General features: G+C 64.9%; 62 protein-coding genes and 1 tRNA gene (2 of these 63 running past the window's edge). 38 read left to right on the forward strand and 25 right to left on the reverse strand.

The window, feature by feature from the left end; translation table 11 throughout:
* The 3 genes in view from hisG to EPD80_RS05320 are tightly spaced (at most 28 nt apart) and all read left to right on the forward strand, a layout consistent with a single transcriptional unit that may run on beyond the window.
* Window positions 1-58: the end of an ATP phosphoribosyltransferase gene (gene hisG / locus EPD80_RS05310; RefSeq protein WP_142804900.1), read on the forward strand. It extends 599 nt beyond the left edge of the window; 58 of the gene's 657 nt are visible here — the last part of the coding sequence; the start codon falls outside the window, past its left edge; the stop codon is at window positions 56-58.
* Window positions 39-1,367 (forward strand): histidinol dehydrogenase, encoded by a 1,329-nt coding sequence (hisD, locus tag EPD80_RS05315; RefSeq protein ID WP_221928863.1) that lies wholly within the window; start codon window positions 39-41, stop codon window positions 1,365-1,367. Before hisG ends, hisD begins: the two co-directional genes overlap by 20 nt.
* 28 nt (window positions 1,368-1,395) lie before the next feature.
* Complete coding sequence (locus tag EPD80_RS05320; protein ID WP_142804901.1) at window positions 1,396-1,647, forward strand: type II toxin-antitoxin system HicB family antitoxin; 252 nt, start codon at window positions 1,396-1,398, stop codon at window positions 1,645-1,647.
* A 58-nt stretch (window positions 1,648-1,705) separates the two neighbouring features.
* On the opposite strand, the gene merR is transcribed toward EPD80_RS05320, so the two are convergent.
* Window positions 1,706-2,140, reverse strand: coding sequence for an Hg(II)-responsive transcriptional regulator (merR, locus tag EPD80_RS05325; RefSeq protein WP_142804902.1), 435 nt, complete (start codon window positions 2,138-2,140; stop codon window positions 1,706-1,708).
* Window positions 2,141-2,211: 71 nt separating this feature from the next.
* On the opposite strand from merR, the gene merT reads away from it, so the two are divergent.
* The 6 genes from merT (at window position 2,212) to merE (ending at window position 5,916) form a co-directional block, all read left to right on the forward strand.
* Entirely contained in the window at window positions 2,212-2,562 is a 351-nt protein-coding gene (merT, locus tag EPD80_RS05330) for a mercuric ion transporter MerT (RefSeq protein ID WP_142804903.1), read from the forward strand.
* A 13-nt stretch (window positions 2,563-2,575) separates the two neighbouring features.
* Entirely contained in the window at window positions 2,576-2,854 is a 279-nt protein-coding gene (gene merP, locus EPD80_RS05335) for a mercury resistance system periplasmic binding protein MerP (RefSeq protein ID WP_022579741.1), read from the forward strand.
* A 10-nt stretch (window positions 2,855-2,864) separates the two neighbouring features.
* A complete protein-coding gene (merA, locus tag EPD80_RS05340) occupies window positions 2,865-4,553 on the forward strand; it encodes a mercury(II) reductase (RefSeq protein ID WP_142804904.1) in 1,689 nt (562 codons plus the stop codon).
* Window positions 4,554-4,567: 14 nt separating this feature from the next.
* Window positions 4,568-5,206 carry an organomercurial lyase MerB gene (gene merB, locus EPD80_RS05345; protein WP_000761850.1) on the forward strand — a complete coding sequence of 213 codons (639 nt, stop codon included), beginning with the start codon at window positions 4,568-4,570 and terminating at the stop codon, window positions 5,204-5,206.
* Between the two features lie 111 nt (window positions 5,207-5,317).
* Entirely contained in the window at window positions 5,318-5,683 is a 366-nt protein-coding gene (merD, locus tag EPD80_RS05350; protein ID WP_000995361.1) for a mercury resistance co-regulator MerD, read from the forward strand.
* On the forward strand, window positions 5,680-5,916 hold the full coding sequence (gene merE, locus EPD80_RS05355; RefSeq protein WP_011405613.1) for a broad-spectrum mercury transporter MerE: 237 nt from the start codon (window positions 5,680-5,682) through the stop codon (window positions 5,914-5,916). Before merD ends, merE begins: the two co-directional genes overlap by 4 nt.
* A gap of 52 nt (window positions 5,917-5,968) precedes the next feature.
* Here merE and EPD80_RS05360 read toward each other — a convergent pair whose 3' ends face one another.
* From EPD80_RS05360 to EPD80_RS05375, 4 genes are read right to left on the reverse strand one after another with little or no spacing between them, the layout of a single operon-like run.
* The gene (locus tag EPD80_RS05360; protein WP_011405614.1) at window positions 5,969-6,583 is read right to left on the reverse strand and encodes a recombinase family protein; all 615 of its coding nucleotides are present in this window, start codon (window positions 6,581-6,583) and stop codon (window positions 5,969-5,971) included.
* 60 nt (window positions 6,584-6,643) lie between these two features.
* Window positions 6,644-7,861 carry a TniQ family protein gene (locus EPD80_RS05365; RefSeq protein ID WP_003465063.1) on the reverse strand — a complete coding sequence of 406 codons (1,218 nt, stop codon included), beginning with the start codon at window positions 7,859-7,861 and terminating at the stop codon, window positions 6,644-6,646.
* On the reverse strand, window positions 7,858-8,766 hold the full coding sequence (locus tag EPD80_RS05370) for a TniB family NTP-binding protein (protein WP_003465065.1): 909 nt from the start codon (window positions 8,764-8,766) through the stop codon (window positions 7,858-7,860). The genes EPD80_RS05365 and EPD80_RS05370 overlap by 4 nt, the downstream gene beginning before the upstream one ends.
* 2 nt (window positions 8,767-8,768) lie before the next feature.
* Window positions 8,769-10,448 (reverse strand): Mu transposase C-terminal domain-containing protein, encoded by a 1,680-nt coding sequence (locus tag EPD80_RS05375; RefSeq protein ID WP_003465068.1) that lies wholly within the window; start codon window positions 10,446-10,448, stop codon window positions 8,769-8,771.
* A 155-nt stretch (window positions 10,449-10,603) separates the two neighbouring features.
* Between EPD80_RS05375 and EPD80_RS05385 the strand changes: the two genes are divergently transcribed.
* The gene (locus EPD80_RS05385) at window positions 10,604-10,825 is read left to right on the forward strand and encodes a type II toxin-antitoxin system HicA family toxin (RefSeq protein WP_055422556.1); all 222 of its coding nucleotides are present in this window, start codon (window positions 10,604-10,606) and stop codon (window positions 10,823-10,825) included.
* Window positions 10,826-10,854: 29 nt separating this feature from the next.
* On the opposite strand, the gene hisC is transcribed toward EPD80_RS05385, so the two are convergent.
* Window positions 10,855-11,931 (reverse strand): histidinol-phosphate transaminase, encoded by a 1,077-nt coding sequence (hisC, locus tag EPD80_RS05390; protein ID WP_142810057.1) that lies wholly within the window; start codon window positions 11,929-11,931, stop codon window positions 10,855-10,857.
* Between the two features lie 90 nt (window positions 11,932-12,021).
* Between hisC and hisB the strand changes: the two genes are divergently transcribed.
* The 10 genes from hisB to tatC all read left to right on the forward strand — a co-directional run bounded on the left by hisB (window position 12,022) and on the right by tatC (window position 17,851).
* Window positions 12,022-12,627: an imidazoleglycerol-phosphate dehydratase HisB gene (gene hisB, locus EPD80_RS05395; protein ID WP_142810059.1), complete on the forward strand. Its 606-nt coding sequence runs from the start codon at window positions 12,022-12,024 to the stop codon at window positions 12,625-12,627.
* A 7-nt stretch (window positions 12,628-12,634) separates the two neighbouring features.
* The gene (gene hisH / locus EPD80_RS05400) at window positions 12,635-13,270 is read left to right on the forward strand and encodes an imidazole glycerol phosphate synthase subunit HisH (RefSeq protein WP_221928864.1); all 636 of its coding nucleotides are present in this window, start codon (window positions 12,635-12,637) and stop codon (window positions 13,268-13,270) included.
* A gap of 84 nt (window positions 13,271-13,354) precedes the next feature.
* Window positions 13,355-14,122: a 1-(5-phosphoribosyl)-5-[(5-phosphoribosylamino)methylideneamino]imidazole-4-carboxamide isomerase gene (hisA, locus tag EPD80_RS05405; protein WP_142804907.1), complete on the forward strand. Its 768-nt coding sequence runs from the start codon at window positions 13,355-13,357 to the stop codon at window positions 14,120-14,122.
* Window positions 14,122-14,880, forward strand: a complete 759-nt coding sequence (gene hisF, locus EPD80_RS05410; RefSeq protein WP_142804908.1) for an imidazole glycerol phosphate synthase subunit HisF — start codon at window positions 14,122-14,124, stop codon at window positions 14,878-14,880. The genes hisA and hisF overlap by 1 nt, the downstream gene beginning before the upstream one ends.
* An 8-nt stretch (window positions 14,881-14,888) precedes the next feature.
* On the forward strand, window positions 14,889-15,263 hold the full coding sequence (gene hisI / locus EPD80_RS05415; RefSeq protein ID WP_370456501.1) for a phosphoribosyl-AMP cyclohydrolase: 375 nt from the start codon (window positions 14,889-14,891) through the stop codon (window positions 15,261-15,263).
* Window positions 15,260-15,631 (forward strand): phosphoribosyl-ATP diphosphatase, encoded by a 372-nt coding sequence (locus EPD80_RS05420; RefSeq protein ID WP_142804910.1) that lies wholly within the window; start codon window positions 15,260-15,262, stop codon window positions 15,629-15,631. The genes hisI and EPD80_RS05420 overlap by 4 nt, the downstream gene beginning before the upstream one ends.
* Entirely contained in the window at window positions 15,628-15,993 is a 366-nt protein-coding gene (locus tag EPD80_RS05425; RefSeq protein ID WP_142804911.1) for a histidine triad nucleotide-binding protein, read from the forward strand. The genes EPD80_RS05420 and EPD80_RS05425 overlap by 4 nt, the downstream gene beginning before the upstream one ends.
* Before the next feature lie 31 nt (window positions 15,994-16,024).
* Complete coding sequence (tatA, locus tag EPD80_RS05430; protein ID WP_142804912.1) at window positions 16,025-16,270, forward strand: Sec-independent protein translocase subunit TatA; 246 nt, start codon at window positions 16,025-16,027, stop codon at window positions 16,268-16,270.
* 226 nt (window positions 16,271-16,496) lie between these two features.
* Window positions 16,497-17,063: a Sec-independent protein translocase protein TatB gene (gene tatB, locus EPD80_RS05435; RefSeq protein ID WP_142804913.1), complete on the forward strand. Its 567-nt coding sequence runs from the start codon at window positions 16,497-16,499 to the stop codon at window positions 17,061-17,063.
* Window positions 17,060-17,851 carry a twin-arginine translocase subunit TatC gene (tatC, locus tag EPD80_RS05440; protein ID WP_142804914.1) on the forward strand — a complete coding sequence of 264 codons (792 nt, stop codon included), beginning with the start codon at window positions 17,060-17,062 and terminating at the stop codon, window positions 17,849-17,851. Before tatB ends, tatC begins: the two co-directional genes overlap by 4 nt.
* On the opposite strand, the gene EPD80_RS05445 is transcribed toward tatC, so the two are convergent.
* Window positions 17,852-19,000, reverse strand: a complete 1,149-nt coding sequence (locus EPD80_RS05445; protein ID WP_142804915.1) for a S1C family serine protease — start codon at window positions 18,998-19,000, stop codon at window positions 17,852-17,854.
* 23 nt (window positions 19,001-19,023) lie between these two features.
* Between EPD80_RS05445 and EPD80_RS05450 the strand changes: the two genes are divergently transcribed.
* From EPD80_RS05450 to trpE, 9 genes are all read left to right on the forward strand, one after another.
* Entirely contained in the window at window positions 19,024-19,770 is a 747-nt protein-coding gene (locus EPD80_RS05450) for a Nif3-like dinuclear metal center hexameric protein (RefSeq protein ID WP_142804916.1), read from the forward strand.
* A gap of 65 nt (window positions 19,771-19,835) precedes the next feature.
* On the forward strand, window positions 19,836-20,414 hold the full coding sequence (locus EPD80_RS05455; protein ID WP_142804917.1) for a DUF2889 domain-containing protein: 579 nt from the start codon (window positions 19,836-19,838) through the stop codon (window positions 20,412-20,414).
* Between the two features lie 173 nt (window positions 20,415-20,587).
* The gene (gene sucC, locus EPD80_RS05460; RefSeq protein WP_142804918.1) at window positions 20,588-21,757 is read left to right on the forward strand and encodes an ADP-forming succinate--CoA ligase subunit beta; all 1,170 of its coding nucleotides are present in this window, start codon (window positions 20,588-20,590) and stop codon (window positions 21,755-21,757) included.
* Between the two features lie 27 nt (window positions 21,758-21,784).
* Entirely contained in the window at window positions 21,785-22,678 is an 894-nt protein-coding gene (gene sucD, locus EPD80_RS05465; RefSeq protein WP_142804919.1) for a succinate--CoA ligase subunit alpha, read from the forward strand.
* Window positions 22,679-22,706: 28 nt separating this feature from the next.
* Window positions 22,707-23,660 carry an ornithine cyclodeaminase family protein gene (locus tag EPD80_RS05470; RefSeq protein WP_142804920.1) on the forward strand — a complete coding sequence of 318 codons (954 nt, stop codon included), beginning with the start codon at window positions 22,707-22,709 and terminating at the stop codon, window positions 23,658-23,660.
* A gap of 11 nt (window positions 23,661-23,671) precedes the next feature.
* Window positions 23,672-24,331, forward strand: coding sequence for an FHA domain-containing protein (locus tag EPD80_RS05475; RefSeq protein ID WP_142804921.1), 660 nt, complete (start codon window positions 23,672-23,674; stop codon window positions 24,329-24,331).
* Window positions 24,328-25,047: a ribulose-phosphate 3-epimerase gene (gene rpe, locus EPD80_RS05480; protein WP_142810065.1), complete on the forward strand. Its 720-nt coding sequence runs from the start codon at window positions 24,328-24,330 to the stop codon at window positions 25,045-25,047. The genes EPD80_RS05475 and rpe overlap by 4 nt, the downstream gene beginning before the upstream one ends.
* Window positions 25,044-25,715 carry a phosphoglycolate phosphatase gene (gene gph, locus EPD80_RS05485; protein ID WP_142804923.1) on the forward strand — a complete coding sequence of 224 codons (672 nt, stop codon included), beginning with the start codon at window positions 25,044-25,046 and terminating at the stop codon, window positions 25,713-25,715. Before rpe ends, gph begins: the two co-directional genes overlap by 4 nt.
* Window positions 25,716-25,734: 19 nt before the next feature.
* Entirely contained in the window at window positions 25,735-27,222 is a 1,488-nt protein-coding gene (trpE, locus tag EPD80_RS05490; protein ID WP_142804924.1) for an anthranilate synthase component I, read from the forward strand.
* 51 nt (window positions 27,223-27,273) lie between these two features.
* Here trpE and EPD80_RS05495 read toward each other — a convergent pair whose 3' ends face one another.
* Window positions 27,274-28,356, reverse strand: coding sequence for a TRAP transporter substrate-binding protein (locus tag EPD80_RS05495; RefSeq protein ID WP_142804925.1), 1,083 nt, complete (start codon window positions 28,354-28,356; stop codon window positions 27,274-27,276).
* A 383-nt stretch (window positions 28,357-28,739) separates the two neighbouring features.
* Window positions 28,740-30,086 (reverse strand): metalloprotease PmbA, encoded by a 1,347-nt coding sequence (pmbA, locus tag EPD80_RS05500; RefSeq protein WP_142810068.1) that lies wholly within the window; start codon window positions 30,084-30,086, stop codon window positions 28,740-28,742.
* Between the two features lie 70 nt (window positions 30,087-30,156).
* Between pmbA and yjgA the strand changes: the two genes are divergently transcribed.
* Genes yjgA through aroG form a run of 3 tightly spaced genes read left to right on the forward strand, consistent with a single transcriptional unit; the run spans window position 30,157 to window position 32,416 of the window.
* The gene (gene yjgA / locus EPD80_RS05505) at window positions 30,157-30,720 is read left to right on the forward strand and encodes a ribosome biogenesis factor YjgA (RefSeq protein ID WP_142810185.1); all 564 of its coding nucleotides are present in this window, start codon (window positions 30,157-30,159) and stop codon (window positions 30,718-30,720) included.
* Window positions 30,717-31,307 (forward strand): molybdopterin adenylyltransferase, encoded by a 591-nt coding sequence (gene mog / locus EPD80_RS05510; RefSeq protein WP_142810071.1) that lies wholly within the window; start codon window positions 30,717-30,719, stop codon window positions 31,305-31,307. Before yjgA ends, mog begins: the two co-directional genes overlap by 4 nt.
* A 17-nt stretch (window positions 31,308-31,324) precedes the next feature.
* Window positions 31,325-32,416, forward strand: a complete 1,092-nt coding sequence (gene aroG, locus EPD80_RS05515; RefSeq protein WP_142810074.1) for a 3-deoxy-7-phosphoheptulonate synthase AroG — start codon at window positions 31,325-31,327, stop codon at window positions 32,414-32,416.
* A gap of 3 nt (window positions 32,417-32,419) precedes the next feature.
* On the opposite strand, the gene EPD80_RS05520 is transcribed toward aroG, so the two are convergent.
* From EPD80_RS05520 to pyk, 7 genes are all read right to left on the reverse strand, one after another.
* Window positions 32,420-33,304: a phosphoribulokinase gene (locus tag EPD80_RS05520; RefSeq protein WP_142810076.1), complete on the reverse strand. Its 885-nt coding sequence runs from the start codon at window positions 33,302-33,304 to the stop codon at window positions 32,420-32,422.
* 91 nt (window positions 33,305-33,395) lie between these two features.
* Window positions 33,396-33,563, reverse strand: a complete 168-nt coding sequence (locus tag EPD80_RS11330; RefSeq protein WP_185955399.1) for a hypothetical protein — start codon at window positions 33,561-33,563, stop codon at window positions 33,396-33,398.
* Window positions 33,564-33,574: 11 nt separating this feature from the next.
* On the reverse strand, window positions 33,575-34,660 hold the full coding sequence (locus tag EPD80_RS05525) for a YeeE/YedE family protein (RefSeq protein WP_142804931.1): 1,086 nt from the start codon (window positions 34,658-34,660) through the stop codon (window positions 33,575-33,577).
* Window positions 34,661-34,668: 8 nt separating this feature from the next.
* Complete coding sequence (locus EPD80_RS05530) at window positions 34,669-35,628, reverse strand: sulfurtransferase (RefSeq protein WP_185957720.1); 960 nt, start codon at window positions 35,626-35,628, stop codon at window positions 34,669-34,671.
* A gap of 208 nt (window positions 35,629-35,836) precedes the next feature.
* The gene (locus EPD80_RS05535) at window positions 35,837-36,409 is read right to left on the reverse strand and encodes a peroxidase-related enzyme (RefSeq protein ID WP_142804933.1); all 573 of its coding nucleotides are present in this window, start codon (window positions 36,407-36,409) and stop codon (window positions 35,837-35,839) included.
* 49 nt (window positions 36,410-36,458) lie between these two features.
* On the reverse strand, window positions 36,459-37,523 hold the full coding sequence (gene fba / locus EPD80_RS05540) for a class II fructose-bisphosphate aldolase (protein ID WP_142804934.1): 1,065 nt from the start codon (window positions 37,521-37,523) through the stop codon (window positions 36,459-36,461).
* Window positions 37,524-37,561: 38 nt separating this feature from the next.
* Entirely contained in the window at window positions 37,562-39,013 is a 1,452-nt protein-coding gene (gene pyk, locus EPD80_RS05545) for a pyruvate kinase (protein ID WP_142810080.1), read from the reverse strand.
* Between the two features lie 163 nt (window positions 39,014-39,176).
* Between pyk and EPD80_RS05550 the strand changes: the two genes are divergently transcribed.
* Window positions 39,177-39,473 carry a hypothetical protein gene (locus EPD80_RS05550; protein ID WP_142810084.1) on the forward strand — a complete coding sequence of 99 codons (297 nt, stop codon included), beginning with the start codon at window positions 39,177-39,179 and terminating at the stop codon, window positions 39,471-39,473.
* Here EPD80_RS05550 and hemF read toward each other — a convergent pair.
* The 7 genes from hemF to metG form a co-directional block, all read right to left on the reverse strand.
* Window positions 39,457-40,419, reverse strand: coding sequence for an oxygen-dependent coproporphyrinogen oxidase (gene hemF, locus EPD80_RS05555; RefSeq protein WP_142810086.1), 963 nt, complete (start codon window positions 40,417-40,419; stop codon window positions 39,457-39,459). The genes EPD80_RS05550 and hemF overlap by 17 nt on opposite strands.
* Window positions 40,416-41,741, reverse strand: a complete 1,326-nt coding sequence (gene purD, locus EPD80_RS05560) for a phosphoribosylamine--glycine ligase (RefSeq protein WP_221928866.1) — start codon at window positions 41,739-41,741, stop codon at window positions 40,416-40,418. Before purD ends, hemF begins: the two co-directional genes overlap by 4 nt.
* 13 nt (window positions 41,742-41,754) lie before the next feature.
* Complete coding sequence (gene purH, locus EPD80_RS05565) at window positions 41,755-43,338, reverse strand: bifunctional phosphoribosylaminoimidazolecarboxamide formyltransferase/IMP cyclohydrolase (RefSeq protein WP_142804939.1); 1,584 nt, start codon at window positions 43,336-43,338, stop codon at window positions 41,755-41,757.
* Window positions 43,339-43,359: 21 nt separating this feature from the next.
* Window positions 43,360-43,608, reverse strand: a complete 249-nt coding sequence (locus tag EPD80_RS05570) for a helix-turn-helix domain-containing protein (RefSeq protein WP_221928867.1) — start codon at window positions 43,606-43,608, stop codon at window positions 43,360-43,362.
* On the reverse strand, window positions 43,605-44,618 hold the full coding sequence (gene dusB, locus EPD80_RS05575) for a tRNA dihydrouridine synthase DusB (protein WP_142810089.1): 1,014 nt from the start codon (window positions 44,616-44,618) through the stop codon (window positions 43,605-43,607). Before dusB ends, EPD80_RS05570 begins: the two co-directional genes overlap by 4 nt.
* A gap of 69 nt (window positions 44,619-44,687) precedes the next feature.
* A complete protein-coding gene (locus EPD80_RS05580) occupies window positions 44,688-46,373 on the reverse strand; it encodes a SulP family inorganic anion transporter (RefSeq protein ID WP_142810092.1) in 1,686 nt (561 codons plus the stop codon).
* A complete protein-coding gene (gene metG, locus EPD80_RS05585; protein ID WP_142810096.1) occupies window positions 46,370-48,472 on the reverse strand; it encodes a methionine--tRNA ligase in 2,103 nt (700 codons plus the stop codon). The genes EPD80_RS05580 and metG overlap by 4 nt, the downstream gene beginning before the upstream one ends.
* A 51-nt stretch (window positions 48,473-48,523) precedes the next feature.
* Here metG and EPD80_RS05590 point away from each other — a divergent pair.
* A tRNA-Leu gene (locus tag EPD80_RS05590) sits at window positions 48,524-48,608 on the forward strand.
* 84 nt (window positions 48,609-48,692) lie between these two features.
* On the forward strand, window positions 48,693-49,541 hold the full coding sequence (locus EPD80_RS05595; protein ID WP_142804943.1) for a 3-hydroxybutyryl-CoA dehydrogenase: 849 nt from the start codon (window positions 48,693-48,695) through the stop codon (window positions 49,539-49,541).
* Window positions 49,542-49,650: 109 nt separating this feature from the next.
* On the opposite strand, the gene rho is transcribed toward EPD80_RS05595, so the two are convergent.
* Both rho and trxA read right to left on the reverse strand, forming a co-directional pair.
* Window positions 49,651-50,910, reverse strand: a complete 1,260-nt coding sequence (gene rho / locus EPD80_RS05600; RefSeq protein ID WP_142804944.1) for a transcription termination factor Rho — start codon at window positions 50,908-50,910, stop codon at window positions 49,651-49,653.
* A 157-nt stretch (window positions 50,911-51,067) separates the two neighbouring features.
* Window positions 51,068-51,394 carry a thioredoxin TrxA gene (trxA, locus tag EPD80_RS05605; protein WP_142804945.1) on the reverse strand — a complete coding sequence of 109 codons (327 nt, stop codon included), beginning with the start codon at window positions 51,392-51,394 and terminating at the stop codon, window positions 51,068-51,070.
* A 217-nt stretch (window positions 51,395-51,611) separates the two neighbouring features.
* On the opposite strand from trxA, the gene fdxA reads away from it, so the two are divergent.
* The 3 genes from fdxA to EPD80_RS05620 all read left to right on the forward strand — a co-directional run.
* Entirely contained in the window at window positions 51,612-51,935 is a 324-nt protein-coding gene (gene fdxA / locus EPD80_RS05610) for a ferredoxin FdxA (protein WP_142810098.1), read from the forward strand.
* A 35-nt stretch (window positions 51,936-51,970) separates the two neighbouring features.
* On the forward strand, window positions 51,971-52,423 hold the full coding sequence (locus EPD80_RS05615) for a CBS domain-containing protein (protein WP_142804947.1): 453 nt from the start codon (window positions 51,971-51,973) through the stop codon (window positions 52,421-52,423).
* Window positions 52,424-52,539: 116 nt separating this feature from the next.
* Window positions 52,540-53,871, forward strand: the 5' portion of a protein-coding gene (locus tag EPD80_RS05620; protein ID WP_142810101.1) for an AMP-binding protein. Its footprint extends 339 nt past the window's final position; the window shows 1,332 of its 1,671 coding nt (coding positions 1-1,332); it begins with the start codon at window positions 52,540-52,542; its stop codon lies off the right edge, out of view.

A 53,871-nucleotide genomic window follows, 5' to 3' on the forward strand; every position in this document is an offset into this window, starting at 1 on the left:
GGTACAACCGGTCATCGACACCTTCGCGGAGACGCTCCATGACCAGCCAGATGCCTGATTCGTCCGCCGCGCGCATCCGCCGGCTGGACGTGCGCGATCCCGAGTTCTTCGCCCGGCTCGATGCGCTGCTCGCCTTCGAGGCGCAGACGGATGAGGCCGTCGCTCGTGCCGTCGACGAGATCCTGCGCGCGGTGCGCACCACGGGCGATACGGCGGTACTCGAGTATACCCGCCGCTTCGATGGCCTGACCGTGACCCACATGGCCGAGCTGGAACTGCCCAAGTCGGCGCTCGCCGAGGCCTTCGCCGCGCTGCCCGCCGAGCAGAAAGACGCCCTGGTGCGTGCCGCCGAGCGCATCGAAACCTTCCACGAGCGGCAAAAGCTCGAAGGCTGGGTGATCGAGGAAGCGGACGGCACGCGCCTGGGGCAGAAAGTGACGCCGCTCGATCGCGTCGGCCTCTACGTGCCTGGTGGCCGCGCCGCCTATCCCAGCTCGGTGCTGATGAATGCCATCCCGGCCAAAGTGGCCGGCGTGGGCGAGCTCATCATGACCGTGCCCACGCCGCGCGGCGAGAAGAATCCCCTGGTGCTCGCCGCGGCGCACCTCACCGGGGTCGATCGCGTCTTCACCATCGGCGGAGCGCAGGCGGTCGGGGCGCTCGCCTATGGAACCCAGACGATTCCTCAAGTCGACAAGATCGTCGGCCCCGGCAACGCCTACGTGGCCGAAGCCAAGCGGCGCGTCTTCGGCGTGGTGGGCATCGACATGGTGGCGGGGCCCTCCGAAGTCCTGATCCTGTCGGACGGTTCGGGCGATCCCGCCTGGGTGGCGATGGATCTCTTCGCCCAGGCCGAGCACGACGAACTCGCCCAGGCGATCCTGGTGAGCACGCAGGCGGATTTTCTCGAGGCGGTGGCCGAGGCCATCGAGCGGTTGCTGCCGACGATGCCGCGCCGCGAAGTGATCGCCGCTTCGCTCGCCCATCGCGGGGCGCTCATCCGGGTGGATGATCTGGAGCAGGCGGTGGCGATCGCCAACCGCATCGCGCCCGAACACCTCGAACTCGCCCTCGAAGATCCGGAACCCTGGGCCGACAAGATTCGCCATGCCGGGGCAATCTTCCTCGGTCACTGGTCGGTAGAGGCGATCGGCGACTACTGCGCTGGGCCCAACCACGTGCTGCCGACGATGCGCAGCGCCCGTTTTTCCTCGCCGCTGGGGGTCTACGATTTCCAAAAGCGCACGAGCCTGGTTGCCGTGTCGCGCGCCGGTGCGCAAAAGCTCGCGCCCATCGCCGCCACGCTTGCCCAAGGCGAAGGGCTCATGGCGCACGCGCGTTCGGCGCAGATGCGCATTTTGCCTTGATGGCGTGAGAACCGATGAGGAAGGATCGATGGAACTATCCGCTGTTTTGACTCCGGCGCCGGAAGGGGGCTATGTGGCATTCAACCCCGAAACCGGCACGACGACGCAGGGCGAAACCATCGAAGAGGCTTTGGCCAACTTGCGTGAGGCGACGGCGCTCTACCTGGAGGAATTTCCCCTGGCCGTTGCCGGGCGGCCATTGCTGACGACGTTCGACGTGTGTCACTTTCAGAAGGCGACAGCACGAAATATCAAAAGTCGACCGCACGGTCTTTTCTGACGTTGGAGTCGCCTCAGAAAACGGAAAATAAAGCACGCTAAGGCGTAGTTCCCTCGGGCTACACCGCGTCCGCACTGCGCGGTTCTTTCTTCCCTTGCAGTGACGCAATCAGCGGGCAGGAAACGTTCCCCTTCCGCGCATGGCAGGCGCACACCAAATCAGACAGCACGGCCTCCATGCGCGCCAGGTCAGCCATCCTCTCGCGCACGTCCTTGAGCTTGTGCTCGGCCAGGCTGCTGGCTTCCTCGCAATGGGTGCCATCCTCCAGTTTCAGGAGCTGGCCGACCTCATCCAGGCTGAAACCCAGGCGCTGGGCGGACTTCACGAACTTCACCCGCGCCACGTCCGCCAGACCATAGCGGCGGATGCTCCCGTAGGGCCGCTCCGGCTGGGGCAGTAGGCCCTTGAGCTGATAGAAGCGGATCGTCTCCACGTTCACCCCGGCGGCCTTGGCGAAGGCCCCGATGGTCAGATTCTCTTGAGCGTTCTCCATGGTGCTTGACTCCGTAGTTGACTACGGAAGTAATGTTACAGCATCAAGCGAAGTCCCGGAAGGAGAACCTTATGTCGGAACTCAAGAACGGCCGCGGCGCACTGGCGACCGGCGGCATCGCGGCCGTCCTCGCCTCGGCCTGTTGCCTCGGCCCCCTCGTCCTGGTCGCGCTCGGCTTCTCGGGCGCGTGGATCGGCAACCTGACCGTGCTGGAGCCGTACCGGCCGATCTTCATCGGCGCGGCACTCGTCGCGCTGTTCTTCGCCTGGCGCAGCATCTTCCGACCGGCCCATGCCTGCAAGCCGGGCGACGTCTGCGCCGTGCCCCAAGTGCGGACGGCCTACAAGGTGATTTTCTGGGTCGTGGCCGCCCTGGTTCTGGTTGCCCTCGCTTTCCCCTACATCCTGCCGCTGTTCTATTGAAAGGAGAATTGCCATGAAGAAACTCGCCACCCTGATCGCCCTGGCCGCCGCCCTGAGCACGCCCGCCTGGGCCGCCACCAAGACCGTTACCCTGTCGGTGCCCGGCATGACCTGCGCCGCGTGCCCGATCACAGTAAAGAAGGCACTCACCAAGGTGGACGGCGTGCAAAAGGCCGAGGTCAGTTACGAGAAGCGGGAAGCCGTCGTCACCTTCGACGACGCGAAGACCAATGCCGACGCCTTGACCAAGGCCACCGCAAACGCGGGCTACCCCTCCAGCGTCAAGCAGTGAGGGCACTGTCATGGCCGAAGCGATCACCCTTCACATCGAAGGCATGACCTGCACGTCGTGCGCCGAGCACGTCCAGCAGGCCCTGAAAAACGTGCCCGGCGTGCGCTCGGCCTCGGTGTCCTATGCGCAGCGGCAGGCCGAAATCGAGGCGGACGCGGGCGTGAACTTGCCCCCTCTGGTAGCCGCAGTGGCCGCGCTCGGCTACCGCGCACGGCTCGCCGACACGCCGAACAAGCCTACCGGCCTGTTGGATAAGGCTCTGGGCTGGCTCGGTGGCGACACGAAGCATGAAGGCGGCGAGCCGGCGCTGCACGTGGCCGTGATCGGCAGCGGCGGCGCGGCGATGGCGGCGGCCTTGAAGGCCGTGGAGCTTGGGGCGCGCGTGACGCTCATCGAGCGCGGAACCATCGGTGGCACCTGCGTCAATGTCGGCTGCGTGCCGTCCAAGATCATGATCCGCGCCGCCCACATCGCCCATCTGCGCCGGGAAAGCCCGTTCGATGGCGGTATTGCGGCAACTGTGCCTACGATTGACCGCAGTAAGCTGCTGGCCCAGCAGCAGGCCCGCGTCGACGAACTGCGCCACGCCAAGTACGAAGGCATCCTGGCGAGCACCCCGGCCATTACCGTGCTGCGCGGCGAGGCCCGGTTCAAGGACGCGCGCACGCTGACCGTGGCGACCGCTGGCGGCGGCACCCACGAAGTGAACTTCGACCGCTGCCTGATTGCGACCGGGGCGAGTCCGGCCATCCCGCCGATCCCCGGCTTGAAGGACACGCCCTACTGGACTTCCACCGAGGCGCTGGCAAGCGACACCATCCCCGAGCGGCTGGCCGTCATCGGCTCGTCGGTGGTGGCGGTGGAGTTGGCGCAGGCCTTCGCGCGCCTGGGCAGCCAGGTCAAGATCCTGGCGCGCAGCACGCTGTTCTTCCGCGAAGACCCGGCCATTGGCGAGGCTGTCACGGCCGCGTTCCGCGCCGAGGGCATCGAGGTGCTGGATCACACCCAGGCAAGCCACGTTGCCTACGCGGACGGGGAATTCGTGCTCACCACGGGGCACGGCGAGCTACGCGCCGACAAGCTACTGATCGCTACCGGGCGCGCGCCGAACACGCGCAGCCTGAACCTTGAAGCGGCAGGCGTCGAAGTCAATGCGCAGGGAGCCATCGTCATCGACCGCGCCATGCGCACGAGCGCACCGCACATCTATGCGGCCGGCGATTGCACCGACCAGCCGCAATTCGTCTATGTGGCGGCGGCGGCCGGCACCCGCGCCGCGATCAACATGACCGGCGGCGACGCGGCGCTGGACCTGACGGCGATGCCGGCGGTGGTGTTCACCGATCCGCAGGTGGCGACCGTGGGCTACAGCGAGGCGGAAGCGCACCACGACGGCATCGAGACCGACAGCCGGCTGCTGACGCTCGACAACGTGCCGAGGGCGCTCGCCAACTTCGACACGCGCGGCTTCATCAAGCTGGTGGCGGAAGCTGGCTCAGGGCGGCTGATCGGCGTACAGGCGGTCGCGCCGGAAGCGGGCGAACTGATCCAGACGGCCGCGCTGGCGATCCGCCACCGGATGACCGTGCAGGAGCTGGCCGACCAGTTGTTCCCCTACCTGACCATGGTCGAGGGACTGAAGCTCGCGGCGCAGACCTTCACCAAGGATGTCAAACAATTGTCCTGCTGCGCAGGATGAAAGGAGATGGAACCATGAAGCTCGCCCCATATATTTTAGAACGTCTCACTTCGGTCAATCGTACCAATGGTACTGCGGATCTCTTGGTCCCGCTACTGCGGGAACTCGCCAAGGGGCGTCCGGTTTCACGAACGACACTTGCCGGGATTCTCGACTGGCCCGCTGAGCGAGTGGCCGCCGTACTCGAACAGGCCACCAGTACCGAATATGACAAAGATGGGAACATCATCGGCTACGGCCTCACCTTGCGCGAGACTTCGTATGTCTTTGAAATTGACGACCGCCGTCTGTATGCCTGGTGCGCGCTGGACACCTTGATATTTCCGGCGCTGATCGGCCGTACAGCTCGCGTCTCATCGCATTGCGCTGCAACCGGAGCACCCGTTTCACTCACGGTTTCACCCAGCGAGATACAGGCTGTCGAACCTGCCGGCATGGCGGTGTCCTTGGTATTGCCGCAGGAAGCAGCCGACGTTCGTCAGTCCTTCTGTTGCCATGTACATTTCTTTGCATCTGTCCCGACGGCGGAAGACTGGGCCTCCAAGCATCAAGGATTGGAAGGATTGGCGATCGTCAGTGTCCACGAGGCTTTCGGCTTGGGCCAGGAGTTTAATCGACATCTGTTGCAGACCATGTCATCTAGGACACCGTGATCGGATATCGACCCAATGTTCTACGGCACCGGCATCGGATTCGCAGCGCGCGGATTGAACTCGGCGAAACGGTATATGCATTGCCGTGAACCGACCAAAAGGAGGTGTTCGATGAACGCCTACACGGTGTCCCGGCTGGCCCTTGATGCCGGGGTGAGCGTGCATATCGTGCGCGACTACCTGCTGCGCGGATTGCTGCGGCCAGTCGCCTGCACCACGGGTGGCTACGGCCTGTTCGATGACGCCGCCTTGCAGCGACTGTGCTTCGTGCGGGCCGCCTTCGAGGCGGGCATCGGCCTCGGCGCATTGGCGCGGCTGTGCCGGGCGCTGGATGCGGCGAACTGCGATGAAACTGCCGCGCAGCTTGCTGTGCTGCGTCAGTTCGTCGAACGCCGGCGCGAAGCGTTGGCCAATCTGGAAGTGCAGTTGGCCGCCATGCCGACCGCGCCGGCACAGCATGCGGAGAGTTTGCCATGAACAGCCCCGAGCGCATGCCGGCCGAGACGCACAAACCGATCACCGGCTACCTGTGGGGCGCGCTGGCCGTGCTCACCTGTCCCTGCCATTTGCCGATTCTCGCCATTGTGCTGGCCGGCACGACGGCCGGCGCGTTCATCGGAGAGTACTGGGGTATCGCAGCCCTCACGCTGACCGGTTTGTTCGTCCTGTCTGTGACACGACTGCTGCGGGCCTTCAAAGATCGATCATGAGCGCTTCCCATTGAGACAAACCACGCTGTCGCTACGTTGCCTCATGCCGGCATCAAATTCGGCTGAGTAGCTTCTCGCCATCTGGACGTAGCTCACCCTTGGGTGAAACATGCCGATACAGGGTCTGCCGCGTGACGCCAAGTTCCTGGCACAGGTCGCCGACCTTGGTCTCTGGCTGACCCATTGCCGCCATCGCCAGCCGCAGCTTGGCGGCGGTCATCTTGAACGGCCGGCCGCCTTTCCGGCCGCGTGCCCGTGCTGAGGCCAGGCCCGCCACGGTGCGCTCGGCGATCAACTCGCGCTCGAACTCGGCCAGCGCGGCGAAGATACCGAAGACCAGCTTGCCGGCGGCGGTCGTGGTGTCAATGGCCGCGCCGTGCCCGGTCAGCACCTTGAGGCCGATGCCGCGTCCGGTCAGGTCATGGACGGTATTGATCAGATGGCGCAGGTCGCGCCCGAGCCGATCCAGTTTCCAAACGACCAACGTGTCGCCTGGCCGTAGTGCCTTCAGACAGCTCGCCAGACCGGGACGATCCTCGCGTTTTCCGGACGCTTGGTCTTCATAGAGATGCGCCGGATCAACACCGGCCGCGACCAGCGCATCGCGCTGCAAGTCCGTCGCCTGGGAGCCATCCGCCTTCGATACTCGCATGTAGCCAATCAGCATCTTGTACCTGTCACATATACGTTCGATTATGTGACAGTGTGAGCCAGAAAGTTCTCGCCGTCAAAAACTGTCACTTAACCCGTCATTTAGTCTAAGACCTGCAAACGGCCATTCAGGCTCGTAATGTGACAAAAACTCCGGCGGGATGCCCTCCTTGGTGAACGTGGCGCGCAAACGTTCCAGGGATTCGGGGTCGCGTCGCCCGTAGGACGCCAGTGTGAACAGCAAGCGGGCCGTCTCCGGGTTGTGTCGCGCTTCAATGATGGCCTCATCGATGGCCTGGGCTGCTCGTTGCCAGTGGTTGATGGGTTCCGGCTTCGGCACCTTCGCCGGCAGGCCGTTGGTGAAACCAGTGTGCGGCTCCGTCTGAAACAGCGCGGCCTGTTCCCCGCGCGGGATCAGCGCCTTTGACTCGATCAGCGTGATGGCGGTGGCCGCCGCCTCCAGCATCTGCCACTGCACCGCCGGGGCCAGAATCTCGTAGGGACGCCACAGACTCTGCCCGGCGCGCAGCGGATGGCCGCAGCGCTCCCAGACATGGCGGATGCTCGCCGAGCAACTGCCGCAGTGCGAGAGCGGCGTGTTCAGCTCATCAAGCAGGGTGCGCAGCAGCCGGAACCACAAGCCGGCGTGGACACGCCGACGCGGCAGCTCCACAAAACCCGTCGTCAGCGCCTGCCAGGTGCGCCGGTCCATGCAGGCGATTGCGTCATCGGCAGGGCGCGGCGCAGCATCGGCGATTTCCCACTGAAGATACCGGCCGGGCATGCCCCAGTAGGACTCCAGCCAGCAGCCATGCTGCGGGCAGCTCAGCATCAAGGGGAGCTGCCAGACGAGTAGCACAGCTTGATTCGTTGGATCGTTCAGACACTGCGGACACGCCCGGCGAATCGTCTGGCTCGGTAGCCAGGCACGCCAGCGAGTGATGGACCGCACCTTGCGGGTGCGCTTGGGCAGGAGCACCGCGCATTGGAATGTATAGGTTTCCAAGGCTGCTGGTACCGAATCGTCGAGACTGTCGAGCAGCCACGGCACCCAGCCTGCAAGACTCATGCTGCGCAACCGCTCCAGCTCGACGCCACTGCGCTGGCAGAGCGCCGTCAGCAACGACAAGGATGGTGCGGTATCCAGGTCATCAAGTTGGCTGTGACCAAGATCGTGGGCCAGCAGCTCGTGCACGTCCATCTGGTAGCAGGCGGCGACCCGGTTGAGCCATGAGGACAGGGCTTCGCCTTCCTTGGGTGCCGGATGCAGCGGCCAGCGCGGCGCGGACTTCACATCAGTTCCCGCTCGAACTGTCGCCGCCGCTCACTGGGGCCGATGTAGTCGGCCATGCTGAGCGTGCGGTGGTTGATCGCTTCCTCGCCACTCTCCACGGCGGCGACGGCCGCCGCCACCAGCAGATGTGCAAGCTCGCCGATGGTGCCTTCGCTCCGGGTGAGCAGGTAGCGGGCCATGTCCAGCGTGGCAATCGGGGATGGCCGCCGTAGCGGGAGTGACGCCGCGAAGCTGGCCAGCAGCGAGCAGCAGTCCTCATTGGCCTCCCACGGCGGCAGCAGCATCGGCTCGAAGCGGTTTTCCAACTGATCGTCCGAACGGATGGCCAGGTACGCCTCGCGGGTGCCGACCCCGACCAGGGGGATACGCAGCTCGTTGCCGAGGAAGCGCAGCAGGTTGAGGAACTCGCGCCGGTTAACGCTGTTGCCAGCCAGTACATTGTGCAGTTCGTCGATCACCAGCATGCGCACGCCGACCTTGCGCAGCAGGGCCAGCGCCAGTTGCTCCATTTCCGGCAGCCGTGGGCGCGGGCGCAGCGGCGCGCCCATCGCAGCCAGCAGCGCGACATAGAAGCGGATCACCGATGGCTCTGACGGCATCTGCACGACCAGCACCGGGATATGTTCTTGGTCAGCGTCGGTGCCGACCGGGTGCGCCCGCCGGAATTTCTCGACGATCATCGACTTGCCGTTGTTGGTGGGGCCGACCAGCAGCAGGTTTGGCATGCGTTGCTTGTTCGGCCACGCATACAGAGTTTCCAGCCGGTTCAGCGCCTCGACCGCGCGCGGGTAGCCGATCCAGCGGTCGGCGCGAATGCGCTGGATGCGCTCGTCTGCCGGCAGCCTGGCCAAACCCTGTGCCGCTGGCAGCAGGTGGGACAGGTCAATGACGGGATATTCGTCCACGGCTACCACTCCTCGATCTGATCGAACGGTTTGGCCGGCGGCAGGTTGTCTGCCTGCGGGTCAGCCATGTCCACATCCGGCGGTATGGGCTTGGCCGGTGGCTCCGACGTCTTGAGGTGCTGGCGGCGATCAGCGTCGCGCCGCGCCTTGCGCGTGGCCTTCTGGGCGGTGGTCACGATCTCGCGCATCTGCCCGATCATGCGGAACAGCGCCGACTCGTCCACCTGCTCGCGCCCGAGCTGACGCAATTTGGCCAGCGCCTGGCGTTGTTCCCAGAGGGTGACGGCCGGATGGGACAAGGTGCGGTAGTGGATCTCCAGATAGTGCTGACCTTCCGGTTCCAGTACCCAGATGCGGCTGATGTCGCGCGGATCGCGCCGGATCAGGAAGGCGGGCAAGCGCTCGCGCCGGGCAATCCACGGCTTGAGGGCGTCGGCGTAGTAGTGGATGTGGTCGATGACAAAGCCGGTGCGGGTCAGGGTGCGGCGGATCACCGGCAGGAAATCGACCAAAAACGCGGTGGGGCGGGTAACGACGGCCGGGACGCCAACGCGCTCCACGGCCTCGGCCCAGCGCGCGGCCGGCGGCTGGAGCAGGCCGTTGTGCACGGAGCCGTGATAGGTGCCTACCGCCAACGCGAGCCAGCGCTCCAGCTCGCGCAGCGTCAGGGTGGCCATCTTCTCGGAATCGTACTCGCCGCGCTGGCCGGGATTGGAGAAGGTCGTCCCCGGTAATTCGTCGTGGATCATCTGCATCGCCGTGCCGATGATCCGTTCCACGATGCCGCCGTAGTGCGGCTGGCCTGGTGGGCGATAGTCCAGCCGGATGCCATGCTGTTCGCAGCCACGGCGCAGCGCTTCGCTTTTGAACTCGGCCGCGTTGTCCAGATAGAGCAGCCTGGGCTTGCCGCTCATCGGCCAGTCCATTTCCACATTCAGCCCTTCCAGCCAGGGCCGCTTGTCGCAGGCGGCATGCGCGAGGCATAGGCCGACCGAGACGGCGGACGGCGCTTCCAGCGTGACCACCATGCCGAGTACGCAGCGCGTGAACACGTCGATGGCGAGGGTCAAATATGGGCGGCCAATCGGTTGCCGGTCGCGCTCGTCGACCACGATCAGGTCGATGACGGTGTGGTCGATCTGCACCTGTTCCAGCGGCATGGTGACTTCGGGCGGAATGCCACCCGCGCCTTGCAAGGGACGGGCAGCGTCCTGCCCGCCCCGGCTGCGGGCTATTTTCGCCGGGTGTAGTCCGGCAATCCGCTGGGCCACGGTGTTGCGCGCCGGCACCGGCAGCTTCTGGGTTTTGCACGCCTGCGCGACTTCGCGGTGGAACGCCGCCAGGCTGCGTTTCTGCTTGGTCAGGAAGCGCTTTTGCAGCAGCTCGCGGATGATGCGCTCGACCGGTTCCGGCAAGCGCCCCTTGCCTTTGCCGCCGCCGGATCGGCCGGGCGTCAGGTCTGTTACCAGGCCAGTACCCTGCCGGGCGCGACGGATCAGGACATATACCTGTCGCCGGGACAGGCCCAGCGCTTGGGCTGCCTCATCGGCGGCTTCATGCCCGACCACCTCAAGCGCTGCCAGTGGCCCGATGATTTCCGTCCGGTGCCGGGCTTGCGCCCATGCCTCGTCGGGCAGGGTGGCCACGCCTTGCGCGGCAATCGGTGGAGTGTCTGATGTCATGCCCAAACCTCGCTTTGGTGCACACGAGTATTGAGCATAGTCGAGATTGGTGCAGACGACTCCTGATATTGGGCTGTCAGGAGCCGTATGCACACCAGGCGTTACATCCAGTCAGATGGTGCGGTCGTCTTCTGAAAACGACAACGTGCCCGAACATGCCTAAATTGCCGGTCGTATCCGGGGCCGAAGTCGTGCGCGCTTTGGAGCGGCTCGGGTTCGTGATCGTGCGTCAGCGAGGCAGTCATCTCGTGATGCGTCGCGGCTCGGCAGGATGCGTCGTGCCGAATCACCGTGAGCTGAAAGTTGGCACTTTGGTCGGCGTGCTCAAGCAGGCTGGCGTTTCCATCGAGGCGTTTCTCGAGGCGCTTCATGCCTGATGCTTGACATGTAGATATGGTCTTTACTCCTAACCCCCCAGGATCTCGGCGAGCGCCTCCAGTAGCCGGGCGCACTGCTCGCGGGTGCCCACGGTGATGCGCAGGAAATCGGCGATGCGCGGTTGATCGAAGCGGCGCACCAGCACCTTGCGTTCGCGCAAGGACTGCGCGAGCTCCGCGCCGCTCCGTTCCCGGTGGCGGGCGAAGACGAAGTTCGCCTGCGAGGGGAGCACTTCGAAGCCCAGCGCTTCGAGCCCGCGCGCGAGCGAGGCGCGTGTGGCGATCACGTCCAGTCGCATGGCCTCGAAGTGCGCTTCGTCCTGCAGCGACGCGAGCGCTCCGACCTGCGCGAGCCGATCGAGAGGATAGGAATTGAAACTATCCTTGACGCGGCGCAATGCCTCGATGAGTGGCACTTGGCCGATGGCATAGCCCACCCTCAGCCCGGCGAGCGCCCGGCTCTTGGAGAAGGTCTGCACCACCAGGAGGTTGGAGTAGCGCTTGACGAGCGGGATGGCGCTCTGCGCCCCGAAATCGACGTAGGCTTCGTCGACCAGGACCACGCATTGGGGGTTCCCGGCCACAATGCGTTCGACTTCGTCGAGCTCCAGCGCGATGCCGGTGGGGGCGTTCGGGTTGGCGAAGACGATGCCGCCGGCGGCGCGATCCTCCTGCGGCAGGAAGGCAGGGACCGACAGGCGGAAGTCGTCGGTCAGGGGCACCGTTTCGTGGGGCAGACCGTAGAGCGTGCAATAGACGGGATAGAAACTGTAGGTGACGTCGGGGAACCAGATCGGACCGGCATGGCCCAGGAGCGCCTGGAAGGCGAAGGCGAGCACTTCGTCGGAGCCGTTGCCGACGAAGACCTGGTCGATCTCCACGCCGTGGCGTTGCGCGAGTTCGTGGCGTAGCGCCGTCGCTTCGGGGTCGGGATAGAGGCGCAGCCGCTCGTCGAGTTCGGCCTGGATGGCGGCGAGCACCCGTGGCGAGGGGCCGTGCGGATGCTCGTTGGTGTTCAGCTTGATGAGATCGGGGATTCGGGGCTGTTCGCCCGGAACGTAGGGGGTGAGCCGCTTGACGGTAGGGCTCCAGTAACGATCGTCCATGCGCCGTTTTCTCGGAATCGGGGTTGCTACGCTTGACACGGCCAATGGTATCATGCGCGGGTCGCCACGTTCCGTTTCTCCGGCTTTTCCATGACCGAATCCTCAGTGGGCCGCACCGCCGTCGTCGAACGCAACACCCTCGAGACCCGCGTGCGTGTGGCGCTCGATCTCGACGGCAACGGCCGCGCCGAACTCTCCAGCGGCGTGCCTTTTCTTGACCACATGCTGGAGCAAGTGGCCCGCCATGGCCTCATCGACCTCGAGATCCGCGCCGAGGGCGACACGCACATCGACGACCACCACACGGTCGAGGACGTCGGCATCACGTTTGGTCAGGCGTTTGCCAAAGCGCTGGGCGACAAGCGCGGCCTTTCCCGCTACGGTCACGCCTACGTGCCGCTCGACGAGGCGCTGTCGCGCGCGGTGGTCGACCTCTCCGGCCGCCCCGGGCTCGTCTTTTGCTGCGAATTCACCCGTGCGCGCATCGGCGCCTTCGACGTCGATCTCGTGCGCGAATTCTTCCAGGGGTTCGTCAATCACGCGGCGGTGACGCTGCATCTCGACGGTCTGCGCGGCGTCAATGCCCACCACCAGTGCGAGACGCTCTTCAAGGCCTTCGGTCGGGCGCTGCGCATGGCCTGCGCGCGCGATCCGCGCCTGGAGGGGCGGATGCCCTCGACCAAAGGGGTGCTGTGAGCCGGCCATGAACATCGCGGTGATCGATTACGGCATGGGAAATCTGCGCTCGGTGCAGAAGGCGTTGCAGACCGTCGCGCCCGACGTCGACGTGTACTTGGCGCGCACACCGCGCGAGGTGCGCGAGGCCGATCGCGTCGTCTTCCCCGGCCAGGGGGCGATGCCCGATTGCATGGGGGCGCTGCAGCGCCAGGAGATGCACGAAGCGGTGCGGCTGGCGGCGCGCGAGCGGCCGTTTCTCGGCATTTGCGTGGGATTGCAGATGCTCTTCGAGCGATCCGAAGAAGGGGGTGCCGCCGGGCTCGGCCTTTTTGCCGGCGAGGTGGTGCGTTTCCCGCGCGACGGCGCGTTCGCTCCCGGGCAAGCGCATCTCAAAGTGCCCCACATGGGCTGGAACCGGGTCGAGAACGTGCGCGAACACCCCGTCTTGCCGATCCAGGGAAGCGGCGAGCGCTATTATTTCGTGCACAGTTACTATGTCGCACCGCGTGACGAGTCGCTCGTGCTCGCCCGCACAGACTATGGCATCGCCTTCACTTCGGCGGTGGCGCGCGACAACCTCGTAGCCGTGCAATTCCACCCCGAGAAGAGCGGGCGGGCAGGGCTGGCGCTACTCGAGCGCTTCGTGCGCTGGGCTCCATGAGCGCGGCGCAGAGGAGGGGGTGCGGTTCGCCGCACCGGGTGACAACGACGGCGGCCGAGACCGCCCAACGGGACCTGTGACATCATGCTGTTGATTCCCGCCATCGATCTGAAAAACGGCCAATGCGTCCGCTTGCGCCAGGGGCGCATGGAAGAGGCCACGGTATTCTCCGAAGATCCGGCCGCCATGGCGCGCCATTGGCTCGACCAGGGGGCGCGGCGGCTGCACCTCGTCGACCTCGACGGGGCCTTCGCCGGCAAGCCGAAGAACCTCGCGGCGATCGAGGCCATCCTGGAAGAAATCGACGGCGAGGTGCCGGTGCAGCTCGGCGGCGGCATCCGCGATCTCGATACGATCGATCGTTACGTGGAACTGGGCATCGAATACGTCATCATCGGCACGGCGGCGGTCAAACACCCCGGGTTCCTGCAGGACGCCTGCGTCGCCTTCCCCGGCCACGTCATGGTGGGGCTGGACGCCAAGGACGGCAAGGTGGCGATCGACGGTTGGTCGCGTTCGAGCGGCCACGACGTCGTCGAGCTCGCGCGCAAGTTCGAGGACTACGGCGTGGAGGCTATCGTCTATACCGACATCGGCCGCGACGGGATGCTCTCCGGGGTGAACGTCGAGGCGACGGCGCGGCTCGCGCGCGCGCTGCGTGCCACGCCGGTGATCGCCAGCGGCGGCATCGCCTCGCTCACCGACATCGAGGCGCTGTGCGCCATCGAGGAAGACGGCGTGATCGGAGCGATCACCGGGCGCGCCATCTACGAAGGCACGCTGGACTTCAAAGCGGCGCAGGCGCTCGCCGACGAACTCGCGGCGCGGCGCAGCGCGCAGAGGACGGCCTGATGCTTGCCAAGCGCGTCATCCCTTGTCTGGACGTCCATGCCGGTCGCGTGGTCAAGGGGGTCAATTTCGTGTCGTTGCGCGATGCGGGCGACCCGGTGGAGATCGCCCGGCGTTACGATGCCGAGGGGGCCGACGAGCTCACTTTTCTCGACATCACGGCCTCCAGCGAAGAGCGGGCCATTTTGCTCGACGTCGTCGCGCGGGTGGCCGAGTGCGTATTCATTCCTTTGACGGTGGGCGGGGGGGTGCGCCGCCTCGAGGACGTGCGCGCGCTGCTGCTCGCCGGGGCCGACAAGGTGAGCATCAACACGGCGGCTGTGCAGCGACCCGAGCTCATCGCCGAGGCGGCCGATCGTGTCGGCTCGCAGGCCATCGTCGTGGCCATCGACGCCAAGCGCGTCGCCCCCGAGCGCTGGTCGGTCTTCACCCATGGGGGGCGCGTCGACACGGGGCTCGACGCCATCGAATGGGCGCAAAAGGTCTGCGCGCTCGGTGCGGGTGAGATCCTGCTCACCAGCATGGATCGCGACGGCACCAAGCAGGGGTTCGACCTCGAGCTCACCCGCGCGGTATCCGACGCCGTGCCGGTGCCGGTGATCGCGAGCGGCGGAGTGGGCACGCTGCAGCATCTGGTCGAAGGCGTCACGCAGGGGCACGCCGATGCCGTGCTCGCCGCTTCCATCTTCCATTTCGGCGAATACAGCATCCGCCAGGCCAAGGAGGCGATGCAGGCGGCCGGCGTGGAGGTGCGGCTGTGAGCGAAGACCTGTTCGATGCCGTGCGCTGGGACGAAGCCGGCCTCGTACCGGCGATCGCGCAGGACGCGAGCACGGGCGAGGTGCTCATGCTCGCCTGGATGAACCGCGAAGCCCTGGCCGAGACGCTCGCGCGCGGTCAGGCCGTCTACTGGTCGCGCTCGCGCGGCCGGCTATGGGCCAAAGGCGAGACTTCCGGGCACGTGCAAAAATTGGTCGAGCTGCGGCTCGACTGCGATGGCGACGCGCTGCTGCTGCGCGTCGAACAAAAGGGCGGCATTGCCTGTCACACCGGACGGCGGAGTTGCTTTTACCGCGTCTGGCGTGACGGAGCTTGGAAAGTCGTCGAAGCGGTGGTGAAGGATCCGAAGGAGATATACTCATGATCGACTTGGAAGTGCTACGCCGCGTCAGCCAGACGCTCGCCGAACGCAAGGCGGCCGATCCCGACCAGTCCTATGTCTCCAGCCTGTACCAAAAGGGCACGGAGGCCATCCTCAAGAAAGTGGCCGAAGAGTCCGCCGAAGTGATCATGGCGGCCAAAGACGGCGATCGGCTGCATCTGGTGTGGGAAGTCACCGACCTGTGGTTCCATACCATGGTGCTGCTCGCGCACTTCGGCCTGTCGGTCGAGGACATAGCCGCCGAATTCCGCCGTCGGGAGGGCGTCTCGGGTATCGACGAGAAACGCGCGCGCCTGGCCACGGCGGCGGAGGCCGAATCGGTGGTGATTGCCAAAGGAGGGAAAGCATGACGACGCAAGCCGATCCGAACTGCGTGTTCTGCAAGATCGTCGCGGGCGAGATCCCGGCGAAGAAAGTCTATGAAGACGACGAGGTGCTGGCGTTCCACGACATCCGTCCGGTAGCGCCGGTCCATCTGCTGGTGATCCCCAAGCACCACATTCCTTCGACCAAAGAGCTCACCGACGACGACGCCGGCTGGATGGGGCGCCTGATGGTGGCCGCCACCAAGGTGGCGCTCGCGGCCGGTTGTGCCGACGGTTGGCGCACCATCATCAACACCGGGCGCATCGGCCGCCAGGAAGTGATGCACCTGCACGTGCATCTGCTCGGCGGGGGAAACGAGCCTCTGCCCATCATGCTCAAGCGCTGAACCGGGAAGCGCATTCAGGAGGAAAATGATCATGGGTTCATTCAGTATCTGGCACTGGCTCATCGTGCTCTTGGTCGTGGTGCTCATCTTCGGTACGAAGAAGCTGCGCAACATCGGGCAGGATCTCGGCGGCGCCGTACGTGGATTCAAGGAAGGGATGAAGAGCGCGGAGGAAGAAGAGAACGCCGCTGCTACCTCACCCAAGGCCGTGAGCGACCAGACGACGATCGAAGGCACGGTGCGGGAAAAGAGCGACGCGTCGCAGCCCCGGGCGTGAGCCCACCATCGGACGCTTCGAACCGACCTGATTCGCGCTGGCATGCCGATGTGTTTTGGAGCGCAGATGCTCCTGGATGTCGCGCATCCCCAAGCACTGCGCCGCTGCATGGCTGCATTGCACGGTTCCCGGCGACGCGCCGGTCTAGGAGATAGGGCTCCCGCTCCGGGCGCCTTGCCCTGAAGGCGTGTGCGCCGGTTATTCATCATCCGACTGAGAGGTAGGGGTGTTCGACATCGGTTTCTCCGAGATGATTCTGCTCGCCGTGGTGGCGCTCATCGTCCTGGGCCCTGAGCGTCTCCCCAAAGCTGCGCGCACGGCGGGAGAACTCATCGGACGGTTGCAACGTTACGTCTCCGGCGTCAAGGCGGACATCGAGCGCGAGTTGCAGCTCGAGGAGCTGAAAAAACTCCAGTCTCAGATCGAAGCCCAGGCGCGTGAGCTGCAAGAGACGATGCGGCGGCAGGCCGAGGACGTCCAGGCGCCCCTGCGCCAGAGTCTCGAGGAGGCGCGTCAGGCGCTTGCCGTCGAGGATGGTGCCTCGTTTTCCCGTTCTGCACCGGGGCAGCGTCCGTCTGCCGAAGCGAATGAGCCGGTTGCGGGGCAGGATGCGACCACTTCGTCCGCCGAGGTGTCTGCCTCTTCGGTGTCGACGGCCGACATGGGCGCTTTGCCCGAGGAGGAGAAGCGCGAGCCTCTGGTTTCCTTCCCCGGGGCGGGCTCGGTGTCGTCGAGCACGGAGCCCGTTCCTTCGGCATCTACGCCACAGGACATCGGGAAGGCATCGTCATGAGCGAATCGACGCCCACGGAAGACAGCTTCCTGTCGCATTTGATCGAGCTGCGTAGCCGTTTGATTCGCGCGGCCCTCGCGGTGTTGCTCGTCTTTCTTTGTCTCGTGCCCTGGGCGAGTTTCTGGTATGACCTTCTCGCCCAGCCCATGCTGGATGCTTTGCCGGCGGGTTCGACCATGATCGCCACCGGCGTCGTCACGCCGTTTTTCGTGCCGATCAAGGTGACCATTCTTCTCGCCTTTTTCGTCGCCTTGCCTTATGTGCTCTACCAGGCATGGGCTTTCGTCGCCCCAGGGCTGTATGCGCACGAGAAGCGTCTCATAGCCCCCTTGGTGATCGCTTCCACCGTGCTCTTTCTGCTCGGCGTGGCGTTCTGCTACTTCTTCGTCTTTCGTGGCGTGTTTCGCTTCATCGCCGAGTTCGCGCCGGCGAGCGTCCAGGTGGCGCCGGACATCGAGCAGTATCTCGGCTTCGTGATGACGATGTTCGTCGCTTTCGGCGTGACGTTCGAAGTTCCTGTCGCGGTGATCCTGCTCGCCAAGGCGGGCGTGGTCGACGCCACCAAGCTCCGGCAGGCACGTCCTTATGTGATCGTCGGCGCGTTCGTCATCGCGGCGATCGTCACTCCGCCCGACGTCATCTCCCAGTTCATGCTGGCGGTGCCGATGATCTTGCTCTATGAGCTCGGTATCTTGTTCGTGCGCTGGGGCAAGCCGCGCAAGCGCGCGACAGAAGAAAGCTTGCCCTTGCCCCGTGAAGAGACCTCGCCGCAACGGACGCAGGACTGATCACGACCCCTGGCGTGGCCGTTCTCCCGTGACGAGGCGCACTTCGATCGTCCGTCGTTCGCGTTCGATCCGCAGCGTGATTTCCTTGCCAGGGGGGGTCGCCGCGACCATGTCGAGCACCTCGCGTACCGTGCGAGTCGGTTTGCCATCGATGGCAAGGATGACGTCACCGGGTTTGAGGCTGGCCGCGGCGGCCGGGGAATCGGGCAAGACCGCGGCCACTAGCGCGCCTTCGCGGGTGATGATCCCCATCGCGTCGGCCAGGGTGTTCTCGAGCGGTTGCAGCTGCACCCCGACCCAGCCGCGGCGCACGTAACCGCGGGTGCTCAGTTCTGCGACCACTGGCTGAACGATCTGCACGGGAATGGCGAACCCGATTCCCAATGACCCGCCGGTGCGCGAAAAAATGGCGGTGTTGATGCCCAGTAGGCGCCCTTGCGTGTCCACGAGCGCGCCCCCCGAGTTGCCGGGATTGATCGCCGCATCGGTTTGGATGAAATTCTCGAACGTGGACAAGCCAAGGTCGTTGCGCCCCAGTGCCGAAATGATGCCCATCGTCACCGTTTGCCCCACGCCAAAGGGGTGTCCTACCGCGAGCACCACGTCGCCCACGTCGAAACTATCTGGCGGAGCGAAAGGAAGGGCAGGGAAGGGGCCGGAATCCTCGAGCCGCAGGATGGCGAGGTCGCTCTCCTGGTCGCGTCCGGCGACGCGTGCCGGAACACTGCGCCCGTCACCGAAGCGCGCCAGGAAACGCTCGTGTCCTTGTACGACGTGGGCGTTGGTTACGAGCACTCCGTCGTCGGTGACGATGACTGCCGAGCCCATGGCTTCGGGCAAGCGCATCGAGTCTTCGTCGGGTAGCGGAACCTCGGGGTGGCCTTCGGGCAGCTGCAAGGGTCGCGGTGTTTCGCCGTTTTCCGCCTGATTCGGCTCCATGGGCTGAAGTGAAACGACGGCGGAGGCGCCCCGGGCGGCAGCGAAGCGGTAATCTTTGGCCGCCGGCGCCGGGATGGAGGGGGCGTCGCGCTCGACGATGAGCGGGGCACCGGTGTCGAACCACCAGTGCGGCTTGAGGTGCGCCACGACGAAGCCGGCCAGTGCGACGACGGTGACGGTTTGCGCGAAAATCTGCCATAGTTTCTTCATCGGTTCCTCGAGGAGCGGCGAGCATGCGATTGACGGATTTGGTAGAGGCCCTGGACGCTCTCTTGCAACCCGCATCGTTTCGCGATTATTGCCCAAACGGGCTGCAAGTGGAAGGACGGGCCGAAGTGGGGCGCGTGCTCTGCGGCGTGACGGCCAACCTCGAACTCATCGAATACGCGATCGCGGGCGGCTACGACGCGATCCTGGTGCATCATGGCTTCTTCTGGCGTGGCGAGGACCCTACGCTTACCGCCTGGCGTCGTCGGCGCCTGCGGCCGCTGCTCGTGCATGAGGTGAGCCTCATCGCCTACCATTTGCCGCTCGATGCCCATCCCGAAGTCGGCAATAATGCCGTTTGGGCACGGGCGATGGGCTGGCGGGCCGAGGGGCGCTGCGGCGGGGAAGATCTCGTCTGGCTCGGTCGGCCCGAGGGGGAGACGACGCTCGCCGCGCTCGCCGAGCGCCTGAACGCCGTGCTCGATCGCACACCGCTGGTGCTGGGGGAGCCGCAACGGCGCATCGAGCGGCTCGCCTGGTGTAGCGGCGCGGCGCAGGGTGAATTCGCCGCGGCGATCGGCGAGGGGGTGGACGTCTATGTCACTGGCGAGATCTCCGAGCCCTGCGTGCATCTGGCGCGCGATGCGGGGGTGGCCTTCATCGCCGCGGGGCACCATGCCACCGAGCGTTTCGGCGTGCAGGCGCTGGGGCGCTGGCTAGCGCAGGAGCACGGGCTCGAGGTCGACTATCACGACGTTCCCAGCCCGGTGTGAGGTCGAACTGGCGCACGTTATGCGTTAATATGTTCTTTTTCGTCCGTCCCATCCTTTGAACGATCATGGAATCATCCTCCACTGCCTCTTCACGACGGCGCATTCACCGCAGAACCATCGACATCGAAGGTTATCTGCGCGACGATGGCCTGCTCGAACTCGAAGCCACGCTCACGGACGTGAAAACGCTCGACTATCCCCTTGCCTCGGGTCTGCGCAAGGCGGGTGAACCGATCCATCAGATGCACGTTCGCATCACGGTGGATGACGAATTCACGATCGTCGACGCCCAGGCCGAGAGTCCTTGGGTACCTTATCCTGGCACCTGCGAAGCCATCGCTCCTGCGTATCGTCGCTTGATCGGGCTCAACCTGCTGCGAGGGTTTCGCCGCGACGTCGGGGCGCTGTTTGCCGGTATCAAAGGTTGCACCCACCTCACGGAGCTCCTCTATGCCTTGCCCACCGCGGCGATCCAGACCTGGGCCACTTTCAAGAAGCGCGAAGATGAAGGGGATAGAAAACCCTTTCAACTTGATGGGTGCCACGCCCTCGATACGACCTCTTCCCCTGCCGTTGCCGCTTACTACCCTCGATGGTATCGACCGAGGAGGCAGGCGCAGCCTTGCTGCGAAGAAAACGGGTGAAAGGAGGTCGGGGGATTGCCGTTATAATTACATCCACCAGGCTATGGTTTTTTGCTGAGAAGGCGCTGGCGGTAGGACGGCTGCGGTTTCTTTCGGCCGTACCATCGACCGTTGCGTCATGAACGACCAAGCATTGCCCCCTGGGGCGTCGCATAAACAAGCGAAGGGTGACCATGAAAATCCATGAATATCAAGCCAAGGAAGTCCTGAGAAAATTCGGCATCCGTACGCCCAAGGGCGGGCCGGCGTTTTCGGTAGAAGAAGCAATGAAGGTGGCCGAGTCGCTCGGCGGCCCCGTGTGGGTGGTGAAAGCCCAGATCCACGCCGGCGGGCGCGGCAAGGGCGGCGGCGTCAAACTCGCGCGTTCGCTCGATGAAGTGCGTCAACACGCCTCGGCCATCCTCGGCATGCGGTTGGTCACGCACCAGACCGGACCCGAAGGCCAGATCGTCAAGCGCCTGCTCATCGAAGAAGGCGCCGACATCAAACACGAATACTACGTCTCGGTCCTCACCGACCGGGCCACGCAGAAAGTCGCCGTGCTCGCCTCCAGCGAGGGCGGCATGGAAATCGAGGAAGTCGCGGCGAAGACCCCGGAAAAAATCCTCAAGGCCTTCATCGATCCCATCGTCGGTTTCCCCGATGAAGAGGCCGAGCGGCTCGCGCGCGGCATCGGCATCCCCGATGCGTCCGTGCCGGCGGCCGTCGATACCTTGAAGAAGCTCTACACCTGCTACATGGAGACGGATGCATCGCTTGCCGAGATCAATCCGCTCATCCTCGAGGGCGACGGCGGCATTAAGGCGCTGGATGCGAAGTTCAATTTCGACGACAACGCGCTCTTCCGTCACCCCGAGATCGTGGCCTACCGCGACCTCGACGAAGAAGACCCCGACGAGGTGGAAGCCTCCAAGTATGGGCTCTCCTACATCGCGCTCGATGGCAACATCGGCTGTCTGGTCAATGGCGCGGGACTGGCCATGGCCACGATGGACACGATCAAGCTCTTCGGCGGCGAACCGGCCAACTTCCTCGACGTGGGCGGCGGCGCCACGACCGAAAAAGTTACCGCGGCCTTCAAGATCATGCTGCGCAATCCCAAGGTGAAAGGGATTCTGGTCAATATCTTCGGCGGCATCATGCGCTGCGACACCATCGCCAACGGCGTGGTGGCCGCCGCGCGCGAAGTGCAGTTGAACGTGCCGCTCGTGGTGCGCATGAAGGGCACGAACGAGGACATCGGCAAGAAGATCCTCGCCGAATCCGGCCTGCCCATCATCTCCGCCGAAACGATGGCCGACGCGGCGCAAAAGATCGTCGCCGCCGTCTCTGCCGCTCATTGACCGAACCCGCCGTCAAGGAATCCACCCATGTCGATCCTGATCAACAAAGATACGAAAGTTATCACCCAGGGTATCACCGGCAAGACCGCCCAGTTCCATACCGAGAAGTGCCTCGAGTACGCCAATGGCCGCAACTGTTTCGTGGCGGGCGTCAACCCCAAGAAGGCCGGCGAGAAGATTTTCGACATTCCCATCTTCGCCTCGGTGAAAGAGGCGAAAGAGGCCACCGGCGCCACCGTGTCGGTCATCTACGTGCCGCCGGCCGGCGCGGCCGATGCCATCTGGGAAGCGGTCGAGGCTGACCTCGATCTCGTCATCTGCATCACCGAGGGCATCCCGGTGCGCGACATGCTCATCGTGCGCAACAAGATGAAGCACAAGGTCGCCGCCGGTGGCAAGGAGACCCTGCTGCTGGGGCCCAACTGTCCCGGCATCATCACGCCGGACGAACTCAAGATCGGCATCATGCCCGGTCACATCCACAAGAAAGGGCGCGTCGGTGTGGTGTCGCGCTCCGGTACGCTCACCTATGAAGCGGTGGCGCAGCTCACCGAGTTGGGGCTGGGGCAGTCGAGTGCGGTAGGCATCGGCGGCGACCCGATCAACGGGCTCAAGCACCTCGACGTGATGAAGATGTTCAACGACGACCCCGACACCGATGCGGTCATCATGATCGGCGAGATCGGCGGTACCGACGAGGTCGACGCGGCCATGTGGTGCAAGGAGCACTTCAAAAAGCCCGTCGTGGGCTTCATCGCCGGGGTCACGGCGCCTCCGGGCAAACGCATGGGACACGCTGGTGCCATCATCTCTACCGGTGCCGAGACGGCCGAAGCCAAGCTCGAGATCATGGAAGCGTGCGGCTTCAAAGTCACGCGCAACCCGTCCGAGATGGGTAAGTTACTGAAGAGCCTGCTCTGATCCCATTCCTTACGCCGAGGAGGCGATCGTGGCCTTGTATCTCAAGGAAGAAGAAGTCGCCGGGCTGCTCGACATGCCTTCGGTGCTCGCCGCCGTCGAGGCGGTGATGGCGGCGCATGCCCGTGGCGAGGTGGTGGATTACCCGCGCCAGCGGGTGCGTCTTCCCACCTCGATCACGCACATGCTGCAAGGCGCCGTGCCCGACAAGCGGCTCACCGGATTCAAAGTCTATACCTCCTCGGGGGGACGGGCGCGCTTCTGGGTGCACGTCTTCGATAGCGATACGGGCGAGCCCGTCGCCGTGCTGGAAGCCGATACGCTGGGCATGATGCGTACCGGCGCCGCCGGCGGCGTGGCGGCGAAGTACCTCGCCCGGCCCGACGCAAAAATCGCCGCCATCGTCGGCGCCGGCTGGCAGGCCCAGGGACAGGCCCTGGCGCTCGCCGAAACGCTGCCGATCGAAACCTTTCGCGTCGCTGCACGTACCCCCGAGCACGTGCGTGCCTTCTGCGAGACCATGGCTCGACGCACGGGGCGGCAGTTCGTGCCGGCCGAGTCGGTCGAGGCAGCGGTGCGGGGCGCCGACGTCGTCGTCACCGTCACCACCTCGCCGAAACCGGTGCTCGATGCAGACTGGCTCAGCGAAGGCGTTCACCTCAACGCAGCCGGTTCGAACAGCCTCGCGCGCCAGGAGCTGCCGGAGAAGGCCGTGCTGCGCGCCGACCTCATCTGCGTCGATAGCCGCGAGGTGGCCTTGCGCGAAGCGGGGGATCTCTTACCGGCGCTGGAAAAAGGCCGCACCCGCCCGGGCCTGTGGGCGGAACTGGGTGAGGTGATCGCCGGCATGCGCCCCGGGCGCGCGCACGAGCGTCAAATCACGCTCTTCGAATCGCAGGGCATGGCGATACAGGATCTGGCCGTGGCCGCGCTCGTGCTCGAGCGTGCGCGTGAGCGCGGGCTCGGTCACCCTCTTCCGTACTGAGGCGGCATACCATGAATCGGTTTGCTGCCAACCGGGACGTGCTCTCCGGTACGGGTCATCTACGGGTGATCCATCACGGCAGCGAACTCGTGCGCGTCGATCTTCCCAACCGGGAGTTCTTCATCGGCCGTAAAGCCGACAACGATATCCGCATAGATAGCCTGGCGGTGAGCGGACGGCATGCTCGCATACGACCTCTGGGAGATGCGATTCTCGTCGAAGACCTCGGAAGTCGCAATGGCACCTGGGTCGACGGCCAAAGGATCCAGCAATACCGCCTCAAACCGGGAGAGGTTTTCCGTATCGCCCATTACCGCTTCCTCTACGGGGCTTCGCCGCTCGAACGAACCCTGCCTTGGCCGTTCGTGCCCCAGAGTGCGCCCTTGCGTCGGGGGCTCGTTCCTCAGCTCCGCCTAGAGTCGAGCGAAGGACAGAACAACCGAACGCTTCCCTTGGTTCGGGAAATCACTCGTCTAGGGAAACCCGGCCATACCGTGATCGCGCTCATCGATCAAGGCTGGCGGGTACTCCTACGCCATGAGAGCGGTCAGCCCCCCAGGGTCAACGGCAGCATTCCCACGACCTCCCTCGTGCCTTTGCGCGATCGGGATCGGGTCATCATCGATTCTCTCGAATTCGTTTTTCTCTACGGACCTCCTCCTGCTCGATGAAGCCGTCTTCCCCTTTCCTGATTGCCCCCAGTCTCTTGTCGGCGGACTTCGCTCGCCTGGGTGAAGAGGTGCGCGACGTGATCGCCGCCGGGGCCGATTGGATCCACTTCGACGTGATGGACAATCATTACGTCCCCAATCTCACGATGGGGCCGATGGTGTGCCGCGCGATCAAACCCTACGCCTCGGTGCCGATCGACGTCCACCTCATGGTGAAACCGGTCGACGCGCTCGTGCCGCAGTTCGCCGAAGCCGGGGCGGATTTCATCTCGTTTCATCCCGAGGCATCCGAGCACGTCGATCGCACGCTCGAGCTCATTCGCTCCTGTGGCTGCCGCGCGGGGCTCGTGTTCAATCCGGCCACCCCGCTCGTCTGGCTCGAACATGTGCTCGACCGGCTCGATTTCGTCCTTCTCATGAGCGTCAACCCCGGTTTCGGCGGGCAGCGTTTCATTGTGCATACCTTGAAAAAAATCGTCGCTGCGCGTAAGATGCTAGATCGTTATGCCGAGGAGAGCGGTCGTCGTCTGCTCTTGGAAGTCGACGGCGGCGTGAACCTCGACAACATCGCCGAAGTGGCAGCGGCGGGAGCAGATGTCTTCGTCGCCGGTTCGGCGGTGTTCGGTGCTGCTCGGGCCGACGACCCGCATCGTTACGATTCTATCATCGCCGGGATGAGGAGTCGGTTGCAAACCGTGGAAAGGAAAAAAGGATGAGTGCCAAGCCGATCGCGGCGGAAGCCTTGCTGTTCGACCTGGATGGAACCCTGGTCGATACCTTGCCCGACCTCGCCGAGGCCGCGGCGCGCACCTCGAGCGACCTCGGTCTGCCGATGTCCTCGCTGCCGGAGATTCGCCGTTGGGTTGGTGATGGCATCGCCGAGCTGGTCCGCCGTTTCATGGCGGCCAACGGACGCACCGACCCGGCAGAGGTGGCCGCGGCCCTGGAACGTTTCAAGGCGCACTATGCCGAGGTCAACGGGATGGCGAGCCGCCCCTACGAGGGGGTACCGGAGACGCTCGCCGAGCTCTCCTGCCGCGGCCTGGTGATGGGCTGCGTGACCAACAAGGACTGGAAATTCACCCTGCCGCTGCTCGAAGCGCTCGACCTCGCGCCGTTTTTCGACGTCGTCGTCGCCGGCGATACCCTGCCGGTGAAGAAGCCCGACCCGGCCATGGTGCTGCATGCTTGCGAACACCTCAACCGTCCGAGCGAGCGGGCCCTGCTCGTCGGCGATTCGGCCATCGACGCCCAGGCAGGGCAGGGGGCGGGGGTGGCGGTGGCGCTCGTCACCTATGGCTACGGCGACCCGGAATCTTTACGCCGTCTGCCGGCTTCAGTCTTTCTCGATCGCTTCCCCGAGCTGCTAAACTACTTGGCTTGAGTCCTTCCAGGGCGAAGCCATGCAGGAATCCGAATTCGACGCCCTCGCGGCGCAGGGCTACAACCGCATCCCGGTCACGCTCACCACTTTTTGCGACCTCGACACGCCGCTCTCCCTGTATCTCAAGCTCGCCGACGGGCCGTGGAGCTACCTGCTCGAATCGGTGCAAGGCGGCGAGCGTTTCGGGCGCTACTCCATGATCGGGCTCTCCAGCCCCGTGCGCCTCGAAGTCTATGGCCGCAGCGCCTTGCTGCTGCACGGCAACCGGCTCGTGGAGCGGCGCGATTACGGCGATCCGCTCACCTTCATCGGTGAGTATCTCGACCGCATCAAGGTGCCGCCGCGCGCCGGGCTGCCGCGTTTCCTCGGCGGGCTCGTGGGTTACTTCGGCTACGACACGGTGCGCTACATCGAACCGCGGCTCGCCGGCATCGAGAAGCCCGACCCGATCGGTACGCCCGACATCCTGCTGCTCGTCTCCGAAGAGCTCGCCATCGTCGACAACCTCACCGGCAAGCTCACGCTGGTGGTCTATGCCGAGCCCGAGGTGCCGGGCGCCTATCGCCGCGCCAAGAAACGCCTGCAGGAACTGCTCGAGCGGCTGCGCACGCCGGTGCGTATCCCCGTTTCGCGTCCGTTCCCACCCGGCGAGCCGGTATCGGCCTTCGGCGAGGAAGCCTTCAAGGCCGCGGTGGAGCGCGTCAAGCGCTACATCGTCGACGGCGACGTCATGCAGGTGGTGTTGTCGCAGCGCATGAGCAAGCCGTTCCATGCCGATCCGCTCACGCTCTACCGCGCCATCCGCTCGCTCAACCCTTCGCCCTATCTCTTCTATTTCGATTTCGAGGAGTTCCACGTCGTGGGGGCTTCGCCCGAGATCCTCGTGCGGCTCGAAGACGAGGGAACGGCGCGCAAAGTGATCGTGCGACCCATCGCCGGGACGCGCCCGCGCGGCGCCACTTCTGCCGAAGATCAGGCGCTCGAGCGCGAGCTCCTCGCCGATGAGAAAGAGCGCGCCGAACACGTGCAATTGCTCGATCTGGGACGCAACGACGTGGGGCGCGTGGCGAGAATCGGTTCGGTGAAAGTGACCGAATCCTTCGCCATCGAGCGCTATTCCCACGTGATGCACATCGTCTCGCAGGTCGAGGGGGAACTCGGAGAGCAGGAGACGCCCTTGTCGGTGCTGCGCGCTACCTTTCCCGCCGGGACGGTGAGCGGCGCACCCAAGGTGCGGGCCATGGAGATCATCGACGAGCTCGAGCCGGTGAAGCGCGGCATCTATGCCGGAGCGGTGGGCTACATCGGGTTTCACGGCGAGATGGATCTGGCGATCGCCATTCGTACCGCCGTCATCAAGGACGAGACCATCCACGTGCAGGCGGGCGCGGGCATCGTCGCCGATTCCAATCCCGAGGCCGAATGGCAGGAGACGCGCAACAAGGCGCGCGCGATGCTCAAGGCCGCCGAGATGGCCGAGGCCGGCCTCGACGAACCACTGGCGTAATGAAAAACGGCCCCGTGGGGCCGTTCTGTGCTACCGCAAATCCGATTCGACTCAAAGCTTGATGCTCGCCATGTATTGGTCGTAGCTCATCTCCGAGAGACGGAACCAGGAATATTGGTCGCGCAGGAATTTCTCATAGTGCGCGTAAATGTTCTTCCAATCGGGGTTGGTGTCGTTGAGCTCGGCGAAGAGTTCGTTGCGAGCCTTGAAGGAGGCATCCATCATGTCCTTGGGGAAGCGGTTGATCTTCGCCCCTTCGGCCACGAGCTTGCGGATCGTGTCCGGGTTGCGCGCGTCGTACTTGGCGAGCATGCGGGTGTGCGCATCGCTCGCGGCGATGCGGATCAGTTCCTGATAGCGTTTGGGCAGGCCGTCGTAGGCTTTCTTGTTGACGTAGAGCGACAGCTGGGCGCCGCCTTCCCACCAGGCGGGGTAATACCCGTAGGGTGCCACCTTGTGGAAACCAAGTTTGTAGTCGTCATAAACGGTGGTCCACTCCACCGCGTCGATCGTGCCCTTTTCCAGCGCCTGGTAGAGCTCGCCGCCGGGGATCGCCTGCGGTACGGCACCGAGCTTGGTGAGCACTCGGCCGGCAAGGTTGCTGATGCGAATCTTCAGCCCTTTCAGGTCGTCGACCGACTTGATCTCCTTACGGTACCATCCACCCCACTGCGCGCCGGTGTTGCCCAGAGGGAAGTTGACGATGTCGTAGCGTGCGAAGAGCTCGCGCATCAGCTGCAGGCCGCCGGCGTCGTACATCCAGGCATTGATCATGCGGGCGTTGAGGCCGAAGGGGATGGCGCAGTCGAAGGCGAGCGCGTCGTTCTTGCCGACGAAGTAGTACGAGGCCGAGTGTGCCATCTCGACCGTGCCCTGTTGGACCGCGTCGAACACGCCGAAAGGCGGCACCAATTCACCGCCGGCGAAGACATCGATCTGAAATTTTCCTTCGGAAAGCTCGTTGATGGACTTGCTCAACTCTTCGGCTGCACCGAAAATGGTATCGAGCGACTTGGGAAAGCTCGAGGCCAGGCGCCAGCGGATGTTCTGTTGCGCCATCACGATGGCCGGAGCGGTGCCGCTGGCGAGGATACCCGCGATTCCCGCGCCCTGGAGGAATTTGCGTCGTTGCATGGTTGGTCTCCCTTTCTGTCGAACAAGCGGCACACCGAGATGGCGGCCTTCCATGGTCAATTGAAACACCTCGAAAACCCGTCGAGGGGAATGACGGTGACGGACGCTCGAGAGCGGGCGCAAGAATCATTTGCCGTGTAGTCTGGCAAGCCCGCGAGACGACGAATGGGACGAGCGTCCGTGCGCGTGTTTTCGCAGCGTTTCATGGGTACCTCGAACAACCATCCCGAACGGTTGCAGGGCAAGGCCTCCAGAGCCCAGGATGCGAGACTGAGACTCATCACCTGGGGAGGTGAGCATCCGGGCACAGGAGAAGGCCGTCATACAGCCGTGCAGTCGGTTCATCAAGGTACTCTATAGTAGCGCAAAGCCGCCGAACTCCATCATTCCCCGGCCACTTGCATCGCTTCGACCAGGGTGGAACCGATCCGGTAGCGGTGGCAAGGGCGGGCGTCGTTGGCCACGCCACGGATGGCGCCAAACATCTCGAGCAGGTTGCCGGCGATCGTGATTTCACTCACCGGGTGGGTGATCTCGCCGTTTTCCACCCAGAAACCGGCCGCTCCGCGGGAATAATCGCCGGTGACGGGATTGACGCCGTGCCCCATGAGTTCGGTGACGAGCAGACCCCTGCCCATCTCGCGCAGTAGCGCCTCGCGGCTGTCGTGCGTGGGCGGCACGAGCAGGTTGTGCGCACCGCCGGCGTTGCCGGTGCTCGGCAGTCCCAGTTTGCGTCCGGAGTAGGTGGAGAGGAACCACCCCTGCAGGACGCCTTCGGCCACCACCGTGCGCCGCGCCGTGGCTACGCCCTCGTCGTCGAAAGGGGCCGAGCCTGGAGCCTTCAGGACGAAGGGGTCTTCGAGGATGGTGACGAGTGGCGAAAAAATCCGCTCACCGAGTTTGTCGAGCAGAAAGGAGGCCTTGCGGTAGAGGGCGCCGCCGCTCGCGGCCTGGACGAAGTGGGACAGCAGGCTGCCCGAGACGGTGTGGTCCAATACGACGGGGTAAGTCCCGGTGGGGATGCGTCGCGCCCCGAGGCGAGCGATCGCGCGCCGTCCGGCGCTGCGCCCGATCAGCTCGGCCGGTTCCAGATCGAGCGGGTCTCGCCGCCAGTCCCACCAGTAGTCGCGCTCCATTCCTGCTTCGTCCTGTGCGATGACGCTGCACGAGAGGGAATGGGCAGTGGTCGGGTAACCCGCGAGGAAACCGAGGGAATTGGCGAGTACGAATTGGTGGGCTTGGGTCGAGACCGTCGCCCCTTCGGAATTGGTGATGCGCTCGTCCACGGCAAGCGCGGAGGACTCGCAGGCGCGGGCGAGCTCGATCGCCGACTCGGCCTCCAGCGCCCAGGGATGGAAGAGCGATAGATCGGGAAGGGTGTGCGGGTCGGCCAGGCGATTCTCGTCGGGCAAGCCCGCCGCTTCGTCCTCGGCGGTGAGCCGGGCGATGGCCACGGCGGCGGCGACGGTGCGATCGATCGCCTCCCGGTTCATGTCGCTGGAATTCGCGTGCCCCCGGCGTCGGCCGACGTAGACCGTGACGCTCAAACCTTTGTCTCGATGGTATTCGAGCGTCTCGAGCGCGCCGCGGCGTACCGTGACCGACAGACCTCGACCTTCGGAGACGCTGACTTCGGCTGCATCGGCCCCGAGCATACGTGCGTGCTCGAGCGTCGCCTCCGCGATGCGCGCCAATTCATCGCGACTATGGGTAAATTCTACCGCTGGCATTCAGGACTCTCCTAGGGGACTGGCTTATAATTCTATCCTTCCCGACCATGATCCAGAGTGCTTGCTTCCAATGCCGCTTCCTCCGCCCAAAGATCGCCCCGAGATCCCACCGTCGAAGACGCGGCGCAAGAAAGCGATGATCGCCCTGCAAGATCTGGGTGAGCGGCTCACGGCGCTGTCGCGTGAGCGGCTGTCGCGACTCGATCTCCCCGAATCTCTGCTCGCGGCCATTCTGGAAGCCAAGCGACTGGAGGGCAAACACGAGGCGCGAAGGCGGCAGATGCAGTACGTCGGGCGGCTCATGCGTGTGGTCGATGCGGCAGCAATCGCCGCTCGCCTCGAATCCCTTGAGGGGGATTCGCCTCAGGCGAAGGCGCGTCGGGCGCAGCTGGAACGCTTGCGTGAGCGTTTCCTCGAAGATGAGCGGGTATTGGGCGAGATCCTCTCCTGGGCGCCGGAAGCCGACGTGCAGCATCTGCGCGTGTTGCGGCGCAAGGTACTGGAAGAGCGGCAGAAGGAAACGTTCGTCAGCGAGGCGTATCGCGCGATCTATCGTGAGTTGAAGTCCTTGGTCGAGGCCCATGAGGCAGATCTGCCGTGGGGTGCGGGAGAACGCGAGGAGAGAGAGGCATGAAGGCAGAGGCGGTGATCGGGCTCGTGTCGGTGAGCGATCGGGCGAGCCAGGGCGTCTATGAGGATCGTGGCCTGCCGGCGCTGGAGACATGGCTTTCCCGGGCGCTCGTTTCGCCCTGGCGGGCGGAGAGGCGCCTGATTCCCGATGAGCGTCCCGTGATCGAGCGCACCTTGATCGAGCTCGCCGACGAGCTCGGCTGCTGCCTCGTCTTCACCACCGGTGGGACGGGGCCGGCCCCGCGCGACGTCACACCCGAAGCCACGCTCGCCGTTGCCGAGAAGGAACTCCCCGGCTTCGGCGAAGAGATGCGACGCATCGGCCTGCGCTTCGTCCCCACGGCCATCCTGTCGCGCCAGGTGGCGGTGATCCGAGGACGCACCCTGATCGTGAACCTTCCGGGGCAGCCGAAGTCCATCCAAGAAACCCTGGAGGGGTTGCGCGACGCCGAGGGTAAGGTGCTCCATGCCGGCATCTTCGCAGCGATTCCCTATGCGATCGATCTCATCGGTGGGCCCTATCTGGAAACGGATCCCTCGGTCGTCGCGGCGTTTCGCCCCAAGAGCGCCGTCAAATCGACCCAGGGATGAGCCAACGAGGAAAGCGTATGAATACCGTCAAAGCCCATACCCGTCTGCACATCGATGACGTTAGAATCAAGGAGATCAAGGAGCTCGTGCCGCCGGCGCACGTGCTGCGCGAGTTTCCCGCTACGCCGGCCTCGGCCGAGACCACTTTTTTGGCTCGCCAGGCGATCCACCGCATCCTCTATGGCGCCGACGATCGCTTGCTCGTGGTCGTCGGTCCCTGTTCGATCCACGATCCGGAGGCGGCGCTGGAATACGCCCGTCGACTCAAGGAACAGGCGGACCGCTTGCGCGGCGATCTGTTGGTAGTGATGCGCGTCTACTTCGAGAAGCCGCGCACGACGGTCGGCTGGAAAGGGCTCATCAACGATCCTTACCTCGATGATTCTTTCCGCATCAACGACGGCATCCGCCTGGCTCGTCGGTTGTTGTGGGAGATCACCGAGATGGGACTGCCGGCCGGTACCGAGTTCCTCGACATGATCACGCCGCAGTACATCGCTGACCTCATCGCCTGGGGCGCGATCGGGGCGCGTACCACCGAGAGCCAGGTGCACCGCGAGCTCGCCTCGGGCCTCTCCTGCCCGGTGGGATTCAAGAACGGCACCGACGGCAACGTGCGTATCGCCATCGACGCGATCAAGGCGGCCCAGGCGCCCCACCATTTCCTCTCGGTGACCAAGGCCGGGCATTCGGCCATCGTCAGCACCACCGGTAACGAAGACTGTCACGTCATCCTGCGCGGCGGCAAGGAGCCCAATTACGACGCCAACAGCATCGAGGCGGCTTGCCGCGATCTGGCGGCGGCCGGAATTCCCGCCAAGGTGATGATCGACTGCTCGCACGGCAACAGCCGCAAGCAGTTTCAGCGCCAGCTCGAAGTGGTCGAATCGGTGGCCGAGCAGCTCGCCTGTGGCGAGGAGCGTATCATCGGCGTGATGATCGAGTCCCATCTCAAGGAAGGGCGCCAGGATCTGATGCCGGGCAAACCGCTCGAATACGGCAAGAGCATCACCGACGCTTGCATCGGGTGGGAAGACACGGTCGCGGCGCTCGATCGCCTCAGTGAGGCGGTGCGTGCCCGACGGGTGGCTCTGGCGCAACGCGCCTGAGCGCTAGAGTACCCCCATTACCCGCTGGCGCCGCTCCATCAGACGCCAGACGAAGGGGGTGAAGATGAGCTGCATCGCCAGTTCCATCTTGCCGCCGGGAATCACCAGGGTGTTCGCGCGGCTCATGAAGGAATCGGCGATCATGTTGAGCAGGTAGGGAAAGTCGATGCCGCGCGGGTTGGCGAAGCGGATCACCACCAGGCTCTCGTCGGCGGTGGGCACGTCGCGGGCGATGAAGGGGTTGGAGGTGTCGACCACCGGGATGCGCTGGAAATTGACGTGCGTGCGGCTGAACTGCGGGCAGATGTAGCGCACGTAGTCGGGCATGCGGCGCAGGATGGTGTCGGTGACGGCCTCCGTGGAATAGCCGCGCTCGCTGCGGTCCCGCCACAGTTTCTGGATCCACTCGAGGTTGATGATGGGCACCACGCCGATCAAGAGATCCACGAAACGCGCCATGTCGTGGGTCTCGGTGACGAGCCCGCCGTGCAGCCCCTCGTAGAAGAGGAGATCGGTGTTTTCCGGCAGAGGCTCCCACGGGGTGAACGTACCAGGCTTCCCGCCGTATTTCGCTGCTTCCTCGACGTCGTGCAGGTAGTGGCGCGTGCGGCCAGTGCCGCTCTCCGAGTAGGAGCGAAAGAGATTCTCCAGCTCGTCGAGCAGGTTCGCCTCGGGGCCGAAATGGCTGAAGTGATGATTGCCACGGGCGGCCTCTTCCGCGATGCGCCGACGCATCTCGGCACGGTCGAAGGCATGGAAGGCATCGCCCTCGACCACGGCGGCATTGACCCCTTCGCGCTCGAAGATGCGCACGAAGGTGCGGGTGATGGTGCTCGTACCTGCGCCAGAAGAGCCGGTGACCGCGATGATGGGGTGTTTGATCGACATGGCAGTCCTGCGTATCGACCCTGCAGTATAACGCCGTTTCAGCGCTGTAGATGCGCCCATCGATGCGGGTTTTGGGATGAGGCAGCGCGATTCAACGGCCGGAGCAGTGACCGCCGCTCGGGGCTTGGCCGCTGCCGAGCGCGATCGGCGGTGGTTCGGGACGATAGCGGTGGGCGGTCAAGGCGTCAAGGAGTATCAGGCCGGTGAGCGCCAGCCAAAAAAGGGCCGTGAGGCGGCGAAACCAGAGTGTCGTGTCCATTTGCTTCTCTCTCAGGTGGCCGTCGCTTCGATTCGACGGCGCAGGCGCACGCCCAGGATCGAGCCGAGGAAGGCCATGGCGAACCATATCCACCCATGGAGGCTGGCCGAGCTCACCCCGCCCAGGAAGGCTCCGACGTTGCAGCCAAAGGCCATTCGGGAAGAATAGCCCAGTATCAGGCCCGCGGTGGCTGCGACCAGTAGGCGTCGTGCCGAAGGCAGGTTGGTGGTCACGGGGGCGCGCCAGCGCGAGACGGCATAGGCGCCGTAGAGCAGTCCGAAGTTGGTGACCGAGGTGACGTCGAACACGATGGGTTCGACCAAGCGCGTTGCGTGCGGGGCCACGCTCCAGAAGGGATCGGCGGCAGGGTTCCATCCCAGGGCGGCAAACGCCTTGGCACCCCATAGCCCTACGCCATAGACGATGCCCCAGGGCTGACCGGCCACGATCAGGTGCAGTGCTGCGAGCAAGGCGAGCAGGATGGCGCCGATCACCCAGCGCCGCGGCCAGGGACCAGCGCTGCGGGCATGCGGCAGGGTGAGCAATGCCACCAGAGCGCAGCCGGCTAGCGTGAGGGCGAGCGCCGTCGGCCAGCCGTAGCGCAGCAGGTCGACGGGCGGCAGACCCCCGAGGGCGACCCAGGCCGGCTGATGCGAGGCGCCAAGGAAACTGCCGAGCATGAAAGTGGGCAACACCACCACCGAGAGCGGCGACCCGGCGCCCGCCTTGTAGAGCGTGCCGGAGCCGCAGCCGTCGGTGAGCTGCATCGCCGCGCCGAAGAGGAACGCGCCGAGCAGCAGGCTGAGCGTGAGGGGAGCCACCGCGCCGACGAGTTCGCCGGGGTGCGCGGCCAGCAGCGGCAGCATCAGACCGGAGGCGAGTGCAAGCAAGAGCAGCTGGGCCCACAGCCCGTGCGGATTGCGCCGCTCGATGTAGTCGCGCCAGCCGGTGGTGAAGCCGAAGCGGCAGCCCTGCAGCACGGCGCCGAATCCGAGCCCGAGCAGCGTCAGTAGCCCCTGGCGCAAGCCGGCGAGCAAGGTGATGGCGAACACCAACGCGAGTGCGCCGGTGACGAGGACGACACGGCGAACCAACATGGTGGACCTCACTGGGCGACCCAGCGCTTGGCCTCGCGCACCAGCGCCTGCAAGCGGGAGGGTTCGTGGTCCATCGGCAGGTCGCGCCGGCTCCAGGCGACCACCGATTCGGGGTAGAGCAGCACGTCTTCGTGGCCCAGGAGTTCCGAGAGCACGAACCAGTCGGTAGCGGCCCAATGACCGGTGTTGCAGAAGGCAACCGCGGGTTCCGAGCCGATCAGGTCTTCCCGGGCGACGATGGCGCGAAGCTCCTCCAGGGGCTTGAGCCGTTTGCCGTCGGCGGCAAAGAAGCGTGTATGCGGCAGCGATGCCGCGCCGGGCAGCGTGCCGTAGCGTGCCGCGCCAGCGTGGCGGGTCTCACCGTGGAAGAACGGTTCGGGGCGGGCATCGATGAGCCGGGTGGGCGAGCCGGTTTGGAGGCGTTCGGCCAGGGCCTCGGTACTGAGAATGCGTCGGGAATCGAAACGGACGGTGAAGTTGCTGGGCTCGGGGCGAGGTTCGGCGGTGACGAGATCGTGACCGTCTTCGGCCCAACCGAGGGTGCCTCCGTCGAGCACCGACAAGCGCGTGAGCCCACCCACCTTGAGCGTCCAGTAGACGCGCGCGGCGGCGCCGAAGTCGGTGGCGTCCTTGCCCGCATGGGCGACGATCACATGGACGTTTTGGTCGATGCCGGCGCGGCGCAGCGCTTCGGTCAGCGTCTGTTCGGAGGGCAGGGCACCGGGGTTGTCGGCCGGGCCGCGAAAGACACCGTAAGGAATATTGACCGCACCGGGAAGGTGTCCCGTGGCGTATTCCGCGGCGGGGCGGATGTCGAGCACGCGCACGCCGGGATCGCGCAGCAGCGGCACGAGCTCGTCCGGCGTGAGCAAAGGTCGCACCGGCTGGGTTTGCGCGGCGGCGAAGGCGGCAAAACCCAGCAGGAACGTCACCAGGAGTGAGCGGCAGGAGCAGACAAGGGAACGCATCGCCATCACCTCAACGTGTCATCTCGAAGTCGAGGTGGGCGATGATAGAAGAGGAGGACGCGTTCGCCAAGCCGGCTGGAGAGGTTTGTTTATGAATTTCGGTCATAAATCCACCGCGACGAGGTGGCGAGCCGACCCGCTGCCTCGTTTCTTCTCGACGTTTTTTCGCGGCGCCCGGGCGCCCAGAGGGCAGGATTTTTTGCCGTGTTCAGCTCCGTCCCATGGCGTAGAACTCGTCGTTGGGTCGCAGGGCGCTCATGTTGGCGATGCGGTTGCTCATGCCGTAGAAAGCGGCGATGGCGCCGATGTCCCAAATGTCGTCGAGTGTGAAACCATGAGTGCGCAAGGCGGCGAAGTCTTCGTCGGTGACCTCAGCCGAGCGCAGCGCCACTTTCATGGCGTAGTCGAGCATGGCGCGCTGGCGCGGGGTGACTTCGGCGCGGCGGTAATTGACGGCGAGCTGGTCCGACAGGCGCGGGTTCTTGCTGCGGATGCGCACGATGGCTCCGTGGGCGATCACGCAGTAGAGGCAGTCGTTGGCCGCCGAGGTGGCGACCACGATCATCTCGCGCTCAGCCTTGGTAAGGCCGGTGTTCTTCTCCATGAGCGCGTCGTGATAGGCGAAAAAGGCGCGGAATTCCTCGGGCCGGTGGGCGAGGGCGAGGAAGACGTTGGGTATGAATCCGGTCTTTTCTTGCGCCGCGAGGATGCGGGCGCGGATGTCTTCGGGCAGCTCGTCGAGCCGAGCGACGGGAAAGCGGCTGATGCGGTCTTCATTCATGGATGTCTCCTCCTAAGAAGAAAAAGCCCGCACACGGCGGGCTCGGGAATCAGCGTACTTGCTGGGCGAGTTCACCCGAGCGATAGCGCTCGGCCATTTTCTCGAGCGGGATCGGTTTGATCTTGCTCGCCATGCCGGCGCAGCCAAACGCTTCGTAGCGCGATTTGCACAGGGCCTTGGCGGCGGCGCGCGCCGGTTTGAGATATTCGCGCGGATCGAACTTGTCGGGCGATTCGGCGAAGAAGCGGCGGATCGCGCCGGTCATCGCCAGACGGATGTCGGTGTCGATGTTGATCTTGCGCACGCCGTAGCGGATGGCGGTTTGGATCTCCTCGACGGGCACGCCATAGGTCTCTTTCATGTCGCCGCCGTAGCGCCGGATTTCTTCGAGCAGCTCCTGCGGCACGCTGGAGGAGCCGTGCATGACGAGGTGGGTGTTGGGCAGCCGGGCGTGGATTTCCTTGACGCGCTCGATGGCCAGGATGTCGCCGGTGGGCTTGCGCGAGAACTTGTAGGCGCCGTGGCTGGTGCCGATGGCGATCGCCAGGGCGTCGCACTGCGTGGCGCGCACGAAGTCGGCGGCCTGCTCGGGGTCGGTGAGCAGCATCGAGTGCTCGAGCGTGCCGGCCGCGCCGATGCCGTCTTCTTCGCCCGCCTTGCCGGTCTCGAGCGAGCCCAGACAACCGAGCTCGGCTTCGACCGTCACGCCGATGTAGTGGGCGAAGCGTACCACTTCCTGGGTGACGGCCACGTTGTATTCGTAGGAGGAAGGGGTTTTCCCGTCTTCCAATAGCGATCCGTCCATCATCACGCTGGTGAAGCCGGAGCGGATGGCGGTCATGCACACGGCCGGGGTCTGGCCGTGATCCTGGTGCATCACGACCGGCAGATGGGGGTAGGATTCGACCGCGGCGAGCAGCAGGTGGCGCAGGAAGGGTTCGCCGGCATACTTGCGCGCGCCGGCCGAGGCTTGCATGATCACGGGGCTGTCGGTCTCGGCCGCGGCTTCCATGATCGCCTGCACTTGTTCGAGGTTGTTCACGTTGAAGGCGGGAATACCGTAGCCGTGTTCGGCGGCATGATCGAGCAGCTGGCGCATCGAGACGAGAGGCATGGGACGTTTCTCCTTGAAGCGGATCGTTCGGGCGGATTCTACACCGGCGGCGCGGCGGCTCGCAGGGTCTGGCCGACGCGCACGATCTTGAGGGTGTTGGTACCGCCGGGCACGCCGATGGGTTCGCCGATGGTGAGCGCGATGAGATCGTCGTAGGCGACGATGCCGCGCTCGAGCAGGATCTTCTCCGCTTCCCACAGCATTTCGTCGCGGTCCTGGTGGACTTGCGACACGAGGATGGGCGTGACCTGACGATAGAGCGTCATGTGGTTGCGCGTGTGCTCGTCGGGGGTGAGCGCGAAGATGGGGACACCGCAGTTGATCCGGCTCATCCACAGGGCGGTGGCGCCGGTCTGGGTCATGGCGGCGATCGCCTTGACGCGCAAGTGCCAGCCGGTCCAGATCGCCGACATGGCGATCGCCTCGTCGATGCGGGTGAAGACCCGATCGAGCAGCTCGCGATCGAGCGAGCTCTCCTGGGAGCGTTCGGCTTCGAGGCAGACGCGGTGCATGGCTTCCACCGTCTCGACCGGATAGCGGCCGCTGGCGGTCTCGGCCGAGAGCATGACCGCGTCGGTGCCGTCGAGCACGGCGTTGGCCACGTCCGAGACCTCGGCGCGCGTGGGCACCGGGCTTTCGATCATCGATTCCATCATCTGCGTAGCGGTGATGGTGAGCCGTTTGTGCTCGCGCGCGAGCCGCAGCATCTTTTTCTGTAGCGCCGGTACCGCCGCATCGCCCACTTCGACGGCGAGATCGCCGCGTGCGACCATGATGCCGTCGCTCGCCTCCAGGATTTCCTCGAGATTTTGCACCGCTTCGATGCGTTCGATCTTGGCGATGATGAGCGCGTGTCCGCCGGCGGCGCGCATGAGCTGGCGGGCCATGTAGATGTCGGCGGCGTTCTTGGGGAAGGATACGGCGAGAAAATCGACGTCGAGTTCGGCGGCAAGCCGGATGTCTTCCATGTCCTTGGCGGTGAGCGCCGGGGCCGAGAGGCCGCCGCCCTGCCGGTTGATGCCCTTGTGATCGGAGAGCACGCCGCCCACGAGCACCGTGGTATGGATGCGATCGCCGGCGACGTAATCGACCTGCAGCCGGATCTTGCCGTCGTCGAGCAGCAGTACGTCGCCGGGGCGGACGTCGCGCGGCAGATCGGGGTAGTCGAGCCCGACGCGGGTCTCGTCGCCCACGGGGCAGTGGACGTCGAGGATGAATGGCTGGCCGCGCTCGAGCGTGATTTTTCCGTGGGCGAATTTACCGATGCGGATCTTCGGTCCTTGCAGGTCACCGAGTAGCCCCACGGGCCTTTCCCGCCCGAGGGCGAGTTCGCGCACCAGCCGGGCGCGGGCACGATGCTCGTCGGGGCTGCCGTGCGAGAAATTGAGCCGGGCGACGTCGAGCCCGGCATCGATCATGCGACCGAGTACCTCAAGGCTGGAGCTCGCCGGCCCGAGCGTGGCGACGATCTTGGTGTGGCGTGGAGGCATGGGGGCTCCAATGACGGCGTAAGGCGTTTGCGCTCGTCCATTGTAGCAAGAAGGGGGATCGTGGAGCGGGCAGGGAGAAACACTTTTTTACCGCGTCGCGAGATCGACGGAGTTAAGCTTTGATGGAGATAGGAACGTGCTCCGTGGAGGAAGGATGATGAATATGAAAAAGAAGATCGTCCTCGGTCTGGGGATCGTGCTGCTGGGGTCTTCGCCCGCATGGGCGGGCAAGCCATGGCATGGTAAAGCTCATGGCCGTCCGGACGTGGTGGTGATCGAACGCCATGACCATTGGCGACATCATCGGGATTACCGGCCGGTGACGGTGGTGCGTGAGAAAACGGTGGTCCATCACCATTGGGCCCCGCCGCCTCGGGTAGTCGAATACCGCTATGCCCGACCCTACTATGGGCCGGGCGTGACGATCGACGTCTCGCCGATCTTCATTCCGTTCCGGTGAGGGGCGTCTCGGCCGAGCGTTCGGCCCAATCGCGCGGCCTGAGCGCTTCGTAGAGCGCCGCCTCGGGGCTGCCGGGCTCGGGGTGCCAGTCGTAGCGCCAGCGGGCGAGCGGCGGTAGCGACATGAGGATGGCTTCGGTGCGCCCGCCGCTTTGCAAGCCGAAATGGGTGCCGCGATCCCACACGAGGTTGAATTCGACGTAGCGGCCGCGGCGGTAGGCTTGGAAGTCGCGCTCGCGCTCGCCGTAAGGGTGGGCGAGCCGCCGCTCGAGGAGGGGGAGATAGGCCGGAAGGAAGGCGTCTCCCACGGCTTGGGTGAGGCGCCAGGCCGATTCGAAGGGGATGGTGCCGTCGGCCCCCAGATCGTCGAAGAAGAGCCCGCCCACGCCGCGTGGCTCTTCGCGATGTTTCAGGTAGAAGTACTCGTCGCACCAGCGTTTGTAGTGCCGGTACTGCGTTTCGTCGAAACCCGCGCCCAGCACCGCGTCGCGGCAGGTGCGGTGAAAGTGCACGATGTCTTCGACGAAGGGGTAGTAGGGCGTGAGATCCATGCCGCCGCCGAACCACCACACGGGCGGCGATCCTTCGGCGGTGGCGACGAAGGCACGCACGTTGAGGTGTACGGTGGGGCAGTAAGGATTGCGGGGGTGCAGCACGAGCGACACGCCCAGCGCCTCGAAGGCACGCCCGGCGAGCTCGGGGCGCCGTGCGCTCGCCGAAGGCGGCAGGCTCGCGCCGCGCACATGGGAGAAATTGACGCCGCCGCGCTCGAGCACCGGGCCGTCTTCGGTGATGCAGCTCACTCCGTCGCCCACGAGCGCTTCGCCCTCGGGCCGTTGCCAACGATCTTCGCGAAATGGGCGGCCGTCGATTCTGGCGAGCGCCGCCACGATGCGCGCCTGCAGCGCGAGGAAATGATGCCGGATCGCGGCGGTGTCGGGCGTCATGGGTGGTGGCGGTTGAGCGCCCGGTGGCCGATGTCGCGGCGCATCTGTTTGCCGGCGAACTCGATGCGGTCGGCCATGGCGTAGGCGCGCGCGATCGCCTCGCGCAAGGTTTCGCCAAGGGCGGTGACGCACACTACGCGCCCGCCGTTGGTGACGATCTGTCCTTCGCGCTCGGCGGTACCGGCATGAAAGACGAGCACCGGTTCCTTGGGTTCGAGGGGGGTGCATTCCTCGGGCAGCCCCGTGATGACGTCGCCTTTGCGCGGGGCTTCCGGATAGCCGGCTGCAGCGAGCACCATACCCACCGCCGGACGACGGTCCCATTGCGCTTCGATTTCGAGCAGGGAGCCGGCGAGCGCCGCTTCGATGAGCTCGACCAGGTCGGTCTTGAGCCGCGCGAGCAGCGGCTGCGCCTCGGGGTCGCCCAGGCGGCAGTTGAATTCGACCACCCGCGGTTCGCCCTGCGGCGAGATCATGAGGCCCGCGTAGAGAAAGCCGGCGTAGGGCGTGCCCTCGGCGGCCATGCCGGCGAGCGTGGGCTGGATGATCTCGCGCATGACGCGGGCGTGCACGTCGGGGGTGACCACCGGCGCGGGGCTGTAGGCGCCCATGCCGCCGGTGTTGGGGCCATGGTCGCCGTCGAGCAGGCGCTTGTGGTCCTGGCTGGTGGCCAAGGCCAAGGCGTTGCGCCCGTCGGCGATGACGATGAAGCTCGCCTCTTCGCCTTCCATGAATTCCTCGATGACCACGCGCGCGCCGGCGTCCCCCATGGCGTTGGCCACGAGCATGCGGTCGATCGCCTCGTGGGCCTCGGCAAGGGTCTGCGCTACCACCACCCCTTTGCCGGCGGCGAGCCCGTCGGCCTTGACGACGATGGGGGCTCCTTTGGCCTCGACCCAGGCGTGCGCCTGCGCGGCGTCGGCGAAGGTCTGGTACGCGGCGGTGGGAATTCCGTGGCGCTGCATGAAACGCTTGGCGAAATCCTTGCTCGCTTCGAGCTGGGCAGCGGCCTGGGTCGGGCCGAAGATCGCAAGCCCCGCTTCGCGGAAAGCGTCGACGATACCGGCGGCCAAAGGCGCTTCCGGTCCGACGACGGTGAGATCGACGTGTTCTTGGCGGGCGGCGTCGAGCCATTGTTCGATCGTGCTCGCCGGCACGTTGCGGCATTTCTCCGTGCGGGCGGTGCCGGGGTTGCCCGGGGCGACGAGGACGTGCTGCACGCGCGGCGATTGGGCAAGCTTCCAGGCGAGCGCGTGTTCGCGCCCGCCGCTGCCGATGACCATCACGGTGAGGCCGTGTTTATTCATAGGGGGTTTGCTCATTCTGTTCGGACGGTCAATGACGGAAATGGCGGATGCCGGTGAAGACCATGGCCAGGCCATGCTCGTCGGCTGCGGCGATCACCTCTTCGTCGCGCACCGACCCGCCGGGTTGGATGACGGCGGTGGCGCCGGCTTCGGCGAGTACGTCGAGCCCGTCGCGGAAGGGGAAGAAGGCGTCGGAAGCGACCACGCTGCCGCGCACCTCCAGACCGGCGTTGCGCGCCTTGATTACGGCGATGCGCGAGGAGTCGACCCGGCTCATTTGACCCGCGCCGATGCCGACGGTGCGCCGTTCCTTGCCATAGACGATGGCGTTCGACTTGACGTACTTGGCCACGCGCCACACGAAGAGGAGATCGCGCATTTCTTCGGGTGTGGGCAGGCGGCGGGTGACGACGCGCAGCTGGTCCGGGTCGAAGGAGACGGCATCCGGCGTCTGCACCAGGAGCCCCCCGCCGATGCGCTTGTATTCCCATTGGGTGGGATCGACGCCCAGAGGGCAACGCAGCACGCGCACGTTCTTCTTCGCCGCCAGCACTTCGAGTGCCTCGGGGGTATAGCCCGGCGCGATGAGTACTTCGAGGAACTGCCCTGAGACGGCCTGCGCCGCTGCCTCGTCGACGGGTACGTTGAAGGCGATGATGCCGCCGAAGGCGGAGGTGGGGTCGGTGGCAAACGCCCGCTGATAGGCTTCGAGCGGGGTTTCCCCGAGCGCGACGCCGCAGGGATTGGCATGCTTGACGATGACGCAGGCGGGGCCGTCGGCATCCGCGGCGAAGCTCTTGACGCATTCCCAGGCGGCGTCGGCGTCGGCGAGGTTGTTGTAGGAGAGTTCCTTGCCTTGCAATTGCTGCGCCTGGGCGATGCCACCCGCAGCCGCCCTCGGGTCACGATAGAAAGCGGCGCTCTGATGCGGGTTCTCGCCGTAGCGCAGGTCCTGCACCTTGTCGAAGGCCGGCTGGAAGGCGGTGGGAAATGGGCTCGTCTCGCCCGCCGGGGTGCGGGCGGTGAGGTAGTGGGAAATGGCGGCATCGTAGCGCGCCGTGTGCGTGAAGGCTTTGGCGGCGAGGCGGTAACGGGTGGCATGGCTCACACGCCCGCCATTGGCGTGCATCTCGTCGAGCAGCGGCGCATAGTCGGCCGGATCGGTGAGCACGGCCACGCCCCCTTGCTCGTTGCCGTGATTCTTGGCCGCGGCGCGTACCATGGCCGGACCGCCGATGTCGATGTTCTCGATCGCCTCTTCGAGGGTGCAGCCCGGGCGCGCCACGGTCTGCTCGAAGGGGTAGAGGTTGACGGCCACGACGTCGATGAGGGGGATGCCGTGGGCGGCGAGTGCGGCCAGATGGGCTTCGTCGTCGCGCCGCGCGAGGATGCCGCCGTGCACGCGGGGGTGCAGGGTCTTGACGCGACCGTCTAGCATCTCGGGAAATCCCGTGTGTTCGGCCACGTCGGTGACGTTCAACCCGGCTTCACGCAGCACCTGGGCCGTACCGCCGGTGGAGAGCAGCCGCAGGCCCAGCCGTTCGAGCCCTCGGGCGAATTCGACGATCCCGGTCTTGTCCGAGACGCTGAGGAGTGCGTATCTTTCCGTCATGATGATTTCCGTGCGTGAAGGTCAGCCGAGATGGTATTGCTGGATCTTGCGCCGTAGCGTGTTGCGGTTGATGCCGAGCATCTGTGCCGCCAGCGTCTGGTTGCCGTCGGCGCGGGCGAGGATGTAGCGGATGAGTTCGCTCTCGACCCGGTCCATCACCAGCGCGTACAGACCCGTGGGCGTCTGGCCCTCGAGGTCGTGGAAATAGCGCTCGAGCGTGGCGAGCACCGCCCGGCCGAGCTCGTCGCGGCATTTGGGCATCGGTTTCATGCGCAGACCTCGTCGGTCGTTTCCAGGGGTTCGATCCCCCGGCTGGCGAGTTCGCCGAAGAATTCGTCGATCGCCTCGCGCTGTTCGGCCACCGTCTCGAGCCGGTTCATGCGTTGGCGGAAAGCCGCCGAGCCGACGAGGCCCTTGGTGTACCAGGAGATGTGCTTGCGCGCGACCTTCACGCCGGTCGTTTCACCGTAGAAGGCATAGAGGTCTTCGAGGTGCTCGAGCAGCAGGGCCCGGATCTCGGCCGGCGAGGGCGGCGGCAGGTGCTTTCCGGTGGCGAGGTAGTGTTCGATCTCGCGAAAGAGCCAGGGGCGCCCCTGGGCGGCGCGGCCGATCATCACACCGTCGGCGCCGGTGTAGTCCAGCACGGCGCGGGCTTTCTCGGGCGTGTTGATGTCGCCGTTGGCGATCACGGGAACGGAGACGAGGGTCTTCACCAGCGCGATGGTGTCGTATTCCGCTTCGCCCATGTATTGATCGGCCCGGGTGCGGCCGTGGATGGCGAGCGCCCGGATGCCGCAGGATTCGGCGATGCGCGCCAGGCGCGGGGCGTTCTTGTTGGCGCGGTTCCAGCCGGTGCGCATCTTGAGCGTCACCGGGGTGTCGGGCACGGCGCGCACCACGGCTTCCAGGATGCGGGCGGCGAGCGCTTCGTCTTGCATGAGCGCGGAACCTGCATAGACGTTGCACACTTTCTTCGCCGGGCAGCCCATGTTGATGTCGATGATCTGCGCCCCGCGCTCGACGTTGTAGCGCGCCGCCTGCGCCATCATTTCGGGGTCGGCGCCGGCGATCTGCACGACGATGGGTTCGACTTCGCCCGTGTGGTCGGCCCGGCGCAGGGTCTTGGCGCTGCCATAGAGGAGCGAATTGGAGGTGACCATCTCGGAGACCGCCAATCCCGCGCCCAGGCGTTTGCACAGCTGCCGAAAGGGGCGGTCCGTGACCCCTGCCATCGGGGCGACGAAGAGGTTGTTGCGCAGGCGAAAGCCGAGATAATCCATCGCGGTGGGGTGGGTGTCGATCGTCGGGAACGGGCAAGTATACCGCAGCGCTCGCTGCTTGCCGCTACGCTACGTATAGGAAATCGATGGTTCGCGTCGCTGCAAGGTCGCGGCGTGCGCCAAGGCGTCCTCGAAGGTGCGTCGCACGTTCTCACGGCCGATTTCGTCGAGGAATCCCGCCTTGCGCAGCGTGCGGAACGTTTCGCGGCTCGGTTCGGCGAGCACCAGAGGGATGCCGCGTTTGTCGAGTTCGCGGGCGATGGCGCGTAGGGTGTCCAGGCCCGAAGCGTCGATGCTCACGAGTTTACCCAGGTCGAGCACGACCACGTCGGGCCAATCCTGCGTGTCGAGAATTTCATCGAGCTTGTGGATGGCGCCGAAAAAGAGTGCTCCGGAGATGCGGTAGGCAGCCACGCGCAGGGAGCCGTCGGGGCGAAGGAAACGCGCGGCGTCGGGGCGACGCTCGAGCGGCAAGCGATCCACGTGGGTGAAACGCGCCATCTGGTAGATGAAGGCGAGGCTCGCGAGCACCATGCCGACCTCGACGGCGATGGTGAGGTCGAAGAGCACGGTGAGCGCGAAGGTGGTGAGCAGTATCACGCGGTATTTGGTGCTGAAACGCTTGAGTGCGGTGGGCGACATTTCGTGCCAGTCGCCCATATTGACTGCGACCACCAAGACGATGGCGGCGAGCGTGGTGAGCGGCACGTGCGCGGCGAGCGGCGCGAGCACGAGCACGACGGCGAGCAGGGTGAGTGCATGCACCATGCCGGCCACGGGTGTGCGTCCGCCGGCGCGCACGTTGGTGGCGGTGCGGGCGATGGCGCCGGTGGCGGCGAAGCCGCCGAAGAGCGGGGCGACGACGTTGGCGATGCCCTGCGCCATCAATTCCTGGTTCGGGTCGTGTCGATCATCGATCATGCTGTCGGCCACCCGCGCCGAGAGCAGGCTCTCGATCGCGCCGAGCAGCGCAATGGCGATCGCCGGCGGCAGCAGTTGCCCCAATTTGGTGAGATCGAACGCCGGGAAACTCGGTGTCGGGATCGTTTGCGGGATGCCGCCGAAGCGCGTGCCGATGGTCTCCAGGGGCAAGGAGAAGAGCATGTTCACGGCGGTGGCGACGATCAGCACCGCCAGCGGCCCTGGCAGGCGCGCCAGCCAGCGGGAGCGGGACGCGTAGCGGTTCCAGGTGAGGAGAAAGGCGAGCGAGGCAAGCCCGAAGGTGAGGGTAGGCCAGTGCGCCGTGGGCAGCGCCGTGGCGAGCGCATGCATCTTGCCGAAGAACTCGGCGGGTACTTTCTCGATCGCCAACCCGAGGAAGTCCTTGATCTGGGAGAGGAAGATCACCACCGCGATGCCGTTGGTGAATCCGATGACCACGGGCAGAGGAATGAAACGCACCAGCGTGCCGAGTCGGGCGGCGCCCAGCGCGAAGAGCATCAGACCGGCGAGCATGGTCGCCACCAGCAGGTTCGCCTCTCCGTGTATGGCGACGATGCCATAGACGATGGGGATGAAGGCGCCGGTGGGGCCGCCGATCTGCACGCGCGAGCCGCCCAGCGCCGAAATGAGGAATCCGGCGACGATGGCCGTCCAGATGCCGGCCGAAGGGGACATGCCGCTGGCGATCGCAAAGGCCATCGCGAGCGGCAGCGCCAGCACGCCGACCGTTAGGCCAGCGGAGACGTCTGCGATCAGTTGTCCGCGGTCATAAGCACGTAGCGTATCGACGAGGCGCGGTTTGAAAAAGATCATTTGATCCTCATGCCGGGGAGGGCGCCCTCGTCGGGGGAAACCAGATAGATTCCTGGATGCGTACCATCCGGGTCGGAAGCGGCGAGCACCATGCCTTCCGAGACGCCGAACTTCATTTTGCGCGGTGCGAGATTGGCCACCAGTACGACCAGGCGGCCGACGAGCGCGGCGGGGTCGTAGGCGGATTTGATGCCGGCGAAGACTTGTCGTACCCGGGCGCTGCCGTCTTCCTCGCGTTCGCCCGCGTCGAGCAAGAGCCGCAGCAGTTTGTCGGCCCCCTCGACCGGCTCGGCGGCGATGACGCGCGCTACGCGCAGGTCGACACCGAGGAACTGCTCGAGCGTGATCGGTGCGGCCGATTCGGGCTTCGCCGCAGCGGGTTTGGTGGGAGGGGTGATCGGGGCGAGCGCTTCGCGGTTGGCTTCGATGAGCGCGTCGATCGCCTTGCGTTCGATACGGGTGAGGAGGTGCTCGTAGGGTTCGATCCGATGCCCGGCCGGCAGCGGCGCCCAGTCTTCCTTCCAGCACAGCGGTTCGATGGCGAGGAATCGCTCGACGCGCGCCGCGGTGCGCGGCAGGACGGGTTTGAGGAGGCGGGTGAGATCGCGAAACATGGTGAGCGCCGTGGAGCAGACGCGGTGCAGCCGATCGAGTTCACCGGTTTTCGCCAGTTCCCAGGGCTTGTGCTCGTTGATGTAGTGGTTGGCGGCGTCGGCGAGCGCCATCGCCTCGCGCAGCGCCCGGCCGTAGTCGGCGTCTTCGAACGCACGATGTAGCCGCTCGTCGCGGTGGGCGGCCTTGAAAGGGGCGAGCGCTTCGGCGTCGACGGGTCCGAGCCGGCCGTCGAAGCGCTCACCGATGAAGCGGGCGGTACGGCTGGCGATGTTGACGTACTTGCCGACGAGGTCGCTATTGACCTTGGCGATGAGGTCGTCGAAGCTGAGATCGATGTCTTCGAAGGTGCCGTTCGATTTGGTGGCGAAGTAGTAGCGCAACCATTCCGGGTCGAGCCCGTGTTCGAGCCAGGAGCGGGCGGTGATGAAGGTGCCGCGGCTCTTGCTCATCTTGGCGCCGTCGACGGTGAGGAACCCATTGACGTACTCGCGCGTGGGCGTGCGATAGCCGGAAAAGTGCAGCATCGCCGGCCAGAAGAGGGCGTGGAAGTAGAGGATGTCCTTGCCGATGAAATGCACCATCTCGGTGCCGGCTTCGGCGGCGCGCCGTGCGTCGATGTACTCGGCCACGTCGAGGTTGCCGCGGCGCTTGGCGAGCGCGAGGAAACTCGCCAGATAGCCGATGGGGGCATCCAGCCAGACATAGAAATACTTGCCGGGCGCGCCCGGGATCTCGAAGCCGAAGTAGGGGGCATCGCGCGTGATGTCCCAGTCCGAGAGGCGGTTCTCGCCTTCTTCGCCGAGCCATTCCCGGATCTTGTTGGCGGCCTCGAGGCTCAGGTGGGGTTCGCCGCGCGCGTTGGTGCCGCGCGTCCAGCGGCGCAGGAATTCGACGCAGCGGGGATCCGAGAGTTTGAAGAAGTAGTGCTCGCTCTTCTTGAGGACGGGCTTGGCGCCGGAGACGGCGGAATAGGGGTTCTTGAGTTCGGTGGGCGAGTAGGCCGCGCCGCACGCCTCGCAGTTGTCGCCGTATTGATCCGGCGCGCCGCAGCGAGGGCATTCCCCTTTGAGGAAACGATCCGGCAGGAACATGCCTTTGACCGGGTCGTAGAACTGCTCGATCTCGCGCGCTTCGATCAAGCCTGCCGCCTTGAGCTTGCGGTAGATGTCTTCGGCGAAAAAGCGGTTTTCCTCGCTGTGCGTGCTGTGGTAGTGATCGAAGGCGACGAGGAAATCGGCGAAATCGCGGGCGTGTTCCTGCTGGACGCGGGCGATCAGCGCTTCGGGCGTGATGCCTTCTTTTTCCGCGCGCAGCATCACGGGGGTGCCGTGCGTGTCGTCGGCGCAGACGTAATGGACCGTGTGCCCGCACATGCGTTGGTAGCGCACCCAGACGTCGGCCTGTACGTAGCCCACGAGGTGGCCGAGATGGATGTCGCCGTTGGCATAGGGCAGCGCGTTCGTGACGAGAATCTTGCGGGTCATCTCCGGTCCTGATCGTTGCGGCAGTGAGCTTGGATTATAATGGTTTGGTCAGCCCGGGTGGCGAAATTGGTAGACGCACCAGATTTAGGTTCTGGCGCCGCAAGGCGTGGGGGTTCGAGTCCCTTCCCGGGCACCAAGTCTTCCGATTTTTGCAAGATGCATTTTTGTGGTACGCTGCAACGATCGATCGGCGTTTCCCTTCCCCCAAGAGGAGTCATTCATGCAGACCATCTTCATCGTCGGTGCAGGAACGATGGGCAGCGGCATCGCTCAGGTCGCGGCCCAGAGCGGATTTTCGGTGCAGCTCTTTGACATTTCCGCGCAGCAGCTCGAACGGGCGCGCGCCACGATCTCTGGCAACCTCGACCGCCTCGTGAAAAAAGAGAAACTCACGGCGGCGGATAGAGACGCGGCGCTCGCGCGCATCGAAACGGTGACCCAGCTCGACGGTGTGGCTGCGGCCGACCTGGTGATCGAGGCGGCGAGCGAAAACGAGGCGCTCAAGCTCGAACTCTTCGCCAAACTCGACGCGCTTGCCAAGCCGGAGGCGATCCTCGCATCCAACACGTCTTCCATTTCCATCACCAAGATCGCTGCGGCCACCAAAAATCCGTCGCGCGTGATCGGCATGCACTTCTTCAACCCCGTGCCGGTAATGGCTCTCATTGAGCTCATCCGCGGTCTGCAGACGTCCGACGAGACCTACCAGAAGGCCGAGGCGATCGCCAAGGCGCTGGGCAAGACGCCGGTGGCGGTGAAAAACAGCCCGGGCTTCGTGGTCAATCGCCTGCTGTGCCCCATGATCAACGAGGCGATCTTCGCCCTGCAAGAGGGGCTCGCGAGCGCCGAGGGGATCGACGAGGCGATGAAACTGGGCTGCAATCACCCGATCGGTCCGCTGGCGTTGGCCGACCTGATCGGCCTGGACGTGGAGCTCGCGGTGATGCAGGTGCTCTACGAGGGGTTCAAGGATCCGAAATTCCGCCCGGCGCCGCTGCTCGTCGAGATGGTGGAGGCGGGCAAGCTCGGACGCAAGACGGGCGAAGGGTTCTACCGCTACGACAAGTGAGCGCGACCTTCGCCGAGCGCAGGGGGTGAACGAAAACCGCGGCCTGGAGCCGCGGTTTTTTTGTGTCGAGAAAAACGACAAGGAGTGTTCTGGTTCCGTCCGTGCGCACTCAGGCCCGGCGCATGGCGTCGAAGAACTCGGCGTTGTTCTTCGTCGCCTTGAGCTTGTCGAGGAGGAATTCGGTGGCTTCCAGATCGTCCATGCCGTAGAGGAGCTTGCGCAGGATCCACACCTTTTGCAGGATGTCCGGTTTCATCAGGAGCTCTTCGCGTCGCGTGCCGGAGCGGTTGACGTTGATCGCCGGGTAGACGCGCTTCTCCGCCATGCGCCGGTCGAGGTGCAGCTCCATGTTGCCCGTGCCCTTGAATTCCTCGTAGATCACGTCGTCCATGCGGCTGCCGGTGTCGATGAGCGCCGTGGCGATGATGGTGAGGCTGCCGCCTTCTTCGAGGTTGCGCGCCGCGCCGAAGAATCGCTTGGGCTTTTGCAGGGCGTTGGCGTCCACGCCGCCGGTGAGCACCTTGCCTGAGGAGGGGACGACGGTGTTGTAGGCGCGCGCCAGGCGGGTGAGCGAATCGAGCAGCACCACCACGTCGCGCTTGTGCTCGGTGAGGCGCTTGGCCTTCTCGATGACGATCTCGGCCACCTGTACGTGGCGTGAGGCCGGCTCGTCGAAGGTGGAGGCGACCACTTCGCCGCGCACCGAGCGCTGCATTTCGGTGACCTCTTCGGGACGCTCGTCGATCAGGAGCACGATGAGCACGACGTCGGGATGGTTCGAGGTGATGGCATGCGCGATGTGCTGCAGCATCACCGTTTTCCCCGTCTTGGGCGGGGCGACGATGAGGCCACGCTGGCCTTTGCCGATCGGGGCGATGATGTCGATGACCCGACCGGTGAGGTTTTCCTCACTGCGGATGTCGCGCTCGAGCTTGAAGGCTTCGTTCGGGTGCAGGGGAGTTAGGTTCTCGAAGAGGATCTTGTGCTTGCACTTCTCGGGTGCTTCGCCATTGATGCGGTCGAGCTTCACCAGGGCGAAGTAACGCTCTCCTTCCTTGGGGATACGGATCTCGCCCTCGATGGTGTCACCCGTGTGCAGGTTGAAGCGACGGATCTGTGAGGGCGAGACGTAGATGTCGTCGGGGCTGGCGAGATAGGAGGTATCGGGTGAGCGCAGAAAGCCGTAGCCTTCCGGCAGGACCTCCAATACCCCTTCGCCAAAGATGGGTTCGCCTTTCTTGGCGCGGTTCTTCAGCATGGCGAACACGAGTTCGTGTTTGCGCAGGCGGTTGGCGCCTTCGATGCCTTGTTCGGTGGCTAGCGCCAGGAGCTGGCTGACGTGCAGCGACTTGAGCTCGGACAGATGCATGGTTTTTGGTCGATGAAGGTTCTGTAGTCAATGAGATCTGAGAAGGCACGCCGCGAAGATCGACGCGGGCCGCCAGACGGGGAAAGTCTGAAAGTGCGCCGGCACGAAAGGCCGGCCTGAAAAATACGCCGAAATTACGCCGGTCGCGCGGCCGGCGTCAAAGATTGCTGTCGATGAAGGCGACGAGTTGGGATTTGGCCATCGCGCCGACGCGAGTGGCTTCGACGTTGCCGTTTTTGAAGAGCATCAGCGTTGGAATGCCGCGCACGCCGTATTTGGCAGGGGTTTCGGGGTTCTGATCGATGTCGAGCTTGCAGACCTTGAGCTTTCCTGCATACTCTTGGGCGATTTCGTCTAGGATCGGAGCGATCATCTTGCATGGGCCGCACCATTCGGCCCAAAAATCGAGCAGCACAGGCATTTTTGCCTGTAGGACTTCTTGCTCGAAGGTGGAATCGCTCACGTGATGGATGTGTTCGCTCATCGTGTGTCTCGGGGATGGACTGATAGGGGGTGAGAAGGAAAGCCCCGGCCGTATGGCTTCGGGGCAATAGGGCGTAACTTAGGGCATTGGCGACGAGACGTCAAGAGGATCGACGTCGAATCGGGCATGATGGGGCGCAAAATACGGGGAGCGTGGTATAAATGCAAAAAACTCGGGATGTCGTTTGCCCGGTGTTCGCAAGCAAAGGGGTTTTCCCATGACCTATGTCGTGACCGAAGCGTGCATTCGCTGCAAGTATACCGATTGTGTGGATGTCTGTCCCGTCGACTGTTTCCGCGAGGGGCCGAACATGCTGGTGATCGACCCCGATGAGTGCATCGACTGCTCGCTGTGCGTACCAGAATGCCCCGTGGAGGCGATTTATGCGGAGGACGATGTTCCGGCCGATCAGCGCGATTTCATTGCTCTGAACGCCGAACTCGCCAAGCAATGGCCGCCGATCGTGGAGCGCAAGGATCCTTTGCCCGATGCCGATGAATGGGCCAAGGTCAAGGACAAGCGCGACCAGCTGCTGCGCTGAGTCGCTTTCGACCACGTGCGTAGGGAGAGGAAACCATGAAAGTACGGGAGATCTTGGCGATCAAGGGAACGGCGCTCTTCACCATTACCCCCAATCGTTTCCTCTCCGACGCGGTGGCGGTGATGGTGGAGCAGGACATCGGCTCTCTGGTGGTGTTCGACGCGGGGAAAATGGTGGGGCTGCTCACTTTTCGTGAAGTGCTGGTGGCCGTGCATCATGCCTGTGCTTCCTGGGGCATGTTGACGGTCGAGGAGGCGATGCTGCGCCAGCCCATCGTCGCCGATCCCGACATGGAGCTCGATGCCTTGCGCCTGCGCATGGTGCAGACGCGGCAGCGCTATTTTCCCGTGATGGAGGAGGGCACCTTGCTCGGCGTCGTGTCGTTCTACGATGTAGCCAAGGCGGTGCTCGAAGAAAAAGACTTCGAGAATCGGATGTTGAAAGACTACATCCGCAATTGGCCGGAGACCGGCGAAAAAGAAGTTTGATCGAGGGTCCAGGGATATCCATGCCAGTCGCCCGTAAGAGGCGTCGGCGCTACCGGGAGGAGGGATCGAGGCCGCGGGAATCAGCCTGCGGCGTGATCCGAGGTGGAGGAGAATCCATGGAAAAAATCTGGCTCAGGAGCTATCCGCCGGGCGTGCCGGCGGAAATCGACCCGACCGAGCATGCCTCGCTGGTCGACTTGTTCGAGCGCAGCGTGGCGCGTTTCGCCGACCTGCCTGCGTTCACCCACATGGGCAGGACGTTGACCTACCGCGAGGTGGACCGTCTTTCGGCCAACTTCGCTTCTTTCCTGCAACATGGGTTGGGTTTGGCGCCAGGCTCGCGGGTGGCGCTGATGCTGCCCAACGTGCTGCAATATCCGGTGGCGATGTTCGGCATCCTGCGGGCCGGCTGCGTGGTGGTCAATGTCAATCCGCTCTACACGCCGCGCGAGGTGTCGCATCAGTTGCGCGACGCCGGTGCCGAGGCGATCATCGTACTGGAAAATTTCGCCCATACGCTCGACGAAGTTCCGGAAGTGCGCTCGTTGAAAGCAGTAGTAGTGACTTCCTTGGCGGAGATGCTGGGGGCGCCTCGCTCGTGGGTGGTGGATTTCGTCGTGCGCCGAGTGAAAAAAATGGTGCCGCCGTGGCGTCTGCCCGGGCACATTCGCTGGGGGGAAGCCTTGCGGCGGGGGGCCGTGCGCTCGATGACGCGCGTCGAGCCGGGGCTCGAGGACATCGCTTTCCTGCAATACACGGGGGGGACCACGGGGGTGGCCAAGGGGGCAGTACTCCTGCACCGCAACCTCATCGCCAACGTGCTGCAAGCGACGGCCTGGGTCGGATCGGTGTTGCGCGAGGCCGAGGAACGCGTCGTGACCGCTCTGCCGCTGTACCACATCTTCGCACTCACGGCCAACTGCCTCGTTTTCTTCCGCCTGGGGGGGCACAACCTGCTCATCACTAACCCCCGGGACATCGACGGCCTGGTGCGGGAATTGAGCAAGTGGCCGTTTACCGCGATCACCGGCGTGAATACCCTCTTCAACGCTTTGGTGCATCACCCCGAGTTTGCCAAGCTCGATTTTTCCCCGCTCAAGCTCACCCTGGGTGGAGGAATGGCGGTGCAGCAAGCGGTGGCGCAGAAGTGGCAGCAAATCACCGGACGACCGCTGCTCGAAGCCTATGGCTTGACCGAAACCTCGCCGGCCGTGACGATCAATCCCTTGGATTTGCCGGCGTTCAATCATTCGATCGGTCTGCCTCTTCCTTCCACGGACGTGAGCCTGCGCGACGATGCCGGAGCCGAGGTGCCGCCGGGTGAGGCGGGTGAGCTGTGCGTGCGCGGGCCGCAAGTGATGCGGGAGTACTGGAACCGCCCGGACGAGACGGCCAAGGTATTCTTCCCCGATGGATTCTTGCGCACGGGCGACGTCGCGAGAATGGAC

The sequence above is a fragment of the Tepidiphilus olei genome, from assembly GCF_006980705.1.
Lineage (GTDB): Bacteria > Pseudomonadota > Gammaproteobacteria > Burkholderiales > Rhodocyclaceae > Tepidiphilus > Tepidiphilus olei.

Coding starts and splice junctions, on each gene's coding strand:
- hisB (WP_142810059.1), top strand. CDS start 12,022: ATGACCGAATCCTCAGTGGGCCGCACCGCCGTCGTCGAACGCAACACC.
- tatC (WP_142804914.1), top strand. CDS start 17,060: ATGAGCGAATCGACGCCCACGGAAGACAGCTTCCTGTCGCATTTGATC.
- merB (WP_000761850.1), top strand. CDS start 4,568: ATGAAGCTCGCCCCATATATTTTAGAACGTCTCACTTCGGTCAATCGT.
- pmbA (WP_142810068.1), bottom strand. CDS start 30,086: ATGCCAGCGGTAGAATTTACCCATAGTCGCGATGAATTGGCGCGCATC.
- hisD (WP_221928863.1), top strand. CDS start 39: ATGACCAGCCAGATGCCTGATTCGTCCGCCGCGCGCATCCGCCGGCTG.
- EPD80_RS05570 (WP_221928867.1), bottom strand. CDS start 43,608: ATGAAACCGATGCCCAAATGCCGCGACGAGCTCGGCCGGGCGGTGCTC.
- EPD80_RS05320 (WP_142804901.1), top strand. CDS start 1,396: ATGGAACTATCCGCTGTTTTGACTCCGGCGCCGGAAGGGGGCTATGTG.
- EPD80_RS05455 (WP_142804917.1), top strand. CDS start 19,836: ATGGAATCATCCTCCACTGCCTCTTCACGACGGCGCATTCACCGCAGA.
- pyk (WP_142810080.1), bottom strand. CDS start 39,013: ATGCCTCCACGCCACACCAAGATCGTCGCCACGCTCGGGCCGGCGAGC.
- merE (WP_011405613.1), top strand. CDS start 5,680: ATGAACAGCCCCGAGCGCATGCCGGCCGAGACGCACAAACCGATCACC.
- EPD80_RS05360 (WP_011405614.1), bottom strand. CDS start 6,583: ATGCTGATTGGCTACATGCGAGTATCGAAGGCGGATGGCTCCCAGGCG.
- EPD80_RS05375 (WP_003465068.1), bottom strand. CDS start 10,448: ATGACATCAGACACTCCACCGATTGCCGCGCAAGGCGTGGCCACCCTG.
- sucD (WP_142804919.1), top strand. CDS start 21,785: ATGTCGATCCTGATCAACAAAGATACGAAAGTTATCACCCAGGGTATC.
- hemF (WP_142810086.1), bottom strand. CDS start 40,419: ATGACGCCCGACACCGCCGCGATCCGGCATCATTTCCTCGCGCTGCAG.
- EPD80_RS05520 (WP_142810076.1), bottom strand. CDS start 33,304: ATGTCGATCAAACACCCCATCATCGCGGTCACCGGCTCTTCTGGCGCA.
- tatA (WP_142804912.1), top strand. CDS start 16,025: ATGGGTTCATTCAGTATCTGGCACTGGCTCATCGTGCTCTTGGTCGTG.
- merR (WP_142804902.1), bottom strand. CDS start 2,140: ATGGAGAACGCTCAAGAGAATCTGACCATCGGGGCCTTCGCCAAGGCC.
- metG (WP_142810096.1), bottom strand. CDS start 48,472: ATGACCCGCAAGATTCTCGTCACGAACGCGCTGCCCTATGCCAACGGC.
- merT (WP_142804903.1), top strand. CDS start 2,212: ATGTCGGAACTCAAGAACGGCCGCGGCGCACTGGCGACCGGCGGCATC.
- EPD80_RS05445 (WP_142804915.1), bottom strand. CDS start 19,000: ATGAAGAAACTATGGCAGATTTTCGCGCAAACCGTCACCGTCGTCGCA.
- EPD80_RS05450 (WP_142804916.1), top strand. CDS start 19,024: ATGCGATTGACGGATTTGGTAGAGGCCCTGGACGCTCTCTTGCAACCC.
- fdxA (WP_142810098.1), top strand. CDS start 51,612: ATGACCTATGTCGTGACCGAAGCGTGCATTCGCTGCAAGTATACCGAT.
- hisA (WP_142804907.1), top strand. CDS start 13,355: ATGCTGTTGATTCCCGCCATCGATCTGAAAAACGGCCAATGCGTCCGC.
- rho (WP_142804944.1), bottom strand. CDS start 50,910: ATGCATCTGTCCGAGCTCAAGTCGCTGCACGTCAGCCAGCTCCTGGCG.
- mog (WP_142810071.1), top strand. CDS start 30,717: ATGAAGGCAGAGGCGGTGATCGGGCTCGTGTCGGTGAGCGATCGGGCG.
- fba (WP_142804934.1), bottom strand. CDS start 37,523: ATGCCTCTCGTCTCGATGCGCCAGCTGCTCGATCATGCCGCCGAACAC.
- EPD80_RS05475 (WP_142804921.1), top strand. CDS start 23,672: ATGAATCGGTTTGCTGCCAACCGGGACGTGCTCTCCGGTACGGGTCAT.
- gph (WP_142804923.1), top strand. CDS start 25,044: ATGAGTGCCAAGCCGATCGCGGCGGAAGCCTTGCTGTTCGACCTGGAT.
- aroG (WP_142810074.1), top strand. CDS start 31,325: ATGAATACCGTCAAAGCCCATACCCGTCTGCACATCGATGACGTTAGA.
- EPD80_RS11330 (WP_185955399.1), bottom strand. CDS start 33,563: ATGGACACGACACTCTGGTTTCGCCGCCTCACGGCCCTTTTTTGGCTG.
- yjgA (WP_142810185.1), top strand. CDS start 30,157: ATGCCGCTTCCTCCGCCCAAAGATCGCCCCGAGATCCCACCGTCGAAG.
- rpe (WP_142810065.1), top strand. CDS start 24,328: ATGAAGCCGTCTTCCCCTTTCCTGATTGCCCCCAGTCTCTTGTCGGCG.
- purH (WP_142804939.1), bottom strand. CDS start 43,338: ATGACGGAAAGATACGCACTCCTCAGCGTCTCGGACAAGACCGGGATC.
- trxA (WP_142804945.1), bottom strand. CDS start 51,394: ATGAGCGAACACATCCATCACGTGAGCGATTCCACCTTCGAGCAAGAA.
- hisC (WP_142810057.1), bottom strand. CDS start 11,931: ATGGACGATCGTTACTGGAGCCCTACCGTCAAGCGGCTCACCCCCTAC.
- sucC (WP_142804918.1), top strand. CDS start 20,588: ATGAAAATCCATGAATATCAAGCCAAGGAAGTCCTGAGAAAATTCGGC.
- EPD80_RS05525 (WP_142804931.1), bottom strand. CDS start 34,660: ATGTTGGTTCGCCGTGTCGTCCTCGTCACCGGCGCACTCGCGTTGGTG.
- EPD80_RS05580 (WP_142810092.1), bottom strand. CDS start 46,373: ATGATCTTTTTCAAACCGCGCCTCGTCGATACGCTACGTGCTTATGAC.
- merA (WP_142804904.1), top strand. CDS start 2,865: ATGGCCGAAGCGATCACCCTTCACATCGAAGGCATGACCTGCACGTCG.
- merD (WP_000995361.1), top strand. CDS start 5,318: ATGAACGCCTACACGGTGTCCCGGCTGGCCCTTGATGCCGGGGTGAGC.
- trpE (WP_142804924.1), top strand. CDS start 25,735: ATGCAGGAATCCGAATTCGACGCCCTCGCGGCGCAGGGCTACAACCGC.
- merP (WP_022579741.1), top strand. CDS start 2,576: ATGAAGAAACTCGCCACCCTGATCGCCCTGGCCGCCGCCCTGAGCACG.
- EPD80_RS05535 (WP_142804933.1), bottom strand. CDS start 36,409: ATGAATGAAGACCGCATCAGCCGCTTTCCCGTCGCTCGGCTCGACGAG.
- hisH (WP_221928864.1), top strand. CDS start 12,635: ATGAACATCGCGGTGATCGATTACGGCATGGGAAATCTGCGCTCGGTG.
- EPD80_RS05615 (WP_142804947.1), top strand. CDS start 51,971: ATGAAAGTACGGGAGATCTTGGCGATCAAGGGAACGGCGCTCTTCACC.
- EPD80_RS05420 (WP_142804910.1), top strand. CDS start 15,260: ATGATCGACTTGGAAGTGCTACGCCGCGTCAGCCAGACGCTCGCCGAA.
- EPD80_RS05495 (WP_142804925.1), bottom strand. CDS start 28,356: ATGCAACGACGCAAATTCCTCCAGGGCGCGGGAATCGCGGGTATCCTC.
- EPD80_RS05385 (WP_055422556.1), top strand. CDS start 10,604: ATGCCTAAATTGCCGGTCGTATCCGGGGCCGAAGTCGTGCGCGCTTTG.
- EPD80_RS05595 (WP_142804943.1), top strand. CDS start 48,693: ATGCAGACCATCTTCATCGTCGGTGCAGGAACGATGGGCAGCGGCATC.
- EPD80_RS05550 (WP_142810084.1), top strand. CDS start 39,177: ATGAAAAAGAAGATCGTCCTCGGTCTGGGGATCGTGCTGCTGGGGTCT.
- EPD80_RS05530 (WP_185957720.1), bottom strand. CDS start 35,628: ATGCGTTCCCTTGTCTGCTCCTGCCGCTCACTCCTGGTGACGTTCCTG.
- EPD80_RS05425 (WP_142804911.1), top strand. CDS start 15,628: ATGACGACGCAAGCCGATCCGAACTGCGTGTTCTGCAAGATCGTCGCG.
- purD (WP_221928866.1), bottom strand. CDS start 41,741: ATGAGCAAACCCCCTATGAATAAACACGGCCTCACCGTGATGGTCATC.
- dusB (WP_142810089.1), bottom strand. CDS start 44,618: ATGGATTATCTCGGCTTTCGCCTGCGCAACAACCTCTTCGTCGCCCCG.
- hisF (WP_142804908.1), top strand. CDS start 14,122: ATGCTTGCCAAGCGCGTCATCCCTTGTCTGGACGTCCATGCCGGTCGC.